Annotated in this window: 63 protein-coding genes (1 of these 63 only partly in view); 11 read left to right on the plus strand and 52 right to left on the minus strand. The window is 43.0% G+C overall.

Annotated features, from left to right (window positions below):
• The first annotated feature begins 224 nt into the window (after positions 1–224).
• The gene (gene cfa, locus ACXAH2_RS02690; RefSeq protein ID WP_475076471.1) at positions 225–1436 is read left to right on the plus strand and encodes a cyclopropane fatty acyl phospholipid synthase; all 1212 of its coding nucleotides are present in this window, start codon (positions 225–227) and stop codon (positions 1434–1436) included.
• Here the strand turns inward: cfa and ACXAH2_RS02695 are convergent.
• Positions 1421–1870, minus strand: a complete 450-nt coding sequence (locus ACXAH2_RS02695) for a hypothetical protein (RefSeq protein WP_475076472.1) — start codon at positions 1868–1870, stop codon at positions 1421–1423. The two genes, cfa and ACXAH2_RS02695, sit on opposite strands and share 16 nt — an antisense overlap.
• Positions 1871–1935: 65 nt before the next feature.
• Here ACXAH2_RS02695 and ACXAH2_RS02700 point away from each other — a divergent pair, with 65 nt between their 5' ends.
• On the plus strand, positions 1936–2574 hold the full coding sequence (locus ACXAH2_RS02700) for a hypothetical protein (RefSeq protein WP_475076474.1): 639 nt from the start codon (positions 1936–1938) through the stop codon (positions 2572–2574).
• Between the two features lie 128 nt (positions 2575–2702).
• Here the strand turns inward: ACXAH2_RS02700 and uraD are convergent, their stop codons facing one another.
• Positions 2703–3224 (minus strand): 2-oxo-4-hydroxy-4-carboxy-5-ureidoimidazoline decarboxylase, encoded by a 522-nt coding sequence (gene uraD / locus ACXAH2_RS02705; protein ID WP_475076476.1) that lies wholly within the window; start codon positions 3222–3224, stop codon positions 2703–2705.
• A 221-nt stretch (positions 3225–3445) separates the two neighbouring features.
• Here uraD and uraH point away from each other — a divergent pair, with 221 nt between their 5' ends.
• From uraH to ACXAH2_RS02720, 3 genes are all read left to right on the plus strand, one after another.
• Positions 3446–3802, plus strand: coding sequence for a hydroxyisourate hydrolase (gene uraH / locus ACXAH2_RS02710; RefSeq protein WP_475076478.1), 357 nt, complete (start codon positions 3446–3448; stop codon positions 3800–3802).
• Between the two features lie 303 nt (positions 3803–4105).
• The gene (hpxO, locus tag ACXAH2_RS02715) at positions 4106–5260 is read left to right on the plus strand and encodes an FAD-dependent urate hydroxylase HpxO (protein ID WP_475076480.1); all 1155 of its coding nucleotides are present in this window, start codon (positions 4106–4108) and stop codon (positions 5258–5260) included.
• A 266-nt stretch (positions 5261–5526) separates the two neighbouring features.
• Entirely contained in the window at positions 5527–6504 is a 978-nt protein-coding gene (locus ACXAH2_RS02720) for an aldose epimerase family protein (RefSeq protein WP_475076481.1), read from the plus strand.
• Between the two features lie 60 nt (positions 6505–6564).
• Here the strand turns inward: ACXAH2_RS02720 and ACXAH2_RS02725 are convergent, their stop codons facing one another.
• The 12 genes from ACXAH2_RS02725 to ACXAH2_RS02780 all read right to left on the minus strand — a co-directional run bounded on the left by ACXAH2_RS02725 (position 6565) and on the right by ACXAH2_RS02780 (position 21234).
• Entirely contained in the window at positions 6565–7650 is a 1086-nt protein-coding gene (locus tag ACXAH2_RS02725; RefSeq protein WP_475076483.1) for an ABC transporter substrate-binding protein, read from the minus strand.
• A gap of 177 nt (positions 7651–7827) precedes the next feature.
• Positions 7828–9795, minus strand: coding sequence for a methyl-accepting chemotaxis protein (locus ACXAH2_RS02730; RefSeq protein ID WP_475076485.1), 1968 nt, complete (start codon positions 9793–9795; stop codon positions 7828–7830).
• A gap of 422 nt (positions 9796–10217) precedes the next feature.
• On the minus strand, positions 10218–10994 hold the full coding sequence (locus ACXAH2_RS02735; RefSeq protein WP_475076487.1) for a helix-turn-helix domain-containing protein: 777 nt from the start codon (positions 10992–10994) through the stop codon (positions 10218–10220).
• Between the two features lie 259 nt (positions 10995–11253).
• Positions 11254–12255 carry a porin gene (locus ACXAH2_RS02740; RefSeq protein WP_475076489.1) on the minus strand — a complete coding sequence of 334 codons (1002 nt, stop codon included), beginning with the start codon at positions 12253–12255 and terminating at the stop codon, positions 11254–11256.
• A gap of 198 nt (positions 12256–12453) precedes the next feature.
• On the minus strand, positions 12454–12684 hold the full coding sequence (locus ACXAH2_RS02745) for a hypothetical protein (protein ID WP_475076490.1): 231 nt from the start codon (positions 12682–12684) through the stop codon (positions 12454–12456).
• Between the two features lie 28 nt (positions 12685–12712).
• The gene (gene etfB, locus ACXAH2_RS02750; protein ID WP_475076492.1) at positions 12713–13492 is read right to left on the minus strand and encodes an electron transfer flavoprotein subunit beta; all 780 of its coding nucleotides are present in this window, start codon (positions 13490–13492) and stop codon (positions 12713–12715) included.
• Complete coding sequence (gene etfA / locus ACXAH2_RS02755) at positions 13482–14771, minus strand: electron transfer flavoprotein subunit alpha (protein WP_475076493.1); 1290 nt, start codon at positions 14769–14771, stop codon at positions 13482–13484. Before etfA ends, etfB begins: the two co-directional genes overlap by 11 nt.
• The gene (locus ACXAH2_RS02760) at positions 14768–16720 is read right to left on the minus strand and encodes a (Fe-S)-binding protein (RefSeq protein WP_475076495.1); all 1953 of its coding nucleotides are present in this window, start codon (positions 16718–16720) and stop codon (positions 14768–14770) included. The genes etfA and ACXAH2_RS02760 overlap by 4 nt, the downstream gene beginning before the upstream one ends.
• A gap of 69 nt (positions 16721–16789) precedes the next feature.
• Positions 16790–18856: a dimethylglycine demethylation protein DgcA gene (gene dgcA, locus ACXAH2_RS02765; protein ID WP_475076497.1), complete on the minus strand. Its 2067-nt coding sequence runs from the start codon at positions 18854–18856 to the stop codon at positions 16790–16792.
• A 94-nt stretch (positions 18857–18950) separates the two neighbouring features.
• Positions 18951–19496 carry a DUF5943 domain-containing protein gene (locus ACXAH2_RS02770; RefSeq protein WP_475076499.1) on the minus strand — a complete coding sequence of 182 codons (546 nt, stop codon included), beginning with the start codon at positions 19494–19496 and terminating at the stop codon, positions 18951–18953.
• An 85-nt stretch (positions 19497–19581) separates the two neighbouring features.
• Complete coding sequence (locus ACXAH2_RS02775; protein WP_475076501.1) at positions 19582–20559, minus strand: dipeptidase; 978 nt, start codon at positions 20557–20559, stop codon at positions 19582–19584.
• A 207-nt stretch (positions 20560–20766) separates the two neighbouring features.
• A complete protein-coding gene (locus ACXAH2_RS02780; protein ID WP_475076503.1) occupies positions 20767–21234 on the minus strand; it encodes an OsmC family protein in 468 nt (155 codons plus the stop codon).
• A 184-nt stretch (positions 21235–21418) separates the two neighbouring features.
• Here ACXAH2_RS02780 and ACXAH2_RS02785 point away from each other — a divergent pair, with 184 nt between their 5' ends.
• Positions 21419–22600, plus strand: coding sequence for a murein transglycosylase domain-containing protein (locus ACXAH2_RS02785; protein ID WP_475076505.1), 1182 nt, complete (start codon positions 21419–21421; stop codon positions 22598–22600).
• Positions 22601–22806: 206 nt separating this feature from the next.
• On the opposite strand, the gene ACXAH2_RS02790 is transcribed toward ACXAH2_RS02785, so the two are convergent.
• Entirely contained in the window at positions 22807–23283 is a 477-nt protein-coding gene (locus ACXAH2_RS02790) for a GNAT family N-acetyltransferase (RefSeq protein ID WP_475076507.1), read from the minus strand.
• A gap of 185 nt (positions 23284–23468) precedes the next feature.
• A complete protein-coding gene (locus ACXAH2_RS02795; protein WP_475076509.1) occupies positions 23469–24677 on the minus strand; it encodes a hypothetical protein in 1209 nt (402 codons plus the stop codon).
• A gap of 114 nt (positions 24678–24791) precedes the next feature.
• On the opposite strand from ACXAH2_RS02795, the gene ACXAH2_RS02800 reads away from it, so the two are divergent.
• Positions 24792–25088 (plus strand): cupin domain-containing protein, encoded by a 297-nt coding sequence (locus ACXAH2_RS02800; protein WP_475076511.1) that lies wholly within the window; start codon positions 24792–24794, stop codon positions 25086–25088.
• An 18-nt stretch (positions 25089–25106) separates the two neighbouring features.
• On the opposite strand, the gene ACXAH2_RS02805 is transcribed toward ACXAH2_RS02800, so the two are convergent.
• The 16 genes from ACXAH2_RS02805 to ACXAH2_RS02880 all read right to left on the minus strand — a co-directional run bounded on the left by ACXAH2_RS02805 (position 25107) and on the right by ACXAH2_RS02880 (position 39327).
• Entirely contained in the window at positions 25107–26081 is a 975-nt protein-coding gene (locus ACXAH2_RS02805; RefSeq protein ID WP_475076513.1) for a sensor domain-containing diguanylate cyclase, read from the minus strand.
• Between the two features lie 279 nt (positions 26082–26360).
• Positions 26361–28184: a methyl-accepting chemotaxis protein gene (locus ACXAH2_RS02810; protein ID WP_475076514.1), complete on the minus strand. Its 1824-nt coding sequence runs from the start codon at positions 28182–28184 to the stop codon at positions 26361–26363.
• Positions 28185–28596: 412 nt separating this feature from the next.
• On the minus strand, positions 28597–29085 hold the full coding sequence (locus tag ACXAH2_RS02815; RefSeq protein WP_475076515.1) for a GNAT family N-acetyltransferase: 489 nt from the start codon (positions 29083–29085) through the stop codon (positions 28597–28599).
• A gap of 222 nt (positions 29086–29307) precedes the next feature.
• Complete coding sequence (locus ACXAH2_RS02820; protein WP_475076517.1) at positions 29308–29757, minus strand: GNAT family N-acetyltransferase; 450 nt, start codon at positions 29755–29757, stop codon at positions 29308–29310.
• 52 nt (positions 29758–29809) lie between these two features.
• Positions 29810–30109, minus strand: a complete 300-nt coding sequence (locus tag ACXAH2_RS02825) for a chorismate mutase (protein ID WP_475076519.1) — start codon at positions 30107–30109, stop codon at positions 29810–29812.
• A 131-nt stretch (positions 30110–30240) separates the two neighbouring features.
• Entirely contained in the window at positions 30241–30843 is a 603-nt protein-coding gene (locus tag ACXAH2_RS02830) for a class I SAM-dependent methyltransferase (RefSeq protein WP_475076521.1), read from the minus strand.
• Between the two features lie 358 nt (positions 30844–31201).
• Entirely contained in the window at positions 31202–32215 is a 1014-nt protein-coding gene (locus ACXAH2_RS02835; RefSeq protein ID WP_475076959.1) for a medium chain dehydrogenase/reductase family protein, read from the minus strand.
• 129 nt (positions 32216–32344) lie between these two features.
• The gene (locus ACXAH2_RS02840) at positions 32345–32707 is read right to left on the minus strand and encodes a hypothetical protein (RefSeq protein WP_475076522.1); all 363 of its coding nucleotides are present in this window, start codon (positions 32705–32707) and stop codon (positions 32345–32347) included.
• Between the two features lie 124 nt (positions 32708–32831).
• The gene (locus ACXAH2_RS02845) at positions 32832–33263 is read right to left on the minus strand and encodes a DUF6559 family protein (RefSeq protein WP_475076524.1); all 432 of its coding nucleotides are present in this window, start codon (positions 33261–33263) and stop codon (positions 32832–32834) included.
• Between the two features lie 73 nt (positions 33264–33336).
• Positions 33337–33705, minus strand: a complete 369-nt coding sequence (locus ACXAH2_RS02850) for a YybH family protein (protein WP_475076525.1) — start codon at positions 33703–33705, stop codon at positions 33337–33339.
• A 130-nt stretch (positions 33706–33835) separates the two neighbouring features.
• Entirely contained in the window at positions 33836–34372 is a 537-nt protein-coding gene (locus ACXAH2_RS02855) for a nucleotidyltransferase family protein (protein WP_475076526.1), read from the minus strand.
• Between the two features lie 120 nt (positions 34373–34492).
• Positions 34493–34834, minus strand: a complete 342-nt coding sequence (locus ACXAH2_RS02860; protein ID WP_475076528.1) for an SH3 domain-containing protein — start codon at positions 34832–34834, stop codon at positions 34493–34495.
• A 154-nt stretch (positions 34835–34988) separates the two neighbouring features.
• Positions 34989–35372 (minus strand): cupin domain-containing protein, encoded by a 384-nt coding sequence (locus ACXAH2_RS02865; RefSeq protein ID WP_475076529.1) that lies wholly within the window; start codon positions 35370–35372, stop codon positions 34989–34991.
• A gap of 149 nt (positions 35373–35521) precedes the next feature.
• On the minus strand, positions 35522–35812 hold the full coding sequence (locus tag ACXAH2_RS02870) for a YciI family protein (RefSeq protein WP_475076531.1): 291 nt from the start codon (positions 35810–35812) through the stop codon (positions 35522–35524).
• Positions 35813–36524: 712 nt separating this feature from the next.
• Positions 36525–37025, minus strand: coding sequence for a hypothetical protein (locus ACXAH2_RS02875; RefSeq protein ID WP_475076532.1), 501 nt, complete (start codon positions 37023–37025; stop codon positions 36525–36527).
• A gap of 820 nt (positions 37026–37845) precedes the next feature.
• Complete coding sequence (locus tag ACXAH2_RS02880; protein ID WP_475076534.1) at positions 37846–39327, minus strand: carboxypeptidase M32; 1482 nt, start codon at positions 39325–39327, stop codon at positions 37846–37848.
• 192 nt (positions 39328–39519) lie between these two features.
• Here ACXAH2_RS02880 and ACXAH2_RS02885 point away from each other — a divergent pair, with 192 nt between their 5' ends.
• The 3 genes from ACXAH2_RS02885 (at position 39520) to ACXAH2_RS02895 (ending at position 41304) form a co-directional block, all read left to right on the plus strand.
• A complete protein-coding gene (locus ACXAH2_RS02885) occupies positions 39520–40383 on the plus strand; it encodes a DMT family transporter (RefSeq protein ID WP_475076536.1) in 864 nt (287 codons plus the stop codon).
• Between the two features lie 358 nt (positions 40384–40741).
• On the plus strand, positions 40742–41026 hold the full coding sequence (locus ACXAH2_RS02890; RefSeq protein ID WP_475076538.1) for a type II toxin-antitoxin system TacA family antitoxin: 285 nt from the start codon (positions 40742–40744) through the stop codon (positions 41024–41026).
• Entirely contained in the window at positions 41023–41304 is a 282-nt protein-coding gene (locus ACXAH2_RS02895) for a type II toxin-antitoxin system RelE/ParE family toxin (RefSeq protein WP_475076540.1), read from the plus strand. Before ACXAH2_RS02890 ends, ACXAH2_RS02895 begins: the two co-directional genes overlap by 4 nt.
• Before the next feature lie 186 nt (positions 41305–41490).
• On the opposite strand, the gene ACXAH2_RS02900 is transcribed toward ACXAH2_RS02895, so the two are convergent.
• The 17 genes from ACXAH2_RS02900 to dld all read right to left on the minus strand — a co-directional run bounded on the left by ACXAH2_RS02900 (position 41491) and on the right by dld (position 53652).
• Complete coding sequence (locus ACXAH2_RS02900; protein ID WP_475076542.1) at positions 41491–41889, minus strand: aegerolysin family protein; 399 nt, start codon at positions 41887–41889, stop codon at positions 41491–41493.
• Positions 41890–42072: 183 nt separating this feature from the next.
• Positions 42073–42678: a class I SAM-dependent methyltransferase gene (locus ACXAH2_RS02905; RefSeq protein ID WP_475076543.1), complete on the minus strand. Its 606-nt coding sequence runs from the start codon at positions 42676–42678 to the stop codon at positions 42073–42075.
• Between the two features lie 479 nt (positions 42679–43157).
• Positions 43158–43430: a hypothetical protein gene (locus ACXAH2_RS02910; protein ID WP_475076545.1), complete on the minus strand. Its 273-nt coding sequence runs from the start codon at positions 43428–43430 to the stop codon at positions 43158–43160.
• A gap of 296 nt (positions 43431–43726) precedes the next feature.
• Positions 43727–44200, minus strand: a complete 474-nt coding sequence (locus ACXAH2_RS02915; RefSeq protein WP_475076546.1) for a hypothetical protein — start codon at positions 44198–44200, stop codon at positions 43727–43729.
• Positions 44193–44597: a hypothetical protein gene (locus tag ACXAH2_RS02920; protein WP_475076548.1), complete on the minus strand. Its 405-nt coding sequence runs from the start codon at positions 44595–44597 to the stop codon at positions 44193–44195. Before ACXAH2_RS02920 ends, ACXAH2_RS02915 begins: the two co-directional genes overlap by 8 nt.
• 131 nt (positions 44598–44728) lie before the next feature.
• Entirely contained in the window at positions 44729–45067 is a 339-nt protein-coding gene (locus ACXAH2_RS02925; RefSeq protein ID WP_475076549.1) for a hypothetical protein, read from the minus strand.
• Between the two features lie 95 nt (positions 45068–45162).
• Positions 45163–45795 (minus strand): LysE family translocator, encoded by a 633-nt coding sequence (locus tag ACXAH2_RS02930; RefSeq protein WP_475076550.1) that lies wholly within the window; start codon positions 45793–45795, stop codon positions 45163–45165.
• Positions 45796–46031: 236 nt separating this feature from the next.
• Positions 46032–46892 carry an IS3 family transposase gene (locus ACXAH2_RS02935; protein WP_475076552.1) on the minus strand — a complete coding sequence of 287 codons (861 nt, stop codon included), beginning with the start codon at positions 46890–46892 and terminating at the stop codon, positions 46032–46034.
• Complete coding sequence (locus ACXAH2_RS02940; protein WP_475076553.1) at positions 46889–47197, minus strand: transposase; 309 nt, start codon at positions 47195–47197, stop codon at positions 46889–46891. The genes ACXAH2_RS02935 and ACXAH2_RS02940 overlap by 4 nt, the downstream gene beginning before the upstream one ends.
• A gap of 103 nt (positions 47198–47300) precedes the next feature.
• Positions 47301–47783 carry a 2-thiouracil desulfurase family protein gene (locus ACXAH2_RS02945; RefSeq protein ID WP_475076555.1) on the minus strand — a complete coding sequence of 161 codons (483 nt, stop codon included), beginning with the start codon at positions 47781–47783 and terminating at the stop codon, positions 47301–47303.
• Positions 47784–47973: 190 nt separating this feature from the next.
• Positions 47974–48324 carry a hypothetical protein gene (locus ACXAH2_RS02950; protein ID WP_475076557.1) on the minus strand — a complete coding sequence of 117 codons (351 nt, stop codon included), beginning with the start codon at positions 48322–48324 and terminating at the stop codon, positions 47974–47976.
• Between the two features lie 27 nt (positions 48325–48351).
• Positions 48352–49014: a hypothetical protein gene (locus tag ACXAH2_RS02955; protein ID WP_475076560.1), complete on the minus strand. Its 663-nt coding sequence runs from the start codon at positions 49012–49014 to the stop codon at positions 48352–48354.
• A 408-nt stretch (positions 49015–49422) separates the two neighbouring features.
• The gene (locus ACXAH2_RS02960; RefSeq protein WP_475076562.1) at positions 49423–49923 is read right to left on the minus strand and encodes a hypothetical protein; all 501 of its coding nucleotides are present in this window, start codon (positions 49921–49923) and stop codon (positions 49423–49425) included.
• Between the two features lie 83 nt (positions 49924–50006).
• Complete coding sequence (locus ACXAH2_RS02965) at positions 50007–50315, minus strand: hypothetical protein (protein ID WP_475076564.1); 309 nt, start codon at positions 50313–50315, stop codon at positions 50007–50009.
• 128 nt (positions 50316–50443) lie between these two features.
• Positions 50444–50731: a hypothetical protein gene (locus ACXAH2_RS02970; RefSeq protein ID WP_475076566.1), complete on the minus strand. Its 288-nt coding sequence runs from the start codon at positions 50729–50731 to the stop codon at positions 50444–50446.
• A complete protein-coding gene (locus ACXAH2_RS02975) occupies positions 50731–51036 on the minus strand; it encodes a hypothetical protein (protein WP_475076568.1) in 306 nt (101 codons plus the stop codon). Before ACXAH2_RS02975 ends, ACXAH2_RS02970 begins: the two co-directional genes overlap by 1 nt.
• A gap of 870 nt (positions 51037–51906) precedes the next feature.
• Complete coding sequence (gene dld / locus ACXAH2_RS02980) at positions 51907–53652, minus strand: D-lactate dehydrogenase (RefSeq protein ID WP_475076570.1); 1746 nt, start codon at positions 53650–53652, stop codon at positions 51907–51909.
• Between the two features lie 236 nt (positions 53653–53888).
• Between dld and ACXAH2_RS02985 the strand changes: the two genes are divergently transcribed.
• A complete protein-coding gene (locus tag ACXAH2_RS02985) occupies positions 53889–54509 on the plus strand; it encodes a phosphoadenosine phosphosulfate reductase domain-containing protein (RefSeq protein WP_475076571.1) in 621 nt (206 codons plus the stop codon).
• Positions 54510–54592: 83 nt separating this feature from the next.
• Here ACXAH2_RS02985 and purU read toward each other — a convergent pair whose 3' ends face one another.
• The 3 genes from purU to ACXAH2_RS03000 form a co-directional block, all read right to left on the minus strand.
• Positions 54593–55459: a formyltetrahydrofolate deformylase gene (purU, locus tag ACXAH2_RS02990; protein WP_475076573.1), complete on the minus strand. Its 867-nt coding sequence runs from the start codon at positions 55457–55459 to the stop codon at positions 54593–54595.
• Positions 55460–55573: 114 nt separating this feature from the next.
• On the minus strand, positions 55574–56239 hold the full coding sequence (locus ACXAH2_RS02995; RefSeq protein ID WP_475076575.1) for a sarcosine oxidase subunit gamma: 666 nt from the start codon (positions 56237–56239) through the stop codon (positions 55574–55576).
• Positions 56232–57671 carry the end of a sarcosine oxidase subunit alpha gene (locus tag ACXAH2_RS03000; protein ID WP_475076577.1) on the minus strand. 1578 nt of this gene lie beyond the right edge of the window, so the window shows 1440 of its 3018 coding nt (coding positions 1579–3018); its start codon lies off the right edge, out of view; its stop codon occupies positions 56232–56234. The genes ACXAH2_RS02995 and ACXAH2_RS03000 overlap by 8 nt, the downstream gene beginning before the upstream one ends.

A 57671-nucleotide genomic window follows, 5' to 3' on the forward strand; every position in this document is an offset into this window, starting at 1 on the left:
CCTCTTTCCCTCATTTTCTAGTTTATTCAATCGACAAAACGGCCAGACATTCTGGCCGTTTATATTCATCTTAATGAAGTCCTATCACCTCTTGATCTCTGTACAATATTGACAAATGTTATTAACACGATAGTTTATTTACGCTTTGCTTCGAACCTTGAATACGTAATATGAATTAGGTGACATTCTGTTGATATTACCACCTAGCTGTTCGGAGGAAATAGATGAATACACCCAATCAAATCAATGAAGAAACGTCCTTATCAACGCCTTCTCCTCATTCATCTCTCTCTGACAATCCCCCTCCATCTGTTGGCCTATCACCAATAGAAAGGTGGTTTTCTCAACTTCTCAAACAAGCAGATATTCAAGTAAATGGTCCTAATGCTTGGGATCCTCAAGTCCATAATCCAGATCTTTGGAATCGCATATTAAGAGAAGGTTCGATCGGTTTAGGAGAAGCCTACATGGAAGGCTGGTGGGATTGTCAAAACCTTGAAGAATGTATTCGTCGCTTAATCAGTGCGGAATTAGATCGCAAAATTATTAAGCGCAGAACCTTATTCACACAATGGCTAAAAGCCAAACTCTTTAACCGACAATCGGTCAAACGTGCTTATCAAGTTGGCGAGCAACATTATGATGTCGGAAATGATTTATATCAGGCTATGCTAGACCCAACCATGGCCTATTCCTGTGGTTATTGGGAAAATGCCGATAACCTCCATCAAGCGCAACTCAACAAATTACGCCTCATATGCCAAAAAATGCATTTACAAACAAGCGACTCTGTCGTTGAAATTGGCTGTGGTTGGGGAAGTTTTGCTGAATTAGCGGCCCGAGAATTCGGTGCACATGTGACCGGTGTCACCATTTCCAAAGAACAGGTAAAACTCGCCAAAGCACGCTGTAAAGACTTACCTGTGGACATCCGATTAATGGATTATCGTAGTCTCGAAGGTCAATATGATAAAGCGGTTTCCATTGGCATGTTTGAGCATGTAGGACGCAAAAATTATCCTGTATTTATGCAAACCGCTCATCGTTTAATAAAAGACGATGGTATTTTCTTACTGCATACTATCGGCAGCGATATGAGCTCACAAGGCACAGATCCTTGGATTGATAAATACATATTTCCAAATGGGGTCATTCCTTCATTAACCGATATCAGTGAAGCCGTTGAGCCCTATTTTGTGATCGAAGATGTGCATAATTTTGGACAAGATTACGCCAAAACCCTCCTCGCTTGGCAGCAAAATGTTGATCACCATTGGACGAGCTTGCAAACCAAATACAGTGACCGCTTTTATCGCATGTGGTCTTATTACTTAAAAACTTGTGCAGGTGCCTTTCAAAGCCGTTCATTACAGCTATATCAAGTGGTATTACGTAAACGTCGAGTGCCTTTATCTCGTTATCAAAGCCCTAGATAGAATTGAGCACGTCGCGGTGATAAGAATTTGGGAGTACACCAAGCATAAAGTATTAAGGAAACCGACTCCCTCTTGGCGCTCGCTATTCCTCTGGCCCCCATGCCAATGGTAAATAAACGCACTGCCACAGGTTGAAGCGCGTCTATTAAGTGTATTAACAGTGCTGCATGGTTATCGCTATCAGTAGGAAAACACACTTTTAAGGGCGTATTGCCAAGTGTTCCTAGCCTCTTTATTTTCCTTTGTTGTGTAAAATTCATAAGAAGCTTAAGCCAACGGAATAACATCATCTTAACAACACGCGAAAGAGACGTACTCAGCACAGTACCCATATTAGTTTTGATAATCAAAACAATAGGATATTCCAGAATATAACGTCTCTTATATGATTTTTTGACCATCAAAAACACCGCAATTTTCTTAACTTTCGCCAAGAGAGTCCATGGCATTCGCCTGACAATAGCCTGACATCATCACAAGGCAGGCTAGGAGAGACAATATGGGTAGGAATTTCACGGATAAGTCACAGATTTCTCAGGATGGTAAAGGTATCTGTGGTTTCACGCACATGATTCAATTGTTAATCGACAATAATAAAATGACGTTAGAAGACTTTGAACGACTTTATGGCAGCAGCACAAATTTTGCCGAGCATTGGCTCAGAACACAAATTGAGCAGGACAGATTGGTTGGCTCAGATCAAGTGGTAACCGCCCTACAAAATTCACTCCATTATACTGGCGATTTTGGCTGTCAAAACAGCAAGATGACACTGAATCAATTATTGACTGTCATTCATTGGGACTGGACAAAACACTCGGGGTTTGCTCTGACTCCTGAAGCCATATGTGACTATATGGACCAAAAGTATCGCCTTAAGCTGGTACTCCAAATGTTCAATCGATATCCGACGATTAATGAACTTTGGCAAACCAAAACCCGCCACTTAGGTGAAGGGATTTATGGCATTATAAAAGCCGACGGTGCTGGCCCTCAAAAAGATAAAATTCAGCATTATGTGTACATCGACAAACAAGGTGAACTGATGACTTGGACAGAAACTGGGGATGCTGCAAAAAGGAAAATTAAAGCTCACGGCTTTGAACACGTTGTTGTTCGGCTCTCCCCTCAAAAATAACTGGCACCTCAAAAATAACTGGCACCTTAAGAAGAGCGAAAAAACACAAGATCACTTTACGCCTACTTACACTTAAAATCAGGCCAGTAAGTACTTAAAATCAGACCAGTAAGCTTGCACTTTAAAAGCTAAAATTCAGCTAATCGAAAAGCCGCAATTTTATGTACTTCCCTCATGGCTCGCTCAAACTCACTTTGCCAATCATTTGGGGTTCGTTCAAGGAAGCCTTGCAAAATTTGCATTTTATTGGCCCCTTTGACTGCCATGATAAAGGGAAAACCAAATTTACTACGGTAGTCATCATTCAATTGAAGAAAGTGGGCCAACTCTTCCTCACTGCACTGATCCAGACCTGCACCGGCCTGTTCTGACTTAGAGGCATTCGTTAATTCTCCTGAAATAGCGGCTTTGCCAGCCAAATCTGGGTGCGCTCTTAACAATAACAACTTTTCTTCATCTGTACTCTGATCAACAATCTGTTGCATAGCCGTTTGAATCTTATCCATGCTGTCATAAACGTCTGCAGGGTATTCCCATTTTAACCGCCAAAGTTGCTCAGCAACCCAAGGAGAATGCTCGTAAACACTGCCTAACAGGGTCACAAATTCACTTTCATCTGCGGTAGTAAGGACAACTTCTTGCAACGACATTCTTTTCTCCGACTTTTATGCGCGTGACTCGTCTCTGTATTGATCTAATCTGACATCGATAACCAAAATCGAGTCACGTGCAAAACTTCACATCGCCATAAAACATATGGCACAACTATTATTTAATATGAAACAATGCTTTCATTATGATTTCAAGCAACAAGCGCAGTGCCTACAAAAAAATAAAAGTATTCACTGCATTACACTCATAAGGATCAAACATGGGTTATCTCACAACACATATTTTAGACACCACCAAAGGCATTGCGGCCAGTAAAGTAGAAATTAAGCTGTATCGTCATGACGATAAGAACAATAAAAATCTGATACACACCACCAGATCCAATGATGATGGTCGTTGTGATACTCCACTATTAGAAGGTGAGGGGTTCAGCAAGGGGGTGTATGAATTGGAGTTTGGCATCGAAGATTACTTTGCTCAGCAAGGCATTGAATTGCCTCAGCCAAGCTTTCTTAATGTGGTCACCATTCGTTTTGGTATCAGTGATGAAGCGGCGCATTACCATATTCCACTCTTGGTTTCGCCCTATTCCTACAGTACCTATCGCGGTAGCTAACGTCGTTCTCATGCAAGCCAATAGCACCAAAATAGGTCATTCGCACCAAATTGATTCGAAAAATACGCTATTCAAACTCAATAATTCACTTTATATGAGTCATTTTTTTGTCCGCTTGTTCAACAATTGCTTTCCCTTAAGACGGATAAAACAAAGGTTTCATTAATTGCTTTATGGAATCATTTGTTTCATGGCATATTTATTGCGAATACCTTGATTGCGAATCGTGATGGCAATAAAGGATTCCCGATTCCGAATAGACACACAATCTAGGTCTCACTTTAGTAATGAGGTAATAACAAGATGAAAGCATTGATCATTGGCGCTGGCATTGGTGGTATGTCTGCTGCAGCGGCTCTTAAACAACAAGGAATTGAATGCGACATCTTTGAAGCAGTAAAAGAAATTAAACCCGTTGGCGCCGCTTTATCTATTTGGTCGAACGGGGTTAAGTGCATGAATCATCTTGGCATGGGCCATATCATGGATCAACTGGGTGGCCCTATGCATTTTATGGCTTACCAAGACGGCTTATCTGGCGCAGTAATGACACAATTTAGCTTAAGTCCATTGGTCGAAGCAGTTGGTGAGCGCCCTTGTCCAGTTTCCCGTGCCAATCTACAAAGCCAAATGATCGATTGGTGGGGCAAAGAAAAAGTACAGTTTGGCAAGCGAATTGAATCGGTTGAACAAAGCGCTGACGGCGTCACCGCCTACTTCGACGATGGCACACAAGCTTCGGGTGACGTTATGATCGCCGCTGACGGCACGCACTCAAAGGTTCGAGCCCATGTCTTAGGTTATGAAACAGAGCGCCGCTACGCAGGTTATGTGAATTGGAATGGCTTGGTAGACATAGACGAAGACATCGCTCCAGCAAACCAATGGACTACCTTTGTTGGCGAAGGCAAGCGCGTCTCCATCATGCCCATCGCTGACGGCCGCTTCTACTTCTTTTTTGATGTGCCGTTACCAAAAGGGCTGAACGAGGACAGAAGCAGCGTCAAACAAGATTTGACCAGATACTTTGCAGGTTGGACTGAGCCCGTGCAAAAACTCATTGCAGCCATTGATCCTGAAACAACGAATCGTATTGAGATTCATGATATTGAGCCTTTCGACACCTTAGTAAAAGGCAAAATTGCTCTGCTGGGAGACTCAGCGCACAGCACCACACCCGACATAGGACAAGGCGGCTGTTCAGCGCTTGAAGACGCGGTGGTACTTGGCCAATGCTTCAGTAAAAACACCGACATTGAAAACGCATTGCTTAATTATCAATCGGAACGACGTTTCCGTGTTAAAGATTTAGTTTTAAAAGCCCGTAAGCGCTGTGATGTAACACACGGAAAAGACATGAATGAAACGCAAGCTTGGTACGATGAGTTGCGTCACGAAACAGGCGTCAACATCATAGAAGGCTTACGTAACACCATAGTAGGTGGGCCATTGTCTTAGTAGGATCCACTGTCTTAATAGCTTGAACCTCCTCCAGTATGCTTGCTGGATTCCTCAGCCTACCCTTGATGATCTCTCGGGTAGGCTTTTTTTATCATTTTTTACACACCATATGCGCAATCAATAAAGCTTGAGTGGCTATTCATGGCCAGGTTCTGAATAATAATTTCCCTCAAAGGAAGACGAATCAAGCTATACTCAGGCCAGTAAAATAACAAAAATGCAATCATGGACCGAGTATAAGGTCTTTGTATAAAGGGAAAAGCATGCCATTAACCGATCTTTCGCAAGTTAAACAGATCCACCTAAAGCGCGAAGGCATTCGTGCAAACATTCTCACACTAGGCGCCAGCATTCAGTCTATTCACCTTGATGATCATTCACACTCAGTAGTACTTGGCTCACCCAACTTCGCAGATTATTTGGGTTCATGTCGATATTTTGGGGCGATTGTTGGTCGTGTTGCCAATCGTATTGCGCACAGTCGGGCTATGATTGGCGATAAAGAATATCTACTTACGCCATCATCACCCAGCCCACATCAATTACACGGTGGACCAGCTGGTACAGATTGCAAAAATTGGCGCATTATTAAGCAAAGTGGTGATGCGGTTCAGTTACAAGTAACGTTAGAAGACGGAGAGATGGGCTATCCGGGAAGAATGCAGATTCAAGTAGAATATCAATTGATTTCACAGGGATTACAAATGCGCATTCAAGCCACTAGCAACCAACTTACCCTTTGTAATATCGCTGGACACAGTTATTTTAATCTGGACGGACAAGGCAGTATTTTAGATCATCAACTAAAAGTCGCCGCTGATCATTATTTACCTGTTAACGACGATTTAATTCCCACCGGAGAGGTCACTCCAACTCGAGGAAGTGCCTATGATTTCAATCATATACGGACTATTGGTCGAGACGATTACTTAGGACTAGACACCCATTTTTGTTTGTCTTTAGCGCCAAGAAGGCTGCAAGAAGTGGCTGTACTGAAAGCGCCTTTAACTGGTATTAGCATGCATTTGCTGACGACCGAACCGGGCTTACAAATTTATGATGGCAGACACATTGACCTTGCGGCCAGTTCCAACATCAACCAAGGCCCTCTTAGTGCTTACGCAGGCTTAGCCTTGGAAGCTCAACATTGGCCTGATGCGGTTCATCATTCTCATTTCCCTCCTATTCTCCTAGCAGAAGGGACTATTTATGAGCAAACCACGCAATATCTATTTCGCTAGAAACATAAAGCCATAAGAAAGGGGCCTAACATTCGGCCCCTTTCTTGTTACTTGATTCTCTTACTGCAAACTTAGCGTAAACGCCCCTTCAGGCGTTACTGGCAAATACTTTTCATAAAAGTCAAAGTAGGCTTGATCTGGATTCAGATCAGCAAACAAATCTGGATACATAGCCTTAGCATAAAAAGCAATCATGGCACTGTCTATAATGGTACGACATGCACCATGGTAAGCGCCAAACATGCGATTATTCTTCACCGCAGACAAACTTGACCAGCCAGTACGCTGTTTAAAACCTTCTAGACGTTGCAAGGCTTCTTCTTTATCCACGCCTTGACCCATGATCATGGCATCGGGAGTATTAGCAGATTCATAACCTGTCATCACAATCACATCTGGGTTAGACGCGATTACTTGCTCAGGGTTAAGTTTGCCCCACCATTCGACGAAAGGTGCAGAGATATTATCGCCACCCGCCATAGTGGAAATCGCACCCCACATGTTTTTACCAAAGGTATAGCTCAGCTCACTTGGCCCCATCGAGCCAAACTCAGTGTACACTTTTGGCTTAGGTAGATTGGCTTCTGCCAAACGTTTGCTGATGCCTTCAACACGGTCTTGGTATTCTTGGGCAATCTTCGCAGCACGCGCTTGCTGACCCGTTACCACACCAATCAGTTCGGTACTTTTCAGATGACGCTCTAACGTTTGTGCGTTGTAATCCACCACTAAGACAGGAATACCGGCTTGTTCAATGCGCTCAATATCCGTGCCTAACCCCTTATATTGCCAATCTGCCAACAACAGCAAATCTGGACGCAAAGCGATGACTTTCTCAACCGAGAAGGTTTTGGTGTCAACACGGCCAATACCTGGAATGTCTGCCAAGGAAGGACGATGTTTAACGTACATATCCCAATTGGCAGGACGGGCTTGCCAAATGTATTTGGACATACCCACTACATTGTCATAAGCGGCTTCCGTACCGATTGCCATGTAATCTTCAGGGTAAAAACCCACAATGACTCGCTGGGCAGGACTGTTAAAGGTCACTTCACGATCCAACACGTCACTTACTGTGACCTGTTTAGCCCAAGTTAAGCTTGCCATGACAGCAAACAGAAGCGTTATGAACGACTTAATCATAATAGAACCTTTTGTCTGATTTTTAGTTTTGCGTATGATAATCGTTCTTACTTAAATTAAAAATACTTTTCTCGTATTTTGTTGTTAATCAAACCAAAAAATAAGCCACTTAAAACTAAGTGGCTTATTAATTAGTAATTAGCTTTATTTAAATGCTAGTTAACTAGATCAGCTCAGCTATTCTGTACGGAATTTCGCCACCATAGCGTGTAGCTCTTTACCCAGTTTATCTTGTTTATCACATAAGCCAGCTACGTCGTCTGAGAGTGCTGACACTTGTTGCGCAGAGTGACTAATATCACTGATATTGGTATTAATGTCTTCCGTTACCGCCCTTTGCTCTTCTGCGGAAGCCGCTGTCTGCATGGTCATATCTCGCATCTGCTTGACAACCTGCTCGATTTCTTCGAACGAATGCAAAGCTTGATCCGACAAACTCATCGCAGTTTGCGATTCATTCAAACTGATCGTCATGGATTCAGACGCTTGCTTGGTTCGGCTGGCCAATAAGTTTAATATACTGGCAATTTGCTCGGTCGATTCTTGAGTACGACCTGCCAAGGTTCGTACTTCATCGGCCACTACCGCAAAGCCTCGTCCCTGTTCCCCTGCACGAGCGGCTTCAATGGCCGCATTCAATGCCAACAAGTTAGTTTGTTCAGCAATGTCCTGAATGGTCGACAAGATTTGGTTGATGTTGGTGGTTTCCTTTTCCAGTTCAATAATGATATCGCTGGATGATTTAATACGCTCTCCTAAGCGGTTGACGCCATCAGCACTTCCCTTCAGCAAGTCTTTACCAGCTACTGTGGTTTCTAAGCCTTTTTCGGAGAATTGTGCTGAATGGCTACAACTCTCGGCGGCTTCACTGGAAGCCAATACCATCTGCTGACCCGCTTCAACAATCAACTCAATGGATTGCAACTGGTTCGCTGTGGATTGCGCCACTTGCTGAGCCTTGCAAGCGGTTTCTGCTGCCACTTCGTCCATTTGTGCACTGGATTGTTTGATTCCTACTATCAAGCGGCGAGTGGAGTCGATAAACTGGTTAAACCAACCAGATAGCTCACCTGTTTCATCTTTATTCACTATCTCAAGTTTAGAGGTTAAATCCCCCTCGCCCTCAGCCAGCACCTTCAAGTGATTGGAAACAGACTCGATCGGTGTTACCAAACCTTTTGCAATGACAAAAGCAGCGGCGAAACACAAAAGTATTAGAATCACACACACCACAACAGTGGTATGAATCAATTCATAAGTGCTGGCGTAAATTTCAGCACTTGGCATCAAGCCAACAAATTTCCATTGCAAATCAGGTGACGTCATCACATTGGCGTAATAATCTTGACCATCTAAGGTAAAATTCAGCATGCCAGTGGAAGTGTTAGCGATTTGTTGATAAGCATCGCCACTTAGTTCGCCTATGTCTTTAAAGTTATTATCAGGACGAATCGCATCCACTAAAATCTTGCCAGTGTTTTCGATAACAATAATACTGCCTGAATCGCCCAACTGGGTATGATTGACCATGTCTGTCAAGGTTTTGATGGATACATCCACTGCCACAGCGCCACCAACCTTATTACCCTTCTGATAAGCTCTAACCGCAGATACGTAAACCGCATCGTCCGGTTCCCAATAATAGGCGTCACGCAATACCGTATTGCCCACATTCTCCATAGCAGTGGTGTACCAAGGACGTTTCTTTGCATCAAACTCAGCGTATCCATAAGTACCCGGCCATTCTAAATAACCGCCCCCCTCATCTCCGGTGTAAACATAAGCAAAATTAGGGTTATTCGTGCCCACTGCCTCAAATAAGCTGTACAGCTGTGCTTCACGGCCACCATTGCTAGCGGCGACGTCTTTTGGCGCTTTTCCTTGCTTCTCAAAATAGGTCGTGAGCGGTTTGGCTTGCGAGTCTGTTACAGCCTCACTGGCGGCCAAAAAGCCCACTGTATATTTAATATCTTTAATGAATTGATCAAAATTCCTTTCTACCGCCCCGACAGTCTGCTCACTGTTTTTTTCGAAGTTATGCAAGGCTTGATTTGAGGCGAGAAATCCAGTGATAGTACTCACTATGAGGATAGGTAACAGTGCGGCCAGAGAAAAGGTAATCAACAATTTCGTTTTGATTTTCATAAGTCTAAATCCAAAAAAATACCATAATGTACGAAAAACCGAGTCGCGCTTCCTTGGGACCCGTTGTCATCAGCTATTTTAGATAGCTTAGGTAAAAATTACACAATCAGCTAATTTTTACATCATTATTTATGTAACTTTATTAACCACTTGCTTTACTTCAGGTAACGTTGTCATATCATTGCTCACCCAAGAGGAAAATAATGATGCGATATTTGGCTTTTCCACCGTCATACGCTTGGCTCTTGGGTTGGTGGGTGAAAACAGCCATTGGGCGGCGATTTTTCATCTTCAATTGACTTGATGCTTGTGTGCCCAAGTTCAGCGCGCTGGAGTGGCAAAAAAACCGTTTAAAAACATCAAGAAAAACGACATTTCTTGACCTCTTAGAATGGCAATCTTGGTTGTCGTGAAGCTTGGTATTAAGGAATATTATTGACAATACGAATGCTTGCATCTCGTAACATGGGAAGCACCTTTTTTTCCAAATAGGCATTGTCCATACTGCCCTGTGGCCAAGCCAATGACAAGCACCCTAATAAGACGCCATCCATTCGCCTAATTGGCACAGCAATAGACTCTATGCACAACCCATTAATGCTTTGGTTATCGTACTGAGAAATTTGTCGAACACCGTAACCTAAGATTTTAGTTTGCTCAATCATTTGGTTTAACCAAATACTATCATGAGCTAACTTACCCTCTTTCGTTTTCAGTTTCTTCAAATTATAAATGACATCAGATCGTTCATGACTATCACAAAACGCTAGAAAACAACGACCCACGCCAGAATAAAGGAAATCCAGTTCACTCAAAGAGGGCCTACAATTGAAAAAGGACGAACGTTGACGTGTCGTTTCAATGAACTTCATCCTGTTAATATTTCGAACAGCGATACCAGATGGCCAATTTAGTGTCTGATAAAGATTATCTAAGACTGATACACTCGCTTCCGCTAAGCGTGCTTCTCGAGATTTAGGCAGAGTCTCTTCGATAATAGAAGAGGATAAGCTGTATTTGTTCTCACTGTGAGATTTTACTACCCAACCACTCAAACTGAGCGTTTTCAATATTCTCAGCAATGTCGCTTTGTTTATCCCTGTACAACGTTGTAATTCAGAAAGAGAGAGCGAAGATGTCTTTTGTAGCGTGTCCAGCACTTGCATCGCCCGTGTAACGGAATCAATTGATTTCACCATAACGCAAACCATTTAAGCATCAAGAGATAGCATTACTAAGGCATATAGTTTAACACTGTCCTAGTTAGCATCCTGCTCAGCAATATCTCATTATTATTTTTATAAGAATTAATTATAATGCTTCAGCGCAACACACGATCATTCAAAAAATAGAAATATCCAGTGTTTTTTGAGATAAAAAAACCGTCCAAGTAAAAAGGGGAGTATTACTTGAACGGCTTCCTTTTATAATAATAAACTATTTAAAATAAATTTATTATTAGTAAATTATATTGACACCTAATGCGACATTATCAGCTGTAGTATCATAATTCGCGACTTCAGCCCAAAACGCAATGTTCTTCCCAGTCTGCTTCTTAATTTGATAAACCGTACCTTGATTATCATTGGCATCGACATCTGAGTCTTTATTGTAGTAGCCAGCTGCAATCGAATAACCATGGTTAAAATGGTAACGTGCAGTAACGCCCAACGTATCGAAATCTCCTGCTGAACCAAAAGTATCTTTATTCATTTCATAAGTAGCACCGAGATCAAGCTTATCGAATTTATAACCTGCCGTTATAGCAGAACGCGTGTAGTCTTTAGATGCACTCGCTAGACCTTTACTAACAATGACCTGACCTGCACCCAAGTTCAAATTACCCTCCTTGTAAATCACACGGTAAGCCTTTGCATCAATATCATCGCCGTTATCTTCATTGATAGAAAGTGTCGCAAGAACCAGCTTGACTCCCAAAAATTTAGGAGACGCCCAAGCAATCACGTCATCTCCCTCAGAAGGTTGCGCAAATAGAGTATTACCCGAAACAGAAGTGCTACCAGAATGTGCCTCATTGTATTCAAATATATCTACATTGGAATAAAGTTCGACTTGTTGCCCACTGGTAATTCGTGGTGCTAAGACAAAGGCACCGTATGCGGTTGGAAAGATAGCATTTGCTTCTTTGATGTGAATATCTGCCTCACCATCGGTACCATTAGTATCTCTACTGTTAATGGCATCCGATAGATCCGCTTTAAGCTTATAAAGCATAGTAAATTCTTTGGCTTTAACTACGCCATTCACACCAACTTCAGCTTCAAAAGCCTCTGGATCAAGGTCTTTATCTTCAACACTCAACACCCCAAGGCTAGTTAAGTAGGTAAAGTTTGGCTTATTTACAAGCAGTTCGGAGTCGTCTGCTGCGAAAGCAGTTTGAGTGATTAGGAAGGGAATTGACAATGTCATTGCCAATAAATTGCGTGTGTTGTTCATCATTATAATGCCCTTTTTTTAATAATTGTTTTATAGAACATCTGTAGATTATCAACATTGTTTTATATTTAAACAATGTGTTTCACTGAGTGAAACACATGCTTGCTTTCGACATATTGCACCAAGTTCAAAGCATAGGAGACCTAGTAAGGAAGGTTGAAGGGACGAACAAATCAACTGATTCGCACCTTCTAGAGAAAATCAGATAAGCGAGGTGATTACTTTAGAAACATCGGGCAATATTGTGGTGTTGTCTTTTTGCATCTCTGCACAGAGATCTCTTATAAAAGGAACTTGTTCTGGATACGCTTGCAACCAAACCAAAAGCGAAGCCTGAACCTCCTCTAAACTTTGCTCCTGACTCACAGGAGCTCCTAGCGCAATGAGTTTTTCTTTGAAATCCACTTCATCAATCAAATCGACAATCATCATATAATGTCACCTCAATCATGGTTTAATGCTAACGAATCACCTTTTCTTCCAACAAGAAGTCAAAAATGGCTTGCGCTTTTTCTTCCGCCGTTTCGTTTTTCAACACTTTACCACCGCCGCCAACAGGTTTCGCCGTTGCCGCTTTAAAGCGATCAGCAGCGGTTTTAGCTTTTACCACCTTCATACGCTTTGCTCTTGGCTTAGCCGGTGAAAATTGCCATTGTGCGGCGACTTTATCTTCAATGGAAGCGGTATCTATTACTTCAATGTCCGCTCGTTGACCCGGCCCAAAAGCCGTTTGACGAGGTGCTTTCGCCGCCTTATCAAGGGTTGCAACAAAAGGTAAAGCCACTGTCACTAGACGTCTTTGACCTCTCGGTAATGCCAGCAAAACTTGTGCCACTCCATCGTCAATGGACTGAATTTCGGCTACCCTAGGCAACAGCGGCCAACCTAATTGTTCCGCCAATAAATACGGCAGCATACCTGACGATTGACCCATTTCTGATCGCACCCCCATTAACAACAATGAGGCCTCTTGTTCCTTAACATAGTCCGTTAAAGGCAATAAAACATCCTCATTGGCTTGCTGATTAATAACAGATAATTTAGGCAAGCCCATGCCCGCGTATTGACGCAAGACGGGAGAATCCGCACTACCGGCGTGCACCACTGACAGACTCATCCATTGACCTTCTTGCAAGTTGAGTCCCATTTCTAACGCACGAGCATCTTCCTCGGCGCGGCGCTCACGGCCCGAATGGGGATGACGTCCAATCGATACTAAGGCTAAGGCTTTAGGCAACATGACTTACCTCCGACGTGGTTTCATTCTGTTGCAATGTTTTGCCAGTATGCTGCTGTGCTAAACGACATAATTCGGCTAAAACCGCTTCACTGTCGGCAATCACCGCTAAATCGGCTCGTTTCACCATATCGCAGCCCGCATCCGTATTGATGGCAACTATCTTGTCGCATTGGCCAATGCCTTGCATGTGCTGAATCGCACCTGAGATACCCACCGCCACATAAACACGCGCCGTCACCCAAGTTCCCGATGCACCGACTTGACGCATTCTCGGCATATAACCATCGTCCACTGCCACACGACTGGCGCCTTCCGTTGCCCCCAACAAGGCAGCGCAATCGCGAAATTGTTGCCAGTTATGAATACCATTGCCCGCCGATAGGATAAATTCCGCTTCCGCTAACGGCACAGCATTTGGATCGACCGCAATTAAGCCTTTATCTTCCAGCCGCACCTCGACAGAGGATTCACCTTCCAGTGCTAAAGGTAAGACCTCGTGACGGGTTTCATCAATGGCTTGGCCACATTCTTCTAGTATCATCAAAATACGTGGCGTATCGCGATGAATATCCTGACTGCCAGACGCCGCTCGACAAATCGTCGTATCGCTAGACACCTGCCAAGCTTGTGTCGCAGGACGCTCATCCAGTTTCACCGCCAAACGCGATGCTAAATCGGTACCGCCATGCACACTGTCAGGGAATAACCAATGTTTTGGCTGATAGATGGACTCTATTTGCAATAAAGCCTGGAGACGCTTTTCTGGGGCAAAGCCTTCGTATTCAGCGGCCGATAAATGAACCAAACGATCCACACCCGCCTCATCAAACTGAGTTTCTTTGGATTCACCAAAACATACTGCGACCACAGCTAAATTCTCATCGGCATTGAGGGCTTTTCGCTGTTTCGCTAGCTCATGAGCCAAGCCCAATATGTCTTTATCCTGCCCTGTGAGGCGACCCCCCGCCATGTCCGGCACCACCACAATAAAGGCATTGGGTTCCACCACTTGGTGTAAGGGCAATGTCACTTCCTGAGCTGCTGAACTGCGACGTTTCGCACCTGTTGCGGCTTGACCATTGCCCGCTAACCGATCAATTCGCTTAATGCCATTGGGGCCAATAAAACCCACTTGGTGAGGGTTTTTCCGTATTAAACCAGATGGTCCACGTACTACCTCAGACACTTGCGTCATGGCTTGATGCAAAGGGTGAAGACGATTGCGTGCTATCCATTCGGCCCTAGGATCACGACGTAGGATATCTTCATGTTCTGTCATGCTGCACCCTCGACCTTGTGTTCAATCAATTGCTCAACCAAATGCTCGGCCATGATTTCGGCAATATCACGCACTTGTGGACGAGGCTCGACGACCCCTTCCAACATGGCGGTACACTGCTGGCAACCCACTGCGACCAACTCCGCTCCCGTTGCCACCACGTCTTCAATGCGCATGTCAGCAATGCGTCTTTCACCAGGAATATCCGTAATCGGCGCACCGCCACCACCGCCACAACAACGCGAGCGATAACCAGAGCGTTCCATTTCCGCTACCTCTATGCCCAAACTGGACAATAAGGCTCTTGGGGAATCGTATTCGCCATTGTATCGACCAAGATAACAAGGGTCGTGATACGTTACCTTGCCACCTTTAAAGCGATCGACCTGCAACCCGCCTTGCTCAATAAGACGATTCAAGAAAGTCGTATGGTGTAAGACCTCCACGCCGTGCAAAACGCCAGCTTGATCAAAGTCGGCGTATTCATTTTTCAAACAGTGGAAGGCATGAGGATCCGTCGTAACCAAGGTGCTAAATTCATACTGAGCTAAGGTCGCCAAGTTGCGTTTTGCCAAACTTTGAAAAGTCGCATCGTCCCCTAATCGACGCGCCACATCACCACTGTCTCTTTCTTCATCCCCTAAAATCGCCACATTCACATTGGCAGCTTTAAGTAATTTCACAAAGGCTCTGAGTATGCGCTGGCTACGCATATCAAAGGCACCATCCGACACCCAAAACAGCACCTCGGCTTTTTTAACGTCTTTCATCACCGCTAGATTCTGATCCGCCGCCCAATGGGTACGGCTGCCCGGGGCATAACCATTTGGATTGTCCGTGGCAATGATATTTTCTAATACTTCAGCGCCCTTGTTTGGCGTGTCACCTTTTTCAAGGGTCAAAAAACGTCGCATGTCGACGATGGCATCCACATGCTCAATCATCATAGGACACTCTTCCACACACGCTCGGCAAGTGGTGCATGACCATAGGGTATCGGCACTGACCAGACCTTCCGTAATAACCTCTTGTGGCGAGCCACTCGCCTTACCAACAGGCACCTTGGGATAAGGACTGCCTGCGTATTTTTCATCTGTGCCACCCGCTAACCCCACCACCATATCTTGGATGAGTTTTTTCGGGTTTAACGGCTGTCCCGCCGCAAAAGCTGGGCACATGGCTTCACAGCGACCGCATTGCACACAAGCATCAAAGCCTAATAGTTGATTCCATTTAAAGTCTTCAGGTTTGGCAACGCCATGAGATTCGCCCCCCAAATTGGCCGGTTTCAAACCGGTAGAGCGGCCGCCACCAAACCGTTCGGGACGACGGTGAAACGCCAAATGTAAGGCTCCCGCAAAAGCGTGCTTCATCGGGCCGCCCCATGTCATGCCAAACAGCATTTCGCCCAAGCTAAGCAGCACTAACAAGGCCAATACCAAACTCACCAAGGTCAGACCAATATTGCTCAAACTTAGACCCTCCGGCAAAATCCCAGCCGCAGGTAAGGTCAGCACAAAGAAAGTGATGGCAAAGGTAAGTAGACTTTTCGGCAGACGCATCCACGGCCCTTTTGAAAGGCGCGAAGGCGGATTAAGACGGCGTTTAAAGACAAACACAGCACCGCAAAACATCATGCCAAGGGCGGCCAATAACATCCACGCCAAAATACGACTTTGAATGTCGAACAAATGCACCAAGATCACCAACACCATGGCTAAAACAAAACCGCCCCCTGTGGCAACATGAGTGCGAGACATGTATTTATCTCGCTCAACCACATGGTGGAGATCGTGAAGATAACGCTTTGGCATGGCCAGTAAACCGGCCCAAATATCGACTTTTTCCGCTTGCCCCGCGCGCCACAAACTGGCACGACGCACCGCACCTATGGCGGCCAACACCAACAAGGTGGCGATCAAAGAAGGAATTAACCAATCAAAAATCATTTTTTACCCTCAATATTGAGCGTATTTAAAACAACAAAGCCCATTAACAAGCTCAGCCAGCCTTTGCTCTTATAGGTCCTTACAAAGACGCAAAGCATCGTACATGGCGGCATGAATGTTACGCTGCGATACGCAATCCCCCAAGCGCCATAGCAGCATACCGTCTAGCTTATCGACCAACAGCTCAGGCTGAGGCTTGATATCAAACAAGGCCTCATTATCAATCTGACCTTTGTTGACTGAGTTGGCTTTGAGAGCGTAATAAAGTTCTTCGTTTGGTCTTGTGCCGTTCTCTACGACCACTTGATCCACAACGCGCTCTTCTTTTTGGCCTGTGTATTCGTTTTCCAGTACCGCGACCAGTTTGCCATCTTCTCGGTAGACTTTTTCAAGCAGCATGTCGGACGTCATAATGACTTCTTTTTCGTACAAAGATCGGTAATAAGTCGGGAAAGTCGTCCCGCCTATGCCGACACCGGGTTTGATATCATCGGTCACTAACTCCACTAGGGAGCCTTTTGAGGCAAGATAGTCCGCTGCAGACATACCGGAGAATTCACAGATAGTATCGTAGATGAGTACATTTTTACCCGGCTCCACGGCACCATTTAAAATGTCCCAAGTCGACACCACCAAGCCATCGGCTGCCCCCCATTCTGGGTTTTGCTCAAGGAAAGGGCGACCACCGGTACACAAAATACACACATCTGGTTGCAAGGATTGAATCAAGTCAGCGTCGGCTGCCGTGTCCAAACGAATCTCAACGCCAAGACGCTCAACTTCCATGATCAACCAGCGAGAAATGCCGGCAATTTGATCACGCTGTGGTGCTTTCGCTGCTAAGCTGATTTGCCCACCCAACTCAGACGCTTTTTCGATCAAGGTCACCTTATGACCACGTTCCGCTGCCACACGGGCCGCTTCCAAACCGCCAGGGCCACCGCCGACCACCACCACATTACGAATCGGCCCAGTGGTCTTTTCGATAATGTGTGGCAAGCCCATGTATTCACGAGAGGTTGCGGTATTTTGCACACATAATACATCCAAACCTTGATACTGACGGTCGATACAATAGTTTGCCCCAACACATTGGCGAATCTGATCGACCTGATCCATTTTAATCTTAGCAATAAAATGCGGGTCGGCAATGTGCGCACGAGTCATGCCGACAAAGTCCACGTAACCCGCTTCTAGAATACGCTTCGCTTGGTTCGGATCTTTGATGTTTTGAGCGTGAATCACCGGCACCTTTACCACTTCTTTAATGCCCGCTGCCAAATGCAGGAAAGGCTCAGGCGGATAGCTCATGTTGGGGATCACATTGGCCAAGGTATTGTGTGTATCACAACCAGAACCCACAACACCAAAGTAATCCACCATGCCAGTGGCATCATAATATTGCGCGATTTGCTTCATATCCTCGTGGTTCAAGCCATCTGGATGGAATTCATCCCCCGTGATACGCATGCCCACCACAAAATCTGGCCCTACTTCTTCACGTACTGCCTTGAGCACTTCCAGACCAAACTTCATGCGGCCTTCGAAAGTGCCGCCCCATTCATCGGTTCGCTTGTTCACTCGTGGCGACCAGAACTGATCTATCATGTGTTGGTGTACGGCCGACAATTCGACACCGTCCAAACCGCCTTCTTTAGCGCGACGCGCCGCTTGCGCAAAGTCACCAATGACGCGCCAAATTTCCTCTTCTTCGATGGTTTTACAGGTCGCACGGTGTACAGGCTCACGAATGCCAGATGGCGACATCAGATTCGGCCAATTTTCCCCATCCCAACGGGAACGACGTCCCATATGGGTAATTTGAATCATGATTTTGCCGCCATGCTTATGAACCGCATCGGCAAGATTTTGGAAATGTGGGATAATACGGTCCGTCGACAAATTCACCGAACTCCACCAGCTTTGTGGGCTATCAATCGATACCACACTGGAACCACCACAGATACACAAGCCACAACCGCCCTTGGCTTTTTCTTCGTAATATTTCACGTAACGGTCTGTGGTCATACCGCCGTCGGTGGCATATACCTCCGCATGCGCCGTACTCACAATGCGATTTCGAATGGTTAACTTATTAATATTGAGAGGCTCAAACAGCGCATCATATTGGGACATATAAAGAACTCCCGCTTACTGGAAAATACGTGAAATGGATTGATCAAAGCCATGCCGGCCCGCATGGCTTAACTGACTTTTATAACAAACAGCTTTAAATAGGCTGCACTTCAAAATACCCCACAGCGCAACCTTCTTCCGCACCACTTTGGGTCTGTGTGGCTTTAGTACGAATGGACGATTTCTGACTGTCTAAAATCTGGTCTAAAGCCCCTGCAAACCAACCAGTGAACATGTAATCCACTTTGCGATTGACCTTCTTACCGTGAATTTTTTCGTAGTGATATACAAAGGCGGAATTCTCTAAACGCACTTTTGCTGTGCCCTTTTCAATGTCCAATTCTTCGGTAATAAAAAAGCCCCAACCACGCTGTGATAAACGCTTTAAATAATGATGCCAGATGTCAGCACCATAAATGCCATGGCACTCAGACTCCTGTTCACACCAAAAGTAAGCCGACTTATAACCCGCCTTATAGAGAATGTCGGCGTAACGCTCTGCTCCAATCTCGTCTTCAATGCCCATGTGGTTATTGACAAAAAAGTGACGTGGTACGTACAACATAGGCAAAGCATCGGTGGTCCATACACCGGTTTCATCGTCCACTTGGATTGGCATTTCTGGCGCATGAGAACTCATATTTCATTCCTTACTATTACAACCACCCAATACGGCGGCAAGATTACTATTCAATAACCGCTGATAACCATCACAGAGAGAAGCGTTACTCGCCCCACACTTCGGCCAATAAATTCACCCAGTTTTCACCCATGATTTTGCACACTTGACGCTCACTGAAACCATTACGCAACAAGGCTTCCGTCAAGTTCGGGAACTCACCGACTGTGCGAATGCCTTTCGGGTTAATGATTTCACCAAAACGGGTTAAACGACGCGCATAGCCTTTGTCGTGAGTGAGGTATTCAAAAAAGTCATGACCATGACCTTGGGTAAAGTCGGTACCAATGCCAATGGCATCTTCCCCCACTATGTTGTAGATGTATTGAATGGCTTCTACGTAGTCATCAATGGTGGCGTTAACACCGGCTTTGAGGAAAGGCGTGAACATGGTCACCCCAACAAAACCGCCGTTATCAGCGATAAACTTAAGCTCTTCATCACTGCGATTGCGTGGGTGCTCTTTCAAACCAGACGGTAGGCAATGGGAATAGGCGACAGGCTTTTTGGATTCAATAATGACTTCTTTGGCAGTATTCGGACCAACGTGAGACAAGTCACACAACATGCCCACCCGGTTCATTTCGGCAACGATTTCGCGGCCAAAACCAGACAAACCGCCATCGCGTTCATAACAACCTGTGCCCACCAAGTTTTGCGTGTTATAGCACATTTGCACTATGCCAACGCCAAGGTCTTTAAAGATCTGTACATAACCAATTTGGTCTTCAAACGCATGAGCGTTTTGAAAGCCCATCATGACGCCGGTTTTGCCTTCCGCTTTCGCACGATGAATATCTTTGGTGGTGTACACCTTGGTTAACAAATCACTGTTGGTCTCGATCAGCTGATTCATTTCCACCACGTTGCGTACCGTGCCTTCAAAGTTTTCCCAAAACGACACTGTACAGTTCGCGGCAGTCAACTTACCTTTGGCCATGTCTTCAAACAATTCGCGATTCCATTTCGCACAAATCAAACCATCAATCACAATGGCTTTATCGTGTAGCTCTGCTGGGGTCATGGTGGGTTCCTTTAGGATCTTAGCAATGAACCCAGTGTAATTTTTCACTCCTTGGGGAAGCTGGCTGTAAACGACTTGAGTAACACTAAAAGCGACTTAGTGATCAAGTCGCTGTGGTAAAGTGATATAAGAGGCATGAAAAGGAAAAACCTTAACCCTAAGAAGTGCATTTCTATGCTGAGGATAATGTAAATTCTATCCCCCCAACTAAGACTGGATCTCAGTGATCACCTCTGCGCTAACCGAATTGGCAATATAACAATGCTCGTGGGCTTTGTGATGAAGTTCGACAAGTTCCTCATAACTAGGGACTCGCTCACCGCCAAACACCACTTTTGGTCTGAGCACCACCTTGGTCATCGCTGTTTTACCCGCTGCGTTCTTGTCCATAATGCCATAGGCTTCATCCGTGTAACTTTCCACAAGGTAGTGATGCTTGGCAATGAATGCCAAAAAGAACAGCATATGACAACTGGACAAAGAGGCCACAAAAGCTTCTTCCGGATCAAGATTGGCCGCTACCGAATAAGGCAAAGGCACCACATCGGGTGAGGATGATGCCGGGACGGTTAAACCACCATCAAACCGCCATTCATGACCACGACTGTATTGATTATCAGTAAACGCTTCATTCTTACCGCGCGTCCATTTTACCCAAGCATGATAACGAGACATAAATTGATCCTTTCAAAGTAAACAAGATAAACAATGCCAAACCATTCTAGCTCAGATGGACATTTGTGCCTCATAAAGTGAACATCAATTCCAACCCGTCAACGCATCACAAACGATGCTAACATGGGAAAATTGACAGTATCTTGATACACTCAGCAAGCTTTTGATTGATGGGCAAGGATTGATGTACAGAAATTTAGGTCGCCTTACGGCATTGTCTTCTTGTGGTGTCTTGCTGTTGTTACTCAGCGGTTGCCAATCCATTTTGAATTTCGATTCGGTTAATTCCGTCAAACAGTTATCCAAACAGGTGCAAGATGCCGATAGCTTGGAAGATGTAAAAGCGATCGCTAAACAAGCTAAAATCACCCGCGATCACATTCGTGCTGATGTAAAAGCCATTCAAGCCTTATACAAGAATCTTGATCAACAAGTGAACAAAAAATGGGGCAAAAATAACAGCCAGTTGCCCAACAAGAAAAAGTACGTCAAATACGTCAATGATTACCAAGCTCGTACCATTGTGGATTTTGATCAGGGCAAAGTGCGGGTGGAAACCCTTGATGCTCGTAGCCCAAGAGATACCTTAACCAAAGCCATAACCACTACCCTACTGACCACAGCCGATCCAACCAAAACCGATATCTTCTCCAGCTCCGCACCCAACACAGATGGCGTGCCCTTCTTGTATCCGCAAGTCATGGACAATGAAGGCGTACTGGTAAAATACCCTTGGCGTGCTGGTCGCTACGCTAATTACTTGGTTAGCAATCAACTTAAACGCAGCACCATTAATGGCAAGACAGTCTATGCAGTCGAATTTGATTTAGTCGAACAACACGAACATTTACGTCAAGAAAAATACAGCCAATACGTTCTCGCTGCGGCCAAACGTTATAACCTAGAACCCGCATTGATTTACGGCATTATCGAAACGGAAAGCTCCTTTAACCCCTACGCAGTTAGCCCTGCCAACGCCTATGGACTCATGCAAGTGGTGCCCGCTACTGCCGGACGTGATGTCTATAAGCTAATCAAGAAAAAGTCTGGCCAACCGACCAAACAAGTCTTGTTCTCCCCTGAACAAAACATCGACATAGGCAGTGCCTACCTACACATCTTGCAAACTCGCTATTTAGTCAAGGTTCGCAACAAAACCAGCCAAGAATATTCCATGATTTCAGCCTATAACGGCGGCACTGGAAACGTGCTCAAGACCTTCGACAGTGATCGTTCGGTTGCTATGGACAAGATCAACCAGAACTCCTCTAGCTCTGTGTATCAAAGACTCAGATACGACCACCCAAGAGCGGAGTCCCGAAAATATTTGGAAAAAGTCACCAAAGCCAAGAAAAACTACGAGTAAATTTACGCTGTAGTGCTACATATAATACAAATTTTAAACAATCAGATAGCACTTAAAGACTAGTGAACACGTCTCTAGGTTCAAACATACTGGTGTGATTTCAACCGTTAGGTTAAGGAAGGTAGACAAATTTAAAGACAAGAAAAGATTTCTAAGCCTGAAATACACGCATATCAGCCAATCAGATACTTTTCATCGATCACGGCCTATTCTGAGGCTAAACGTTCAATTTGCGCTTGATCCAAGCGAAATACAGACAGCTCTTCTAACGACTGAGCCCCCATAGACAGATAGAATTTTATGGCTGAATCATTCGTTTTAAGTGCCCACCATTCAAACCGAGCACAGTCTTGTTGTTGAGCAAGCTTTGCCAAATGAATGAGGGTCTTTTTACCTATTCCCATACCTTGAAATTGCGGTTCTACGTACAAATCATCAAGGTGTAAACCACGTTTTCCTGTCGTGGTCGAGAAGGTATAGTAAAACACCGCAAAGCCACAAGGCTTATCATCATAATGAAGCATCAAGGCCGTTGCATGGCGATTCTCCCCAAGCAAGTTTGTCTCAATATCTGATTCTGTCGCCGTAATCTCGAATGGAGAACCCTCTACTACTGCCAAGTCATGAATGTACTGCAAAATTAGTTTGACGTTGTCATGACGGGCAATTTTAAAACTTAACACGTAATTTCCTCAGCAGAGAGACTAAATCAGGATTTATGAGCCAGTGAAAAGGTTAACAACTTTTTACTCCAACACACACCTTTTTTTAGAATCAAAGGTTCAATCCACCTGGAACCGTCATCTTTTTGAGATTTCAGATCCATTGCCAATTCGTCCCCCGCTAAGAAAATCATCTTTAGAGGCTTTTATCTAAATAAAGTAATCTGGTTTCCTTGAAAACTAAATGGTGTCTCCAAATCCGCACAGGTGTCGCTTGGTATATATTCTATGAGCAACGCATTTTTGTCGGTACCAGATAGTAAAGCAAGCATGGCACCCGGAAATACTTCGTCGCCTTTTTTCATGTCGGAATAACAAAAAATTCGTACTGTGCTATCCATTTCTTCAAAAGCACGGTTCACCAACCCATTGGACTGAGGAAAGAAATACCAATCCGCATCAAAAGGTAAATCAGGGAACAAGAATTGATTGAGACCAATAACACTGACCTCAGGATCAACATTATAAATGGTGGCTGATAAGGTTTCCTGCTCATTAATGGCTAACCAAGAAACACTAGGATCTTGAAACCAATTACCAGCCATGGTGCCCTTTACGTCACGCATGTGGTGTTGGCAAGGCGGAATGCCGACCGCGGCAGCTTCAAACATAAAGGAGCCGAGTTTATTTTTTAGTTCCGTCTGAATAGGCTCCACAAAATAATCCAAACCACAGACTTGTTGTAACCTATCCGGAATGACAGCACGAATCAGTTCTTCCGTCCAATTACCAAATAGCTCAAGATCCGCAATAAAGGTATCAATGTCATAACGGTCTGGGCTGATATAATCATTAGCAGGCACCAGATAATCGATTAATCCCAAGTCAAATGAAGTAACACCAGGTCCACCAGCAACGCCCAAAACATCGCCAGCATTGATATCAATATCCACCTTTTTATAACGTGTCGGATCGCCATCAAAAGAAGCCGTATCTTCCGGTTCTAATGATCCGATGGCGTTCATCAGGATTGGATCTAACCAGCGTAAATGCAATAAATACATTTTTATGTCGGCACAAGGCCGCAGGTGCAATGCCCAATCATTTTTTTCAGTATTCCATTCAACGGCAACCACTTCACCATCAAAGGGCGCCAACACATTGGCTGCAATAGAGCCTTTAGAATAATCGTTTTCATCCAATGGAATTAAATTGAAGTAAGTATGATGCACCGGCAGTGTGTGGCTTGACGGCCCAATTTCGCCTAAGGGGATGATGGCTTTTAAAGCATTGTCTTGAATTAGAGTATGGGTAAAGAAATCTTTATTATCAGGGCACTCTAAACTGCTGTAGTCAATCGCAAAAAGCGTTGGACTAAACAGCAAGAAGCTGATGAAATAAGTAAAACGCAGCATAATAGACTCCTGTCGTTTATTTTCGTAGCGCTACAAGTGTAGTTAATTTTTTTGATGCTAGGGGAATCCGTCGAACATTCTCTTCTAAGGAATACCATTAAAATAGGTGAATTCATGTTAAAAAATCCTGCTAACTCCGTTGCCGTACCCACTGTACAATTGGAAAATGAACGCGCTATTGTCACTGAGTGGCGTTTTGCGCCTGGGGCGGAAACCACTCTTCATACTCATGAATATGATTATATTGTGGTGCCACAAACCACTGGTAGGCTAACGATTGAAACGGAGGACGGACGATTTTATTCAGACTTAACGGCAGGCGTGTCTTACTCAAGAGAAAAAGGGGTAAAACACAATGTTATTAATGAAAATGGCTTTGAGTTTGTCTTTGTGGAAATTGAATTAAAATAACCCCAAATCGCACCTGCCTTAATGTGATGTTTTGCTCTGTTTGGATTTATTTAGGTACATGTATTGATCCGCTTCATAAATGAGGGTTTCCAAAGGTTTCATTTCCTGATTGTGAGTCGTCGTGAGACCAACACTAAATTTCAGTTCAAAAGGATGGTTTGATTCTTTGTTGAAAGCCTGAACTGCCTCTTTAAAACGAGCCATCATTTGCTCTCCCTGCGCTAAGGTAGCGCCTCTTAATAATACAACAAACTCATCTCCTCCTAAGCGTCCGACAATGTCCGAATGACGAAATTTTTGCTGCAATAAAGCAGCAAAATTTTTAAGCGCTTTATCCCCCATCTGGTGCCCAAATTGATCATTGATTTGTTTAAAACCGTTAAGGTCAAAATAAGCGAGGGTATAAATTTCTTTTTTGAGAGGATCACCAGAAGCAATTTGTTTGTGCGACTGGCTCATAAAACCTCTACGATTTAAGACATTGGTGAGTTCATCTGTGGTGGCAATATGAGTGGCAATAAGTTCGTTTTGCGCCATGGTGGCGAGTTCAACCAAATCTTCGATGTCTTCCTTGGTGAGAAAATGAGGTTTCTCATCTATGATGCACAAAGTCCCCAGCTTACTGCCATCCACATAAGAAAGAGGCACCCCTGCGTAAAAACGAATATGAGGTGCCCCTGCCACCAAGGGATTATCATGAAAGCGTTCATCTTTCGAAGCATCGGGAATAATAAAAGGCTCACTGCCTAAAATGGCATGACCACAGAAGGAAACATCGCGCGACGTTTCAACAGCATCCAAACCGATACAGGATTTAAACCATTGTCGATTTTCATCCACTAGGCTAATGAGCGCGATAGGCACATTAAACATGCGTTTGGCAATTCGGGTAACACGGTCAAAACGTTCTTCCGGAGGTGTATCCAATACACAAAGTGAGCGCAAGTTAGCCAAACGGCTGGTTTCGTTTTCAGGCAATTCAGGCGCTTGCATGATAGTCAATCCTCTTTGACAGTTTTCATTTAAACATAGCAGAGGAATAAGGGTGTGCAAGTTAGGCTTTACTCTATAACTCGGACTATAACAACAGGCCACATAGACAGTACATCGTCATAACACAGCTCTAGGATAGGTTTACCCATATAAAGCCGACTAGATGACACTCAATAAAGCCTGCATTCGAGTGTCCACACAAATCGAATGCTCACCAAGATGAAGCGTCATAAAGACTTTGATAACTAACTCGTTAAGGAAGATCGATGCTAAATAACGTTAGACCTTTAACAGTGAGTACTTCTGCTGATTGTCCAAGTAAAGAGAGTGCACTTCATCAATACCATTTAAGTTACCCACTTCATCACGATAACTCAGAGTATGATCAATTGCTTCACCTTGCCATTCTGTTTCAATCTCTAAACGTCGTGGAGTTTGTTTAAACTCTTCAATAAATTCATTAATAGCACTTAATAAGGTATAGGAAGCAGGCTCTGCAGACACCACTGCGGAATAATAAAATGGATCAGGTAAGATACTATTAATAACTTCCACCTTATTGAACCAGGGGCTGTCAGCATTAACCGATGCCCAATGAAATACGGGATGATCAGCAGCAAAAGCATCAATAGAGCCATTTGCCAAAGCGTCATGAACTCTCGAAATATCACCATAAGCGATAAGATTAGCTAGCCTGATCTTACCACCCGGTTTACTTTCATTTTCTGCCCAACGAAATCCTTGCTCTTCCAATGTGGTTAACGCTGCTGGGTCATTGACGACGCCGAGTACTTTGCCTTCTAAATCCGAGAGATTATTGATCGATGTATCATTGGCTTGTCGACATAAAACAAATTTTAGATAGGTGTAGGTATTTGAAAAGGCAATGCCCTGATAAAAATCACTTGGTGGTACCGCGCACCAAACTACATCAGCACTGGGTTGACCCTTTTCTTTTCCAGCAAATAACAGCTCTGTTAAAAGATCCCAAGGATGCTCAATAAACTCACATTTCACCCCTAACCAATCCGCAAAGGCCCTAGCGTATTCGGCGTCTAAACCTTGAATTGAAGTGTTTGGATAAGGACGAAAGGTAACACCAACCAAAGCCGAGTCCACCGCGACACGAATCACGCCACGTTTTTTTATGTAGGCTAACTTATCAAACGCAGGGGTATTATGAACATGATTCGCTTGTAAAAACTGATTGATACTATCCTCTATTGCCTTTCCTTCCATTGCATTCCCTTTCATCGCTAGGCAAGAGTCGAGTGATTGAGTTACATCCGCCGCCCAATCCACTTTATTAACCGTTCTGTTAGAAGATTCTTTACTGGCTTCAAGTAACTCAAACACCACAGCATTATGTTCAGAAATACTTTCCAGGCGATCAGACATTTGTGAAAAACGCATTTGAATGTCCGACAAGGAGGACTCAATTTCACCATCCAAAGCATGTAATTCTTTACCTATGGTGTTCATCGTATCATGAAGTGATTTCGTCACGCCGGACAAATCAATCAGCTTTACTGCTTCACTGGTACGCGCCATGGTTTTTTTGGCCAACTCACCCACTTCTTTTGCTACCACCGCAAAACCACGTCCTTGGTCGCCAGCACGTGCCGCTTCAATAGTGGCGTTAAGAGCAAGCAGTTGGATGCCTTTGCCTATGTCTTCAATGGTATTAAGTACTTTGGTCGCGCCTTCGGCTTTGGAATCCAACTCATCACTAATACGGGCCAGTTCATCGCGTATTGCTTGGGTTCTTTGTTCTACTGATTGGCGTGTTTTTTCTTTTACTTGGCTGGCGCTTTGCGTACTGCTTTCGATTTCTTCTCGTGTCTGACTGAGTCCAGTTCGTAAATTATGAGAACGAACGTCTATTTCGCGCATTAAACTGTCTTGAGCCTGCCCCGCTGTGCTCGCAAACTTAAGTAAATTATGTAAGAAATTCAGCGCACTAGAAACACCATGCATAAAGTTATCTAAGGTATTATCTTGTTGAATACTCTCTGAATTCTTGTCTTCCTGTATGTCATTCAATGCCCTCTCTTGTTGGTCAAAATCTAAGGAAACTGACTTCTTAAACAATCCACTTAACATTTTACTACCTCTACCATTTGAGACGATCATGCGTTACACATACCGAATAATCCGCTTATGTAATCAGGCAATATTTATGCCCATAATGAACAGGTTGGTTTGAAAAAAGCCGTTGCAAAAATATCATCCTTTACGCTTCCCCATGATGGATGAGCGCACATATTTTCAATAGAATGCATGATAATTAACGCAAGACAGACAGGTCCTTGATTCGTTTTAGTGCGTTGCCAGCCCTAACTTAGGTGATACATTGATTCAGGCCTAGGGATACATTGATTCAGGGCGAGGAAAGGTGCGATGTCGTCTTATGAAGATACGTTTTATCAGCGTTAGGAAAATGGTCAATAAGCGACCAAGCTCCGCAATCACCTTATCGACAACTAGGTAACTTAAGTATTGACGCTGACATTATTCAGCCAAGGTTTTTTTGCCAAAAAACCGCCCTTCCAGCACTTGGATCCAACTCATAAGCATGAAAACCAAACTTTTCATAGGCCGCTTTAGCAACGTGATTATTACTCAATACTTCCAGCGTCACTTTGCAACAGCCCAAGTCGATGGCAATAGATTCAATTTTTTCTAACAAGATTTGACTCAAGCCCAAGCCTCGATAGTCCTTAATCACACACAAGTCATGAATATTAATCAAAGGTTTACAAGCAAAAGTAGAAAAGCCCTCAAAACAATTTGCCAAAGCGGCTGGCAGCCCATCAACATAAATGAGCACACTAAAAGCGTGAGGGCGTTTGGACAAGGCGGTGACAAGATGTTTTGCTGTTTCAGAAGAAAGAGGATGAGCCCCTCCCATTGGATCACAAGCGTATTCGTTCAATAAATACGGTATGTCTTTGGCGTGTTGCGGGTTTAAATAATCGGCTTTTACGACTTCTATCTTTTTCAAAAAAGGTCACTCCATCTTAATCCACTTCAACAAACAATCTGCGTCGATTAACGGCACAAAGAAACCAGGCAAATACCTTTTGTTTAGAGTACGGGCCAAACACTCCGAGCCCCAAAATGCCCATTCCAACAAATAAATACAACAAGCGAAGCCCCCTTTGGATTACGCTAAGCCGCAGCGCAAAAAGGCATGCAGCATGAGGTTGATCCATTTGTTATGCATCTATTCCAAGTTTAGATACAAGCGCAGCATATCTTTATGCTGAATCCCACTCTCAAAAATCGGCTCGGGATACTTGTTTACAAAGTGATCTTTTCGTATGGCATCGACGCGAAAACCAATGCGTTGGTAATATGTTAATGGGTAACCAAATGCCCCCGTACCCACTTCAATTCTGGCTATGCCTTTAGACTTCAATCTCATGAGCACAAACTCCATTAGCTTGCTACCAACACCCCGTTTCTGAAATTCCTCTAAAACAGAAACATTATATATCTCCATTTTCTTATCAGATAGAAATCCGGCAACAATAACACCAACAACGAGGTCCCTTTCTATTGCCGCAAAAACCAACCCTTTTTCCATGTACGAAGTGATGTTTTCAACACTAGGATCAGCCTGCAAGAGCAGTTCAATGGGGATTTTAGCAGCCGTCGTTTCTTTGAATATCATCTAACCACACCTAAGCTTTGGAGCATGTACGCTGTTTGATACACCCATGCCATTATTTATCATGACGTTTCACAGACTGAAGACGCGATATCTCAATATGATTTTGAACCACTTGGTCGATAACCGTCTTTAACAAGTCCTTTGCAAATTCAGGGTCTAATCCATAGGATTCAGCCAAGCCAGCAACACGCTCAAACTGTGATGCTTCTCGTGTTTCATCTTTGGCAGGAAGCCCCTGTTCGGCCTTATATTGGCCAATTTTGTTGGTGATTTTAAACCTTTCGGCAAACATAGCGACTATCGCATTATCAATATTATCTATGCTCTTCCGGTAATCTTCTAAACTTTCCAATTTCGGCTCCTTTAAAAAAGTCATAACCCCGCGTTAACAAGTGAACAAGACGTCCACCTTACTTAAACCATTGTGCCGTAAAGACTAAAGCTGATTCAAACCCAACATTTGAAACCACATAGATTGCTTTGTCATATAGGTTTCACCGCGACCACAGAATAGGTATGCCAATGTTTCATTCTGCCCAAGGAAGTTTTCGCTTTTTCGTCACGTTCGACAAAACGGATTAATTCAAAATCAGAGAACAACCCTTTTACTTCTGATTCCGCTAGCGCCGAAGTGGGACTGCGATATTGTTCAGCCCAACTGTCTTTAAGCCCCATGAAATCACCCGCAAACACGCCACCATCAGCAATAGAAGACTTGATGTTATTCCAAGTGGCGTCAAATCGGTTTGGGTCAGCAAAAAACAAACTGGAGTTCGCAATAACCACACCAGACCTTGGGTAATCAAAAGACTCAAAAGAAGATTTGGAAATGTCCACCAGCGAGTTTGAAGCAAATCTCTCTCTACACATCGCAATCGAATCAGGGTTAATATCAAAGCCGTGAACCCGATAACCTTGTAGCTCTAAATATTGAATATCACTGCCAGTGCCACAACCACAGTCAATGGCTATTTTGAGATTGGATTTATTAAGTTGCACGGCCAACTCAGTACGTTTTGAATGTGGGCGAGTGAGTGACTTTTGGTAATATTGACGCCAGATTTCAGTATTTTCATCCATAAGCATTGGTTATTCCCTAAAAGTACATAATCCTCTTTTATTAGAAAATGTAGAAGAGAATTCTTTGTTATGTCCTTCGCAACAGCCACAAACTAGAGCCTAATCAATCAGTTCATCTGATGGCCAGTGGTACACTGACAAAGATACATTGATAACTGGCTTTCAATTGATTACGAATAAACCTGCTATAGGTCGGAGTTGCGATGAAATTTACCCAAATGGGTTTTACTTTCTTATATACAATAAATAGAACATATTAATTACTACAGCAGCTAACACTCGAGTTGAGGGGCGTTTTTGGAGTTAAGCGCGCAGCGCGTAACGGAGAAAACGCCCCCTCCAACGATTTGTTGGGCACCTTCCTTCACTCGCCGCAAACTAAAACCACTTTACCGGTGACGCTGCCTTGCTCAATTAATTGATGCGCCCGTTTTACCTCCAGGAGGGGAATTTGTGCTCCAATAACGGGCTTAATCTTCCCGGCTGATAACATTGCGATAAGCTCTGCCAGCGTTTCTCGATACCAAGCGTTATTTTTCTTTACTTCGCCGGGAGTCGCACATAATGTCACTCGCTTTCCATCGGGTCGACAATTTAGCAGTGCAACCCTAAGCACGCCTAACATCATTACTTTCAAACCACCGAACTTCTCGCCGGCGAAGCCATAACTGACCACACGGCCGCCTTTCCTAACGGCTTGATATGACCGGCTTAGATTGTCACCACCGATTGGATCGAAGGCAGCATCAATTCCACCTGGCACTTCACGGCGTAAATATTGAAGGAAATCTTGGCTCTTGTAATCAATGGGAATACCACCGTTCTCCCGGATGATAGAGTGCTTATTGGCCGACGCTGTACCATACATGGTTAGATTCGATAGTTTTCCTAGCTGAAGTAGCGCTGTACCGACGCCACCGGCAGCGGCGTGAATTAAGACGGTATCGCCCTCTTTAACTTGGCTTTTTCTGTGTAAAATGTAGTGGGCGGTCAGATAATTGAGAATTAAGCTAACCACTTCCGCTGGTTCAAGATTGGATGGCACTGGAACAAGCATCTTCGGAGGAAGGCAAACATATTCTGCGTAGGAGCCGAACTCTGGATTAAGAGCCGCGACATATTGACCCTCCTCAACTCCCGACGCTGTTGAACTTACACGATCAACTACACCAACAAAATCGTAGCCTGGAGTAAAGGGTATTTTCGGCGCTAGCGGATAACCACCATGTTGGGCCATAACATCGGAATAGCCTACGCCAGCAGCTAGTATTCTTACCCGTACATCGCCCTCTTGCGGTTCAGGGATAGGTTCCTCTACGGTTTTAAGAACATCGGCGCTGCCTTGACCGTTTATTACGATACGTTTGTAGTTTTTCATATGCAATGATCTAACCTCATAACTGAAAAGATGCCCAACGCTTACAGCAGAGGCAAACCGGAGAGTAGGATTGTCCTACTGACAGTACTTGTTAGAGTTGTTGCTGATAAACAATAAAACTAATTTCGCTTAGTACGCACCTAATTCAGGTCTAAAAATACCGAAAAGCGTGACAGTGACCGCACTAACTGAAATGAATAATAAAACCCAATATAGCACTGGCGCTGCCTGCCCTTTCACTTTTACGCCTAGTGCGGAAAACTCTAGAGTACCTAGCGCCGACCTAAGCAAAGAGACAATTAGTGTAGATATTAGGGTTAAAGCAATTACGATTCCTGCAATCTCGCCTAACAATATTTTTGTATTCAGCTTTGTAGCCAATGATGGATAGCTGCCACCGAGTAGATCTACAGAAAATGCTAGCAAGGGCAAAATCAGAACCAATGTCAGCAAGACCAAAGATGCTGTTCTAGTATACTTTTCTGAGTCCATCTCAAATTCCTATTTATTCTAACACTCGCTTAATGTGCCAATAACGCTTGGCTAAAATATTGAGCGAAGCGAACAGAGCCAAGCTTTATTTGTCCCCTTTATTGAAGCGCTTGTTAAGTGGTAACTAATCACCACCTCCGCCACCGTCTCCTCCACCGAAACCGCCACTATCTCCTCCAAAACTGCCGTCACCTAAGCCTCCAATTGAGCCAGAAACTGAATTTTCTGATTCGACTAAGAGAGTTGAGAATGAAAAATCAGATGCACCGTTGAAAAGAGTTTGGGAAACATCACTACGCATCGCACCATAGTCACAGTTTTCACCTGCGTTATCATGGATTTCTTTAAATTCTTCTGGAGAGCAATACATTGCGTATGCATAACAATTGTTAGTTACAACAACACCACCACTGTTACCAATTTTCTTTCGCTTAATAGCAGAGTCGACCTCGGCTTTTGAGTAATATTGCTTATATCCATACTTAGCTTTTAAGTCCTGCGGTAACTTCCTAGCATACTTTTTAATTTTTCTTTTTTTAAAGAAATTTTGAAACATACTCGATCTTCCTTGAGCCATTTAACGCTTGCAGCAATTGCGCGGTCTTTTTCGCGTCAACTGCCTGTGATTGTTAAGAGGCATATGGCCCCAAGTGTTCAGTAACTATTTTCCATTGGCCACTTTCAGCAATCAGTACTGAAGTACCTCTGCCACCACCTGAACAGATTTCACCATCAATTATGCCTTTCCACTTAAACTCATAAAGGCACACAGCTTTCGTCTCAGATTTATGTGCCCAGTAGATATTTGAAATCTCGTATACTTCATCTTGGATAGAGGCAAAATTGCTTTCAAAAATCGCTTTAACTTCACTTATACCTTTAAATGTACCATTAGAAAAGGTAACGCAAACATCTTGGTGCATTAATGGCTCAACAGAGTTCCAATCTTGACCTGCTAAAGCCAACTCGTATTTTTTTAAAATTTCCTGAGGAGTCAAACTCTTTTGCCTCTTAATGCCAAATTAAATAGTGAGCAACCTTGCCACTGACCTGAAGCATTGTGCCGTAAACACTAAAACTGATTTAAACCCAAAATGCCAAGCGTTGCGAATCTGTTTAAATTTATTATTATGGTGCAACTCTCAAAGATGGCCATCTAACTAACCACCCTTTCGAATTTACGCGATTTTCAAATGTTGCTAGTGACCTTTTGGGGTTATGTGTGACGCAGTAACCAAATAAAGAACCCAACCCAAACGCTGATACAACTTCATATTGATTCACGCTAATTTGACGAACGCCAACTGCCGTTTCTTTTTCAGGCCAGTAGCTCATAGCATCCACTGAACTTTGATAAGGCTCATCACCATTACGTTCATGCATTTGAGCTTGATTTCGAACTTGCCAATTAAGCTCTGGCATACAGCATTTCAAGTATGCTTCATAACCCAAGTAGGCATCAGGATTGGATTCCTTAGGCTCGAAGTAAATCACATCAACGTCATTCAAAGGAGTCGTAGATTCAAACTCATGTAACGAGTCCCAAACTAAATTTCGAACGAACCCCGCTGCTATATAGCACTGAGGTAGATCTAGCCGAGACACATGATTGAGTGCTTCAGTCCTTATTGGGTCACGTTTTATTAATTCTGCGATTTTGTCCATTTTCGTCCTGCGCCATCACGCCTTTGTAAACTGACCCAAAGCGGGAGTGCTGTTTTTGCGTTAAATTGCGGAGCAATGCAAAAACGAAACGGAGCTTTGGAGGTCAGCTTGAAGAACTTGTTATGTTTCTTTAACCGTTTCACATGGAACCCAGCCCAAAATGCTCTGACTATTTTTAGCTAAATACCAACCATTTAGCTCTAATTTGACTTGTAATTTTTCATTGCGGCGGGTGGTAAGCTCATAAGCAGAATACTCGTGTGTAGCCACACCATCTATTGTTCCTTTGATTACTTCAACATATTGAACTGGTGCCCAACCGATATTACCATTTTCCGTTTTCACTCTAACCCAACCAGGATACTCCGTATCATATTCACCGACTTCCAATTTTTCACCCTTTTTAAAACTAATAGGATTTGGATATACAGAAACGTGCTTCTTGATAACTACTACTTTCATACATAACTCAGAATTCTCAAAAAAACATAACACCCAACTTTGCGTCACAAATACGTAGGCTAAAATACAGAGCGATGGGATGGGAGCCTGCGTATTTGTATCCCAGCGAACGCAGTAAGCGCCAACATTTGTTAGCTGCGCCTGTGTCTAATGTTTAGAAGCTAGGTTCCCATATGCCTTCAATGTACGTTGCCTCTTGTTCTCCGGGCCAAGCAGGTATTGTTATACAAATAAATTTAAGGTCGCTACTAGAAACATTACGATATTGGAATTTAGTACTTTTACGCAGATCAATCGATATACCTGGAGTGAGTGCAGTAATGCTATTCTCTTCCCCATTGTCTCGCCAAATTTCGCCATGCCCTTCTAAAACGTACCAAAGTTCATCTACCGTTGAATGAACTACAGCTCTATTTGTTTGAAATGGAGGGACTGTGCTGTGAATCATTCCTCCAGTTTCATTGCCAACCAAAAGGCGTACGTTTGCGCCTGCTGGTGATGTTGTATTAAATTCTTTGGGAAGTTCTATGCTCTTCATGTTTTTACTCCTTATCGTCCATGCAACTGAGTTGAAGTGGCCTAAGTACAGCTAACGCCAAGCTAACGTGCACAAAACCTTGGCTACACTTTTGCGAAGCAAAAATGCCAAGCGTTTTGTGTCGCAGTTAAGCGACTTGTTATGAGTAATTAGATAGTAACCGACTTTTCTAGTGCTTTACCCCATCGCTTGAGTTCATAACTCCGATATTCAGGTACATAGTAGGGATCATTTTGAATTAGCTCTCTTGCCCGTTCAAACGATACAACCTCTAGGATCCACATCCCTCCGACAAAAGAATCATCAGCTTCACAACGGAAACCGCCACCGACAAGAATTTCAGATTGATGCTTTTCCAAGTAAGCTAGATGCTCAGATCCAAAATGCTTTCGATGCTCGATCATCTCGGGTTTGTCAGTAAAAATACACACGATACGCACTATTCTCTCCTTTTACTCATAACATTTTTAATAGTACGCATGCGCGTTTAGACAATTCATAAGTATCGCTAATACCTTTATAAGCAACTGAAAAGTAATGCTTTTATAAACCTATTAACAAAATCCAAATCTGGAAAAACGAACATGCGCGTTATTTCATCTTTCTTTTAGGTAAGCACAGCGCGTCATACCTAAAAAAGAGCGCAATTCAGATTTTCTTATCTTGCCATCACCTTTTGCAGCAACAAAAATCGAAATGTGCTTTATTTATTGAGATGTGAAATTTAATCTGGCAGGAAAATCCTTCTCAATTCAATAGTACATCCCTTACTTGAACTTCATCATAAAATAGCGTTTTGAGTTTTACCAATAAGAATTACATTTTTTAGACTTGGATTCATTCCCTGGTCTGAAGTTCGTAAGTGTTTGATGGCGCTGCGCTTATCAGGCCCACATTACGCTGTTTACTCTAAGTTCATCTGAAGTTGCTTAACTAACCCAGCTCTAGCATTACCCTTGAAGAAGCTCGTTCAAAGAGGATGACAAGGGATAAGAGATTTTGTCTGGTGATACATTGGATTAAAAGTCAGGGTAAAACTACCTGTAATTTTACCCTGACTTTTATTTTAGTGGGTACGTTCATAGTGCTCAGTGACTGTGTATGTTTGGCGAAATTATTGATCGCCAACGACTATGCCACTACAGACCCTAATTACTCCTCCCATTGAAAGACCAGTGAGGAGCATCCGTTGTCAATTTTTTTTACGCCATAGGACTCACCAATGGAATGCAACACAGTATTAGTATTAACATCAGGAGAATACGTTACTGGCACCTCAGTACCATCTTTCATTTTTACCTTGATAGTACCGCTCCATTCTATGATCAGGTCTATAGCCCTACCGGTAATATGATTACTCGTCAATGAAGGTGGGTGTATGCTATTTGGGGGGATTGCTAAACCAAACCCATTCACCATTTCCCACGCACCTGCTTTGCTTTCTTCTAAATCCCCATGATCCCACTGAATATCAACACCAGCCAGTTCTGTTGCATCAGACGGTTTACACTTCGACAACGCGATTTTCCATGACCAATGAAATAAATACGCTCTTTTTTCGCTTCTTGTTGTGGAAGAAACCTCAATAGTCGCCCCAGCCTCTGTCAAAGCCTTTAAAAATGCTTTGACTTTGGCTTGAAAAGACTCCTCCAAGTCATCAACTTTGTCGCTATTTTGTGCATGTATATTCGCCTACGTAACCCAATATTTTCCGCTCTTTGTAGACATGATGTCTCCTTTCTTAAGTTCAATCTAACATCCATGGCGCCCAAATTATGAAGGCAAAACAATGAGTTAAAAAAAACAGCTTTGCAGCCATCTGTTCAGTTTTTTATCAGGCGTTAATTGACTTTGTCCATGATGCTTTACAAACTGAAAATGGTCTGGACTTGGTTCTAATCACTTTAGCTTTTTCAATAAAACGATGTTCATAGCAGACAGTCCAAGTCACTGTCTTACCTATCTTGTTATCGCTCTTTTTTACTTAGTAAGAATAAGAGTGTGATGTATTTATACTTTGGGATATGAAGCTAAACTAGGCAGGAAATTTCCTTATCAATTTATCAGTACATCCCGTACCTTCATTCCATCATAAAAGAGTGTTTGAACTAAGCGAATGATATTTGCTTAGATTAACGCAAAATTCATTTGAGTCTGCTTGACTAACCCCATCCCTTCCACTTGAAGACGCTCTTTTTAAAGCTAATGGAAAGGAACATGAAAGTTCGTCAAATGTGAAACACTTTTAACGTAAAAAGAGATAATTCGCTTAATGAAAAAACCCTCGACACGCTTTCTAATGCAGTAATGGAATGTGCGAAAGGATTCAAAAAATTATTGCTTAAATTCGAAATGAAAGTTTTGTGACGTTACTCTTAAATTCAAAAAAGAAGTTACCCGCCTAGCCTTTCCCAGAATTAAAGAGCGGAATAAAGCTCCCCTACCGTATCGAATAAGAGGAGCCCAAAAAATGCTACAAATACCGCTCTTCTAGATGCTTTCTAAAATGCGCAGCATTCAGCACTTCACCGGTCGCGCGTTTGACCAGTTCATCCGTGCTGTGCAGCGATGCCTGAGACCAAATATTATCGCCGAGCCATTGGAAGATGGGACTTAGATCACCGCTACGAATGGCGGCATCTATGTCGACTGTTTGTGTCATCTTGGCTTTGTATTGGGCGGCGTACATGGCGCCTAAGGTGTAGCTTGGGAAGTAACCAAAGGCACCATCGGTCCAGTGGATATCCTGCATACAACCGTTTTTGAAGTTGTCTTTGGTGGTCAGTCCCAATGAGGCTTGCATTTTCGCGTCCCACAGTTCGGGCACGTCTTGGTAGTTGATCACACCGTTAATCAGGTCACGTTCGATTTCGTAGCGCAAAATAACGTGCGCTAGGTAAGTGAGTTCGTCTGCGTCCACACGGATAAAGCCTTTTTCAACTCGGGTATAGAGTTTGTAGAGGTTGTCTTCGGCAAACACTGGGTCTTGTTGTGCTTGGAAGGCCTGTTTCGATAAACGCGACAAATGCTCGATAAAGGCTTGGCTGCGCCCTACTTGCATCTCGAAGAAAAGCGATTGAGATTCATGGATGCCCATGGAGCGCGCCTCGCCAACCGGTAAGCCCGAGTAAGCTTTTGGTAAACCTTGTTCATAACGCGCATGCCCTGTTTCGTGGACAATCCCCATCAGCGCTTGAACGAAGTCTTTCTCGTCGTAGCGTGTAGTGATTCGTACATCCGTCGGCACGCCACCACAGAATGGGTGAACGCTTTGGTCTAAACGGCCATGATCAAAATCGAACTTGAGCAATTTCATGACCTCAAGCCCCAACGCCTTTTGCTTCTCTGCTGGGTAAGAGCCAGATGGCATGATGATGGACTCTTTCGCTTGCTTATCTAGGGCACGTTCAATTAACTCGGGTAGCCAGCTTTTCACGTCGGTAAACAGCTCGTCCAGTTGTGCGCTGCTGGTGCCCGGTTCGAACTTATCCAGCATCGCATCATAGGGTGTTAGCCCAAGCGCTTCACTGCGAATTTTGGCTTCTTCACGCGATAGCTTAACGACTTCTTTCCAGTTTTTTTCGAACCCCGCCCAGTCGTTATCTTGACGCTGTGCGCGCCACGCATGTTCACATTTAGACCCTGCGATCGATTGAGCTTGCACTAAATCTTCAGGAACAAGGGTTGCATCTTGCCAGTTGCGTTTCATCTCGCGAAGACTCGCTTGTTGATCTGGAGTCAGTGTTTCTTGTTCTGCCCCTTCAAACCACTCTGCGAGTTGAGGTTCAGTTGATAGTCGATGAATATGAACAGACAGTTCCGCCATCGCCTCGCCGCGGGCATCACTGCCTCCAGCTGGCATATTCGCAGCGGCATCCCAGCCGAGAATAGATTGCGCATGTTCAAAATGATGTATGGTTTGACAATGAGAAGTGAGTTTATCGTAGTAAGACATATTCCTGCGCTCTTTCAATATTAATTCAATTAGATGCGGGGGCGTTCCGTTCCACTCATCTTATTACAGGAATTTTGCATAGAACAGCCGCGCGCACTCGTTTGAACACAAGTTGCACTTTCTTTTGGTGATTAACTTGTTATCCTCGAATAGACTTCGAGCTCTCGCTCTTCATTTCCTCCTTGGATAAGTATGTTAAGCAGCAAAGACAATACAAATAACGCGATTATCATGATGGCTCTTGGCGTCGCGTTTTTAACGGTTAGTGATGCGTTTGCTAAGGTTCTCATGACGCAATACCCTGCCCTGCAAATATTGTTTATCCGAATCTGTATTGCGCTGCCCTTTGCGACATTGCTCGTCTTTTTTACGGGAGGAAAAGCGGCGTTTTACTCATACCGCCCAAAAGTTCATATTCTTCGAAGCGCACTCTGGATTGCTGTGAACATTCTGTTCTTTACCAGTGTCAAACATATTGATTTATCTTTAGCCTATGCTCTGATCTTTGTTGCGCCATTGTTTATCGCAATAATCTCCGTCACTTTTTTAGGGGAACATATCAGCCGAAATAAATGGCTCGCCATTTTTACAGGCTTTATTGGAATGCTAGTGATCGTACGCCCAGGCGTAGGCGGCTTTGATGTGTTTACACTGCTTCCCATCGCTACCGCGTTGCTATATGCCATGATGATGCTAGGTGCGCGGCTAATCGATAAGCGGGAAAGCGTCTGGACCCAATTGTTTTATCTTACCGCGATCAGCGCTGTGCTATGCGCAATGATTGTCCCTTTTGTCTGGGTTCATGTTCGAATCGAGGATATCCCCCTGTTTTTAGGGACTACCTTGTTTGGTATTACCGGTATAACCTTGATCACACAGGCCTTCCGCATAGGCCCTGCTGCCACCATCGCACCATTGGAATATACATCGTTAATTTGGGCCACATTGCTAGGGTGGGTTTTCTGGGGAGAATCAATTGCCTTTTTAACCTTAGTAGGTGCGGCGATTATCATCGTCAGCGGTGTTTATATTATTCGCCAAGGAAGCCATAACTAAAGGGCTTTGTAATATCAAAGCCCTTTTCTAGGTTCTAAAATTAGGCACTCAAGTTAGGCACACAAATTAACGAGCTAAGTGCAGGTCTTTCATAGACAAACACATCGACTCTTGAGAACCAAGATAGTCTTTATTTAGTTGCTTACTTAATAAAGACGTATGGTCATAGACAAAATCACGAACTGTCGCCAGCGGATACGGCATTTTGAAACAATTAGGGGCAGAGTTAAATTATATTTAATTTTACTCTGCCCCTAATTATTGAGGACCACCAGCGACTTAGTTAATGCGTTTGTTAGTTGCCGCAAATTAAATAGGCGTGCTAACATCTGTGTGTACATTTCATAAGGAGTTTACCATGGATACCCGTATTCAGTTTAGAGTAGATGAAGAAACTAAACGGCTAGCTCAGACAATGGCCGAAAGCCAAGGACGCACTTTAAGTGACGCTTGTAGAGAGCTTACGGAAGAACTCGCTGAACAGCAACGAAAAATAATTACTCATGATCAGTGGCTTACTGAAGAGATTAATGCCGCGTTCAGTAAATTAGAGAGTGGGCAAAGCAAGTTCATCAGTCATGAAAAAGCGAACTTGGAAATGGAAGCTCGAAAAATGAAAATTAGGAATAAAGCCAAAAAATGATCTTATGGGAAAAAAGTTCGTTGGATGATCGTGAGGCTATTTTCGAATTTTTATACGAATTTAACCCATTAGCAGCAGAAAAAACTGATGCAATAATAGAGAAGAAAGTTGAAAACTTGAACCAGCAACCTCTTATGGGAGTAGAAAGAGAGGGTATACCGGGAAGATTGTTAATACTTCCAGAGGTTTCAATGATTGTTTCATATTTCATAAAAGACGACATTATTCACATTCTTCGAGTTTTACACCAAAAGCAAAAATTTCCTGTAGGCAACTAACGCCGCGTTAAGGAGTGATTGCCGCATAAACCAGCTTTCCGAAGACCATTTCCACCACAAAAATCACCGCATACCAAAAATGCCACGCGGCATGAATCCCTCTTAAACGCTTTGTTATATTTATACCCTGAAATAAAGAAGACTCGACACATATCGAGCCTTCAAATGCTAGAAATGAACAGCTAATCAGCCTATATATACAGAAACTATACTTACGTTACCGATCGCACCACTGTCTAGATTTCCACCTGTCACTTGAGTTATAAAATTAGAGTTATCAGTAGTCCAAGTCGATGTGTTTTTCTTACTTCCCCACGGACAATCCCAGTAATAGTTACCTACGTGCGTGTCATCTCGATACATATCAAAAGAACCTTCAGTTCCAGAAGACGCATCCGAACGGCCACATGAAGATATCGTGAATTTTTCACCAGCTTTTACGACTCGACCATCAAGATCTTCTGGAGAGATTTCGTTGTCCTTACTTCCTTGATAAAATTTGCCCCAATCACTATGAACATTTTTGATAGTGACGTCATAATTTTTAGGTTCAATTATAATACTAATCCATTGTGCATAAGCCATATTATATATCCTTTTCATGAATGATAAGTCTACTTATCTGTTCTCGTAGCCAACTTGAGATAAGCAAATTTAAGGTAGACCATCAAATGAAATGCATCAAGGCTCATAAAAAATATAACGCCGCCAGCAGGGGCCGAAAACCAGAGCGAAGCGGCGGTTTTTTGGTCCCTCTGGCTGGCTTTGTTAAGCATTTTTCTCTATGCAGGCGAATGTTCCGGGAAGGCCCTCAGGCAAGAAGGTGAGATCTACATTCATAGAGCCGATATCGAGTACCGACCAGCCTTCTTTAAACGTGGAAGAAATGTCTTTCTGAGTTACGCCGCGTGGAGCATTTGGTATTGGCAATGCTACCGCAAGGTTCAACATATATATTTTACCACCAGGCTCTAAAATGTCGTGTAATATTGCAGCGTACTTGGTTCTAGCCTGATCATCCAGCACATGAAAAAAGCAACAGTCCAGTATCGTCCCAAAATTATATTCAAGGCTATCTAGCTCGAAGGCATCATGAACTTTAAATTCGAGACTAGCAGACAGCGCTGAATATTTTTGTTTTGCTATTTCGATTGCTTTTGGTGCGAAATCCACACCTATTACCTCGCAACCTAAACTTGCAACAAACTTGGATAAGTCACCGGTTCCGCAGCCCACATCTAGAACTGGTGATTGAGGTACGGTTTTAGTAAAAGACTCAACGAAATATTTTTGTGGCTCTCCTACGTCCCATGCCGGCTGACCTTCATATTCTTCTTTGAAACGATCAATAGACATTCCTGGCTGATTATTCATTCTCTCTCCTTGTGAATGATGCTTAACATTTTTAATAATGCGTATGCGCGTTTAGACAACTCAAAGACATTACCAATATCTTTATAAGCAACTGAAAAATAATGCTTTTATAAAGATATTCACAAAATCCAAATCTGGAAAAACGAGCATGCGCGTTGACATATTTATCCACAGCGCGTTATTTCTGCTGGAGAAATTCTTATCCATTGATACTAAAAGACTTTTTATTTTTCTACCAGCACAAACGCGCAATAGCGTGATTATTTTTTAGGCGAAGCGAGCCAAAAGTTGACACTTTAAATTAAAAGGAGCCAGAGTAGAATAATATTTAATTTTACTCTGGCCCTAATTATTACTGGCTGACTTATGGGTGACCCTAATTATTCAAAAAGCCACATAACAAACTGTCCGACTGGCACGACTCGTTAGCTTTTAAAACTTAGTCGCCACCATTTAAAATGATAACGCCTAGATCAAAATTAAGAAAGAATGTGAAATCTCTGTATTACAGGAGGGTTTGAGTTTGAGGTTTCAATAAACGCTTTTTTCCCATCTGAAATACAAGCTAAAGCTGTCTGATTTACTGAAAGAGCAATCAAAGGTGGGACATAAGCCCAACCAGAAATACCATCTCCTTCGATGTAAACGTAAGCCCCATCATTTTCAATCGGGCCAGTCGCATTTACTGTCACTGTGTGCCAGCTGCCTTCTACTGTTGATAACTGATCTCCAGTTCTAGGTGATTTTTGCATCTTGATACTCCAAGTTAATAGTTCAAATGTCATAATCACCGAATGTGATTACGGTTTTTATTTTCACTTGAAAACCAAAATTGATACATTACACAGCATTACACGAGTCAGTAGGTGCGTAGTAAACGTTCCTTAAGTGCCTCGATGCCTCCCTGAATTTTTCAAAATATTCCGTAACTTTATTCATAGTAATGTAGACAGCTAACGCTCGACTTTGGAGCGTGGTGAAGTTTGGCTGCCTTTCAAGCCAAGCTTTACCAAGTCCCTAGCAGTCACTTGTTAGCTTGATAAACAAGTTATTGATTGACTAATATTTTCTCGATATTGCCACTGCTGTCTTTTTCTATTTTTACTTTGGCTGTTGTATTTTTTGGGAATTGTATTTTGTTATTTTCAATTAAAATGACATCAGAATTTTGATGTGTTGCGCTTGTGCTCATGGGGTTATTCCATACATAGAGAAGACCACAACCAACCCCAACAAGAAAAGCTCCTAGAGTGAGAGCATTAATGACCCTAACAGGGGTATCTTTTATTGCGTCCAATCTCCCATCATGAATCTTATTAATAAGAGAGTTTATGTTGATGATCGCAAGAATGCTGGAGCCAAGAAGAAATATCGTGCTTAGATAAAAGGATAGGCCATAACTACCGGTTCCTGCATTAATCCCATAAGCAACAAGTCCACCAACAAGGGGCATCGAAATACCAACCACCAGCTTTAATGATTCTGTCACATAGTCTGTCGCCTTCAACTTTGCCTCACTCACTAATACTCTCCTCATCGTCTCTTAGGCAAGGATATATATCACAGCCTTGTGCTTTCATTTGCATATGGAGGCGCTCTAATTCACCGCGATTATCACTGAGATTTGTTATTTCTCTTTTGTATAATTGCGATGCAAACTTCTTCGCAAGAAATGCCAGCCTTCTTTTGTGGAAGCTTTTTCTTGCAACCTTTTCATGAAATGCCAATGTTTCAATATCACCATCAACAAATCGCTGCATTGCAGTAATATTGAATAGGCTCCTCAACACAACAAAGTCTTCGTGAGACAAAGTTGTTTTGTGCCGTCTGTAAAACCTTGTGAATTCAATCACAAGCACTCGTTCAACATCTAGATTTTTTGTACGCCTAGCTGGCCTTTGTTTTTTGATTCTTCTCATATTCCCTATACTCTACCTGGCTCGCAAAGCTAACGCCCGCATAAAATGTGGATAATGCTTGGCTAAAATTAGCGAAGAATGAGCGCCAGCCAAGCGTTTGACGTCATTTTTGATGCGCTTGTTATATTTTTCTATTCATTTTCCAAGTCATAAAGATTAACTGGGTTTATGAGGGTGAGAATAGAGACTAAAGTGTTGCTAAATGACTCATAGTAATCGTCGTTATTCTTCTCAGAAAACCCTTTACCTTCAATACGCTTTTTTAGCCTATTTATTTCTGCCAAATATTTCTCTTCAAACTCGTTTTCCGACATCAACACTGAATCAGATAACATCTGTTTTAATGCATCTCTTTCACCCAAGTCATAGTTATCACCATCCCAAGGGCATATTTCGTTATTTAGAAGAAATGACAACTTGCGCTCAATAATTTGACTTAGTGTTATTCCCGAAACAAGTTCATTACTCATAATTTACTGAGAGCCTAAAGAAAATAAACAATTGGGGGCAGAGTTAAATTATATTTAATTTTACTCTTACCCTAATTATTCAGTGTAGTTGCAATTTACGTTGTGCGACTACTAAATAACACGCCACAACCAAACGCTATAAATGCACTGTTTGTTATTTTAGAAAATATTGACTTTGTTTTTAAACCAGACCATTTCTTATTTATATTTTTTGAAATATACGAATATGCTAGGTGTAAAACCATAACAATCACACAAATAGTTAAAAACATAGTTGTAAATTGCAAGCTGATCGTTTTTTCCATTGATATAAATTGCGGTAAAAATGCAGAAAGAAAAATTACTGTTTTGGGATTGCTAGCAGATACCAAGAAAGCTTCTGTGCATAATTTATTATAAGAAAGTCTCAGAGCAGGTTTCTCTTCGCTAACATGTATACTTCTTGGTTTATTAAGAAGACCTGTAATACCAAGATAGATCAAATAGGCGCCCCCAATAAGCTTTAATACAAAAAATAAAATTGGAGACTTAACTAATAACGCTCCTGCGCCAAATGCAACCAAAGTAACAGTTATCAACTGACAAAATAGATTCATCAGGATAGTGACACATGCTGCTTTATATCCATATTTAACAGCATTTTTTATCACCAATAAGACATTTGGCCCGGGTGATAACGTAATTACCAAGTATGCTGCAAAAAATAATAACCAAGTTTCAAAATTCAATAGATAACCCTCTCGAAAGTAAATATAGCAATTAATGGTTATAGTGCTGCAAAGATGCAGCTATAACCGTCTGTTGAACTGCCGCATCTATATAGGGAATTTGTTTTTTTCATGATGTGACTTCCCTGTTTTTATGTTTTATGCGGTGTGTGTTTGAGCCTTTTTAACAATTAGGGTCAGAGTTAAATTATATTTAATATTACTCTGAGGTTGCCACAATAAAACGGATAAAATAATTAAGAGGCATACTGAGCCTCATAATCAACTGGCGCTACATAATCTAAAAATGCATGACGCCGCTTTCGGTTATAAAATACTTCAATGTATTCAAAGATACTTTGTCTAGCTTCCTTTCTGGTTCGATAGTCCATCTCATGAACTAATTCATTTTTTAGGCTACCAAAAAAGCTTTCAGCAACAGCGTTATCCCAACACTCACCTTTACGACTCATACTTATGCGAAGATTATTATCGAGTAGCTTCTTTCGATAACGGTTTGATGCATAAGTTTTTCCTTGATCTGAGTGTACTATTGCATTTGAGGCATTTCCTCGTCGCCATAAAGCCATTGTTAAAGCGCTTTCTACTAAATCTGTATCGTTCTTCTCACTCATCGACCAGCCAATCACATTGCGAGAGAAGAGGTCTATCATCACGGCTAAATATAACCAACCCTCTCTTGTCGCTATAAAACTGGTATCCGATACCCATGCAACATTAGGCATTGTTGTTTTGAAGCACCGCTTGAGGTGATCTTTTGCCGGTTGTGTAGTCGATTTTGATTCTGTAGTAACCACGAATTTATGTCGTAATTTAGACTGTATATCGGCTCTTTGCATCAAACGAGCAACACGTGTTCGACTACATGTATTTCCTTCCGCAATCAGCTCTCTATGTATCTTCGGTGAACCATAAATACGGCGAGATTGAGCATGATGGTATCGAATACGTTGTGTAAGATGCCTATTTTCCTTGGTTCTGTGGCTCTCTGGGCGACCAAGCCAGTCATAGTAACCACTAGATGACACTTGTAATACTTTACATAGCCGCGCCACTGGGTGTTCTTTAGAGTGACGACGAATAAACTGGTATTTCAACCCAGTTCCTTGGCAAAGAACACCGCGGCCTTTTTTAGAATGTCGTTCTCTTCTTGGAGGCGGTGCACTTGTGCTTCTAACCGAGCGACATCACTTTCTTGGCCTTTCTTTGGTCTACCACGGTTGGCAGAAGCCACATCACCTGTTTTTTCTAATTGCTCTTTCCACTTATAAAGTTGGTTTCGCCTTAGCCCAAGTTCTCTAGCGACATCCGCAGCTGGTTTATCAGAGGTTTCCATTAAGCGAATCGCTTCCAACTTAAACTCTTTGGTATAGGTATTATAAGGTTTACGTTTTGTTGTCATAAGAACACTCCTAAAGGACTTATTGTCCCTGATTAAAAATGTCCGTTAAACTGTAGCAGGTTCACTCTGACCCTAATAATTCCTTTGTTAGCTGTTTTGCGAACTACTTACTTTGGCCATTTTTAGCCATAGCAACTTCATGTTGGCTGAAGACACTTATACCATTTTGACGAAGTAGTGCCGTGGTGACACCCGAACCTACAATTTTTGTTCCTTCAAACTTTCCATTGTATACCTGGGAACTACCACAAGAAGGACTTCCGTCAGTTAAAATAGCCGTTGAGATATTTTCTTTCTGACAAATGTCCAACGCTAGATTTGCTCCCTTGAGAAACTCATTTGTTACATCTGAGCCATCTTTACCCTTAATCTTTGAAGACCCTTCGATGACATTACAACCATCACCTCCACAGATTTCGGCAGGTACTCTAGGAATAGGCAAACCACCAGCGACTTCAGGACAGAAAGAGATGATTTCGTTTTCTTCAACAAACTTCTGAAACTCAAGAGATTCAGGTTTTAGATCATTACCATCATAACGAACTTTGCACCCAAGCAAGCATGAACTAACTAACACTTTACCCATAACCAACACCTTCGACCTTAGAAAACCACTGGGATTTAAACATTTACATCGTTAAGGTGAAAGACCGCGGCACATTGAAGCTGTAAAGTTTCTGCAAATATCAAGAGACAGCTAACGCCGCCAACACCGGCCGAGCGTGGCGAGGTCCAGCGCACGCAGTGCGCGACGGTGCTTGGCCTTGTTATGCGATTTAGTTGAATACAATTATTTCACCTTGCTTTGGTGAATAGCTTGCCGCCTCTGGCCCAACAAAATCTTCATCTTTTAAGGAAACCGATATAGCAGAACCATTGCTAAATTGTAGGCGAATTTCATCTTCGTTTGAAAAAGCATCGACAACCTTAGAGCCGATAATTTCACTCAGGTTTGTCACACCAAAAACGGTATGAGGATTTTCTACTACAAACCAGCCACGATCGAAAACTAGCGAAATGCCTTTGATGTTTAGAACCTCACCACTTTCATCAGCATCTACATACGCAGCCTCACTTTCAGTGATTGCTTCCAATTCTGCGCCTATTATCTCTTCAAACTTATACATTGCTGACTACTTCTTTCGCATAATGCCTCAATCAGCCGTCGCCTTGGCGGTCGGCTGGATTGATTTGTTATGCTTTTTGCTTAACTTGATGACTTCTGAGCCTAATTCTAATCCACCATACGTTAACTTGATTGTGTCATTTCCACTCATGCTTACTGCTTCGCTAAGAATTGATGAACTTACTGGACCAGCAAATGATTTGAGACTTTTTATTAACGCTCTTTTTCTGCAAGCAGCAGGAACAATGATGTTACAATCACGCGACCATAACATGTTACCCCATTCTTTGGACTTCTTCGTGAAACTTACAGTCTCATTGAATGCTTTAAACATTAGGTAGCCATTAATTATAAGCATTGTTGTTAAAATTATTGGTAATGGTATTTTTTCATAATACAGTGGCATTAGAGTAATAAAGGTTGATGCAATAATCGTTGTCCACCAAAAATAAAAATTTGATTTTGCAATATGTGATAAAATCCCTTGAAGTTCAACGGCTTCTTTCTCAGTAATCAGCGGTGAAAAATATTCCTTACCAACTTTTCTACATACGTTACCCATTGTGGTGAAATAAATATGTCGTTCTATTTTTAACTCTTCGCCTATGTAAATGCTTTCAATCCTAAAAAAGGCATTCTTTGCATTTTTCTTTATGTTCTTTTCTATATCAAAAGGATTTAGAGTTATCATTGTATCTCCTTTGAAACATAACATTTTAATAATGCGCATGCGCGTTTAGACAATTCAAAAATTTCGCCAATATCTTTATAAATTACTGACAAAAAAGGTTTTTATCAAGATATCAAAAAAATCCAAATCTGGAAAAACGAGCATGCGCGTTTACACATTTATCCACAGCGCGTTATTTTTGCTACGGATATTCTTATCCATTGATACTAAAAGACTTTTTATTTTTCTACCAGCGCAAACGCGCAATACTGTGATTATTTTTTAGGCAAAGCGAGCCAATCACTGGCACTTCAAATTTAAAGGGGCCAGAGTAGAATAATATTTAATTTTACTCTGACCCTAATTATTCCTCTGACCCTAATTATTCTTATTCTTGCTAATTATTCTTAGGCAATTTATAATTATCTTTTAAAATTTCTTTTTAAACCTAATATGTACCGAGCTTACTTTATCTTCAATCTCAATATTTAGGTCAGCTTGTTTAATATTGAGAACCGATTGTGTTTTATTGTTGGTTAACTTAATGTTTAAGTTACCTTTATAGTCTAAGGTTACATTATGTATGGTCAATTTCTTGGGTATTTTGTATTTTTTTCTTTTGTCTTGATCGCCCGTAAAGTCAAATAAAACTTCGTCACCTTCAGTTGAACTAAAATCCATCACGGTATCAAAAGAAGAAGAATCATCTAGTTTAACTACAAAAATATCAGCTCCGGTGCCACCATAGAGGAAATCATTCCCTCCACCACCTCGTAATATATCGTTTCCCGCGCCACCAAGAATTTCATCACTGTCAGGGCTACCAATAATATGATCATCACGTGCAGTCCCATGAATGGTATTTCTACTATCTGCGTAGATAACAAAAGGGTAAACAGCAAGTATTAATATTAATGCGATGATTTTCATACAATGCCTAACGCCCGTATAAAAGGCGAAGCGTCAGCGCCGTCCAGCCCGTAGGGCGATTTTTAATGCGCTTGTTAGATGATTTACCTGCAGGCATAGTAATTTGCTCGTTCCATTATTATTTCTAGGCTCAGATCCCCAATAGGTGGAGAGAGAGCTTTTATTTTTTGCATTGCTTCCTGCTTGGTAATTTGTCCATAAAGCTCATCTTTGGCATGACTCACGGATTTAGAAATTAGCTCTTCTATTTCCTGAACACACGAATCAATAGCTTCGGCACTTACATCACTAAGTTCTGAGTTATTTAAAAGATCTGCGCAGAGTAGATCATGGCGCTTTTTAGGAGCACCATGGTAAATCGGCAAAATCCTGTCAATTAGTGATGAGCTCATATTCACCTAACGCCAAGCTCACCTGTAAATGCTGCGGAGAGCGTTTTTGTGTAAAAATGGAGCGCAGTGACAGACACAAAAACAAGCGTAGCAGTATGTGTCAGCGTGCAGCTTTTTTGTTAGGCATTTTACTTAAATGACCCAAATACAACAAAACAGATGACCACAATAATAAGGAATACAATACCACATATAGCACCATTTCTTGCGTATCTATATGCGGGCTCACCTATTTTTACGCGGTTCCACTCTTTTTTAATTAGAGGCCGCGAAAAATCTGTAGCTATTTGAATAGCATTAATGGTTTCTACGCTATCAGACTTATTAGCGAGAGCATCGTTTTGTTTAGAAATGGCAACAGCCATTAGACGCAATAACTCTTCGTGTTCAGTATCCTCTGGGTTGAGGCGAAGCATTACCCTAGAATAAACCTCTGAAACCTGATATTACTTATTTTTTCTTTTGAAATTTCGAAGGCATTTTGTCTTTCCTTGGCTTCACCAAAATGGTGGTGTTCTTCAGTTGCTCTTGCAAACGCTCTGGCACAAGCAAAGAAAACGGAAAGGTCGTCTCGAAGTGAATTGATCCATGCCTGCCTAAATTCTGAAGTTTTTAACTCTTTAGTTAAGGTTAAATTGACAAGTGCGATCGTTGCAGCAATCAGAGATGCCGCAACCGTAGCCATTGCCACTATCGAATATACTGGTAATTCTGTAGCCATTGCTTAACTCTCTGCATCTTGCCTAACATCTATGGACACCCCGATTTTTTCAAGCAAAATCAAGCTTTAACAAGAGTAGTTTTGTAGCCATCTATTCGGATTTTTAGTAAAGCCTTTTTAGCTTTTATCCCTGATGCATTACTAACTCAAAATGGCGCTGACTTGGTTCTAATCATTTTGGCGTTTTCAACGAAACGATGTTAGTCCCAGAATTTCAAAGTCACGGCCTTACCTATCTTGTTGTCACTCTTTGCTCGAACAGAAATCGAAATGTGCTTTATTTAATGGGATGTGAAATGTAATCAGGCAGGAAAATACCTTATTAATTCATTCGTACATCCCTTACTTGAGCTTCATCATAGAACAGCGTTTTGAGTTTTTCCAATAAGAATTACATTTTTTTAACTTGGATTCATTCCATGGTTTGAAGTTCGCAAGTGTCTGATTGCACTGCGCTTATAAGACCTACATTTGGTGGTTTACTCTGAGTTGATGTGAGGTTGCTTGACTAACCCCACCCTAGCCCTCCCCTTGAAAGACATAAGGGGAGGGAACATGAGAGTTCATCAGGTGTGAAACGCTTTTAAACGTAAAAAGAGGCAACGAGCCTGTCAGCAAAAAATGCTCGACACGTTCCTGAATGTGCGAAAGGATTAAAGCGACTTTTTGGTTACTTTTGTGGCGCTAGACAAAAGTAACCCGCTCAGCAGAGCGGAAAAAAGCTCCCCAACCAAAGTCATTCAAAGGAAACTAACTGAATATCGGGCAAGAAAATACAAGAAAATGCTCCCGACCAAAGCCAACCTGAGGAAACAAAAGCCCCCTCGGGCAGAGCAAATGGCAGGAGCCCAAAAAAATTCTGGCTATGAATTAGTGACCGTGTCCACAACCACAATCGCTGCTTTCGCCGCTCGCTTCTTTCCAGTGTTTAAACTTGCTGGTGCCGCCTATGCCTGGGTTAAAGCTGTTGGTTGGGTCATTTTGCTTGTAGAAATCACGCAAAGGTTGTTTGGCAATGTATTCGTGACCCACGTTGTGCTCGGCTGGGTATTCAGCGCCACGGGCATCGTAACTGGACAAGATTTGCTGTTTCACCGCTTTGCCATCAACGCCTTTTTTCATGATGTAGTTTTGGTGCATTACGTGACAGAAGAAATGACCGTAGTACATTTTCACGGCGATTTTATCGTCAATTTCTGGCGGTAATACTTCAAACCAATCTTGCTCATTACGTGGGAAGGCCACGTCAATGGTCATGATGGAACCGAGCTCTTTACCATTCATGATGTGGTAACGGGTTAACGCGCCACCGGTTACGAAACGGTGTAAGATCGCTTGATCCGCTTCACGCTCGGTACATTCGAAGTAATCGCCTTGGTTGTTTTTGAAGAACTCTTGCAAATAAGCTTGCGCTTCGTCTACACCCGCATTGGCGGTCTCAACTATCCAATGGTGTTCGTATTTTTCGCGGAAATCTTCCATGCGCTTAGGCAAATGGTTGGGCCAAAGCTGACTCATGTATTGCATAATGCGATCGGAAAATTTGTTCGGTAGGAATTTGAATTTCCCCGCCCAACGATCCACGGTACGTTTGATGGCAAACATTTTTGGAATGTACTTGGTACCTAACTTGTCGATCACCAAGTAGCTGTCTTTGCCGTATTTTTTACTGATGTCGTAACTGCTGCTATGCAAGTATTCACCAGACACAGGTAAGTTATCAAAGGTCGATAACATGTCACGACGCATTTGCTCCATCACAGCAGGATCATTGGTGCCGATGTAGAACACTCGATGCTTTTCTGGAATCGGGAAGGTATCGATACGAACCGCGAATACCGCCAATTTACCCGCACAACCTGACGCTTCGTAAAGGCGGCGTTTGTCATTATTAAAACGGGATGGCGTGTCGGCGTCTACGTCACGAATACGCTCATGATATTCGTTGTCAGAAGCACGTTTATCAGGGAAATGAACATCTTTTTCCTGATATTTTTTGTGTTCTAAGTTAGTCAAAATTTCTTCTGGCTCAGAACCCAAGTCGATGCCTAGGTTGTTCACCAGTTGCAATTCGCCGTCTTCGGTAACTTGTGCGTAAAGTGACAATTCTGTGTAGGCTGGGCCACGTTGTACTAAGGCGCCACCTGAGTTGTTACAAATACCGCCGACGATGGAGGCACCAATACAAGATGAACCAATCACCGAATGCGGCTCGCGGCCATAAGGTTTCAGGGTGTCTTCTAGACCGAATAAGGTACTGCCTGCGAAGCCGATGATTTGCTTGCCTTGATCGATTAACTGAATGTCGTCGATGCGCATGGTACTGATGATGACAATTGGACGGTCATAGTCGTTACCGCTTGGGGTTGAACCACCCGTCAAGCCAGTGTTCGCTGCTTGCATGATGACGATCACATCAGCTTTAACACAAGCTTGCAGTACTTTCCAGATTTCCACCAGTGAGCCAGGGCGAACCACAGCGTACGCTTTACCACTGCCCAATCGAATACCTTGGCAATAAGGCTGCTTTTTGTCTTCATCCGTTAAGGTATATTGACTTCCTACAATGGCCTTCAATTCTGCGGCCAGATCTAAGCTGGAACTGGTTTTTGTCATCTTTTTTGTACTTCGCAACAATTTGAATGAGGTCGATTAGTATACCCAAGTCGTTTCGCTATAAAAACTGCTAACAAGAATTTATTGATCTGACGCATCCTTAGATCTTTTTTAAAAGCTATTCGAATTTTCTTATGCCAATTCCGTCTTGGGATTTTTGCCCTTTAGGCCTTTTGTGGTTTGTGTTTGCCCATACAAACTTTTAGTATGCATGCATTCATTTTAGGAGCAGAATTGTGATTGATTTAGACAAAGCCAATGCCGAACTCGAAGGCGCTACGCCACAAGCCATTATTGAATGGGCACTGAAAAACGCACAAAAGCCCATTGTGACCACCAACTTTGGCCCTCACGAGGCGGTGATTTTACATATGGCGACGCAAGTGAAAGCCGACATTCCGGTTATCTGGATCGATTCTGGCTACAACGTGCGTGACACTTACAAGGTCGCCGAAGACATCATAAGCAAGCTAAACCTTAACTTGGAAGTGTACACACCAAAAGTCAGTGCCGCGCGTCGTGACGCCGCTTTGGGCGGTATTCCAAGCGTTGATGACGAGGCTCACGTTGAATTCACCGAACAATTCAAATTGGAGCCATTTCGTCGTGCCATGGCAGAACAAGCTCCAGATATCTGGCTGACCGCAGTTCGCAGCGAGCAAACCGAATTTCGCAAGGACATGAAAGTGGTGGAAATGGGCCCGAATGGGGTGATTAAGGTTGCTCCTGTGTTGCATTGGAAAGAAGCGGACATGGTGGCTTATCTTGCCGAGCATGACTTACCGACACCTGATCACTACTTCGACCCGACCAAAGCACAAGCCGGACGTGAATGTGGCTTGCACACTAAGCTGTAAGTCTATTTCAAAAGCCAATAAAAAAGGGAAGTTTGATGCTTCCCTTTTTGGTTATGTCGTTATCTAGCCAAATAAACTGAGACTTATCCGCCTAATACCACTGTGCGTTTGTCGTTCAAGAAGACGCGTTTCTCCACATGGCATTTCACCGCATGGAATAAGGTCACTCTTTCAATGTCTTGACCTTTGGCAACGAGATCCTCTGGATAATGGGCATGGTTAACGGTTTGGATGCCTTGGGAAATGATCGGCCCTTCGTCCAAGTCATTGTTCACATAGTGCGCCGTGGCACCCACCATTTTCACGCCCTTCTCCCAGGCTTGATGATAAGGACGCGCACCTTTGAAACCAGGCAACAGGGAATGGTGAATATTGATCGCGCGGCCATCCAAATATTCACACATACTGGGTGATAAAACCTGCATGTAACGTGCTAATACCACCAATTCCGTTTTATACTGTTCAACCAATTCACGCACTTTGGCTTCTTGTTCCAACTTGGTTTCATGGGTGATTGGCAAGTGGTAATAAGGAATGCCATGCCATTTGGCCAAGTCTTCCAAATCTGGGTGATTGGAAATGATCACAGTTACCTCTATGTTCAATTGACCGGTACGAAAACGATACAGCAAGTCATTCAAACAATGGTCGTACTTTGACACCATAATGGCCACTTTCGGCTTATGATCAGGTGCCGTTAACGTCCATTCCATGTTGAATTCAGCCGCACGTTCCGCAAATGCTTCTGCAAAAGATTGTTCACTAAAATGCTCATTTTGCGGCAAAAATTCAATACGAATAAAGAAACGCCCCGACTCTCTGTCATCAAAAGAATGTATTTCGTCAATGTAGTTGCCGGCTTCCGCCATATAACGAGTCACCACATCCACCGTACCCAAAATACTCGGACAGCTTGCCGTAAAAATCCAAGGCGCTACTTTTGTTTTCATGAAAAAGTCTCTTTTAATTGGGGTAAAGCAATGGGCTTTTCAGAGGGCAGTCCGAAAAGCCCATCACTACACCTTTGGGTGTCTTGAAGGGATGAAGGGTGGTATAAAAAAGCCTTAACAAGTGACGGTTAAACCGTACTCTTTGCTGGCATCTTGCAGCCACAACCAAAGGTAGTCGGCAAAGCTGCGTCTTACTACTAACTGATAACTTTGTTCAGCGGTACGACAAATGGTTGCGCCACTTTTCGCAAAGACACTGGAAACCACTTTGCCAATGGGGAACTCACTGTCGTGAAAATCAATTGGTGTGGACTTTTTCAGTACCTTTACGACGTCTTCGCCAGACAGTTCAAATACCGTATTGCCACCACTCACATTGACTAGAGAATAATGCCCACCGACTTCGGCAAAAAAGCGTGTTTCCAGCTCAAAGGCTTTGTCTTGTGCTACTTGCAATAACCACTCATCCGGGGAAATCCACATCACGGTCAATTCCCCTGACGCTGAAGAGACGGATGTGAGTGGTTTGCTGGGTAAAGCAAGGCCCAGTATTGCTTCAATGCTGGCCGCTTGCTCATCATTCGGTGAACACCGTAAGGTCAACAAGCCCAAGGACAATTCACGAAACAGCACACCTCCTTGGGTGTCGCCATGCTCTGCAATTTTGGCTAATTCCACATGATGCAAAGGGCTTTCAAATGGCACTTCCGCTTCTGGTAGTTGGTTCATCACCAATTTGATAGGCGCTTGCTCTTGTGTTTCCTGATTCATCTCAGACATGCTGGCGCTCCCCTTTTGGATCTAAGAATATGGGTTGGCAAATCTCGGCTTCGATCACTCGGCCATCTGCCAATGGGTAAAAGACTTTTTCACCAATTTTATCGTGGCCGCCTTTAACAAAGCCCATGGCGATGGAGCGATCCAGACAAGCACTCCAGTAACTGGACGTTACATGACCCACCATTGGCATTGGAATTGGCGCGTTAGGATCAAACACCCCTTGCGCTCCTTCAGGCAGCACCACAGTTGGATCGACGGTTTTTAAACCCACCAGCTGTTTACGATCAGCACGAACACAATCTTCACGCTGCATACCGCGCTTACCAATGAAGCTGAAAGGTTTCTTCATGGCCACCGCCCACGGCATGCCCAAATCAAATGGATGTACCGAACCATCCGTGTCTTGGCCGGCAATGATAAAGCCTTTTTCAGCACGCAATATATGCATGGTTTCTGTGCCATATGGCGTTAGATTAAATTCTTCACCCGCTTCAAAAAGGGCTTTCCAAACGTGCATACCATAGTTGGCTTGTACGTTAATCTCGAAGGATAGCTCGCCAGTGAAAGAAATACGGAACACACGAGCAGGCACACCAGCCACCGTCATTTGCTTCCAGTCCATGTAAGCAAAGTTGTCTTTGGAGACATCGTCTTCCGTTAGTTTTTCCAGCAACTTACGGCTGTTTGGACCTGAGATGGTCATGGTGGACCAATGATCGGTTACCGAAGTGAAGTAAACTTCCATTTCTGGCCATTCGGTTTGGTGATACAACTCCAACCATTCCAAAACATGCGCTGCGCCACCTGTGGTGGTGGTCATAAGGAAGTGGTTTTCCCCTAAACAAGAGGTGACCCCATCGTCAAACACCATGCCGTCTTCACCACACATCAAACCATAACGGCATTTACCGACTGCCAGTTTTGCCCACGCATTGGTGTACACACGACCAAGGAATTCACGGGCGTCTTTGCCTTGAATATCAATTTTACCCAGCGTCGAGGCATCCAAAATGCCCACGGACTCGCGCGTTGCCAGACACTCGCGATTCAACGCCTGCTGCATGGTTTCATTGCCTTTTGGGAAGTACCAAGGACGTTTCCATTGACCCACATCCTCAAACTTAGCGCCCTGTTCCACATGCCACGCGTGCATTGCTGTGAAGCGTTTCGGATCAAACAATTCACCGCAATCACGACCCGCAATGGCACCAAAAGTGACTGGTGTATAGTTTGGACGAAATATCGTCGTGCCGGTTTCTGGAATGCTTTTTTGCAAAGCTTTGGCGGCAATCGCCATACCGTTAATGTTACCTAACTTACCTTGATCTGTACCAAAGCCCATGGCGGTGTAACGTTTCACATGTTCGATGGATTCAAACCCTTCGCGACAGGCCAATTCAATACCGGCTGCTGTGACGTCGTTTTGATAATC

This window comes from Marinomonas sp. ABL3_031, from assembly GCF_056161265.1.

What these genes read in the sequence shown, in the direction of transcription:
- cfa (WP_475076471.1), top strand. Translation starts at nt 225, where the DNA reads ATGAATACACCCAATCAAATCAATGAAGAAACGTCCTTATCAACGCCT.
- ACXAH2_RS02700 (WP_475076474.1), top strand. Translation starts at nt 1,936, where the DNA reads ATGGGTAGGAATTTCACGGATAAGTCACAGATTTCTCAGGATGGTAAA.
- uraD (WP_475076476.1), bottom strand. Translation starts at nt 3,224, where the DNA reads ATGTCGTTGCAAGAAGTTGTCCTTACTACCGCAGATGAAAGTGAATTT.
- uraH (WP_475076478.1), top strand. Translation starts at nt 3,446, where the DNA reads ATGGGTTATCTCACAACACATATTTTAGACACCACCAAAGGCATTGCG.
- hpxO (WP_475076480.1), top strand. Translation starts at nt 4,106, where the DNA reads ATGAAAGCATTGATCATTGGCGCTGGCATTGGTGGTATGTCTGCTGCA.
- ACXAH2_RS02720 (WP_475076481.1), top strand. Translation starts at nt 5,527, where the DNA reads ATGCCATTAACCGATCTTTCGCAAGTTAAACAGATCCACCTAAAGCGC.
- ACXAH2_RS02725 (WP_475076483.1), bottom strand. Translation starts at nt 7,650, where the DNA reads ATGATTAAGTCGTTCATAACGCTTCTGTTTGCTGTCATGGCAAGCTTA.
- ACXAH2_RS02730 (WP_475076485.1), bottom strand. Translation starts at nt 9,795, where the DNA reads ATGAAAATCAAAACGAAATTGTTGATTACCTTTTCTCTGGCCGCACTG.
- ACXAH2_RS02735 (WP_475076487.1), bottom strand. Translation starts at nt 10,994, where the DNA reads ATGGTGAAATCAATTGATTCCGTTACACGGGCGATGCAAGTGCTGGAC.
- ACXAH2_RS02740 (WP_475076489.1), bottom strand. Translation starts at nt 12,255, where the DNA reads ATGATGAACAACACACGCAATTTATTGGCAATGACATTGTCAATTCCC.
- ACXAH2_RS02745 (WP_475076490.1), bottom strand. Translation starts at nt 12,684, where the DNA reads ATGATGATTGTCGATTTGATTGATGAAGTGGATTTCAAAGAAAAACTC.
- etfB (WP_475076492.1), bottom strand. Translation starts at nt 13,492, where the DNA reads ATGTTGCCTAAAGCCTTAGCCTTAGTATCGATTGGACGTCATCCCCAT.
- etfA (WP_475076493.1), bottom strand. Translation starts at nt 14,771, where the DNA reads ATGACAGAACATGAAGATATCCTACGTCGTGATCCTAGGGCCGAATGG.
- ACXAH2_RS02760 (WP_475076495.1), bottom strand. Translation starts at nt 16,720, where the DNA reads ATGATTTTTGATTGGTTAATTCCTTCTTTGATCGCCACCTTGTTGGTG.
- dgcA (WP_475076497.1), bottom strand. Translation starts at nt 18,856, where the DNA reads ATGTCCCAATATGATGCGCTGTTTGAGCCTCTCAATATTAATAAGTTA.
- ACXAH2_RS02770 (WP_475076499.1), bottom strand. Translation starts at nt 19,496, where the DNA reads ATGAGTTCTCATGCGCCAGAAATGCCAATCCAAGTGGACGATGAAACC.
- ACXAH2_RS02775 (WP_475076501.1), bottom strand. Translation starts at nt 20,559, where the DNA reads ATGACCCCAGCAGAGCTACACGATAAAGCCATTGTGATTGATGGTTTG.
- ACXAH2_RS02780 (WP_475076503.1), bottom strand. Translation starts at nt 21,234, where the DNA reads ATGTCTCGTTATCATGCTTGGGTAAAATGGACGCGCGGTAAGAATGAA.
- ACXAH2_RS02785 (WP_475076505.1), top strand. Translation starts at nt 21,419, where the DNA reads ATGTACAGAAATTTAGGTCGCCTTACGGCATTGTCTTCTTGTGGTGTC.
- ACXAH2_RS02795 (WP_475076509.1), bottom strand. Translation starts at nt 24,677, where the DNA reads ATGCTGCGTTTTACTTATTTCATCAGCTTCTTGCTGTTTAGTCCAACG.
- ACXAH2_RS02800 (WP_475076511.1), top strand. Translation starts at nt 24,792, where the DNA reads ATGTTAAAAAATCCTGCTAACTCCGTTGCCGTACCCACTGTACAATTG.
- ACXAH2_RS02805 (WP_475076513.1), bottom strand. Translation starts at nt 26,081, where the DNA reads ATGCAAGCGCCTGAATTGCCTGAAAACGAAACCAGCCGTTTGGCTAAC.
- ACXAH2_RS02810 (WP_475076514.1), bottom strand. Translation starts at nt 28,184, where the DNA reads ATGTTAAGTGGATTGTTTAAGAAGTCAGTTTCCTTAGATTTTGACCAA.
- ACXAH2_RS02820 (WP_475076517.1), bottom strand. Translation starts at nt 29,757, where the DNA reads ATGATATTCAAAGAAACGACGGCTGCTAAAATCCCCATTGAACTGCTC.
- ACXAH2_RS02830 (WP_475076521.1), bottom strand. Translation starts at nt 30,843, where the DNA reads ATGCTTATGGATGAAAATACTGAAATCTGGCGTCAATATTACCAAAAG.
- ACXAH2_RS02835 (WP_475076959.1), bottom strand. Translation starts at nt 32,215, where the DNA reads ATGAAAAACTACAAACGTATCGTAATAAACGGTCAAGGCAGCGCCGAT.
- ACXAH2_RS02840 (WP_475076522.1), bottom strand. Translation starts at nt 32,707, where the DNA reads ATGGACTCAGAAAAGTATACTAGAACAGCATCTTTGGTCTTGCTGACA.
- ACXAH2_RS02845 (WP_475076524.1), bottom strand. Translation starts at nt 33,263, where the DNA reads ATGTTTCAAAATTTCTTTAAAAAAAGAAAAATTAAAAAGTATGCTAGG.
- ACXAH2_RS02855 (WP_475076526.1), bottom strand. Translation starts at nt 34,372, where the DNA reads ATGGACAAAATCGCAGAATTAATAAAACGTGACCCAATAAGGACTGAA.
- ACXAH2_RS02860 (WP_475076528.1), bottom strand. Translation starts at nt 34,834, where the DNA reads ATGAAAGTAGTAGTTATCAAGAAGCACGTTTCTGTATATCCAAATCCT.
- ACXAH2_RS02865 (WP_475076529.1), bottom strand. Translation starts at nt 35,372, where the DNA reads ATGAAGAGCATAGAACTTCCCAAAGAATTTAATACAACATCACCAGCA.
- ACXAH2_RS02880 (WP_475076534.1), bottom strand. Translation starts at nt 39,327, where the DNA reads ATGTCTTACTACGATAAACTCACTTCTCATTGTCAAACCATACATCAT.
- ACXAH2_RS02885 (WP_475076536.1), top strand. Translation starts at nt 39,520, where the DNA reads ATGTTAAGCAGCAAAGACAATACAAATAACGCGATTATCATGATGGCT.
- ACXAH2_RS02890 (WP_475076538.1), top strand. Translation starts at nt 40,742, where the DNA reads ATGGATACCCGTATTCAGTTTAGAGTAGATGAAGAAACTAAACGGCTA.
- ACXAH2_RS02895 (WP_475076540.1), top strand. Translation starts at nt 41,023, where the DNA reads ATGATCTTATGGGAAAAAAGTTCGTTGGATGATCGTGAGGCTATTTTC.
- ACXAH2_RS02900 (WP_475076542.1), bottom strand. Translation starts at nt 41,889, where the DNA reads ATGGCTTATGCACAATGGATTAGTATTATAATTGAACCTAAAAATTAT.
- ACXAH2_RS02905 (WP_475076543.1), bottom strand. Translation starts at nt 42,678, where the DNA reads ATGAATAATCAGCCAGGAATGTCTATTGATCGTTTCAAAGAAGAATAT.
- ACXAH2_RS02910 (WP_475076545.1), bottom strand. Translation starts at nt 43,430, where the DNA reads ATGCAAAAATCACCTAGAACTGGAGATCAGTTATCAACAGTAGAAGGC.
- ACXAH2_RS02920 (WP_475076548.1), bottom strand. Translation starts at nt 44,597, where the DNA reads ATGAGAAGAATCAAAAAACAAAGGCCAGCTAGGCGTACAAAAAATCTA.
- ACXAH2_RS02925 (WP_475076549.1), bottom strand. Translation starts at nt 45,067, where the DNA reads ATGAGTAATGAACTTGTTTCGGGAATAACACTAAGTCAAATTATTGAG.
- ACXAH2_RS02940 (WP_475076553.1), bottom strand. Translation starts at nt 47,197, where the DNA reads ATGACAACAAAACGTAAACCTTATAATACCTATACCAAAGAGTTTAAG.
- ACXAH2_RS02945 (WP_475076555.1), bottom strand. Translation starts at nt 47,783, where the DNA reads ATGGGTAAAGTGTTAGTTAGTTCATGCTTGCTTGGGTGCAAAGTTCGT.
- ACXAH2_RS02950 (WP_475076557.1), bottom strand. Translation starts at nt 48,324, where the DNA reads ATGTATAAGTTTGAAGAGATAATAGGCGCAGAATTGGAAGCAATCACT.
- ACXAH2_RS02955 (WP_475076560.1), bottom strand. Translation starts at nt 49,014, where the DNA reads ATGATAACTCTAAATCCTTTTGATATAGAAAAGAACATAAAGAAAAAT.
- ACXAH2_RS02960 (WP_475076562.1), bottom strand. Translation starts at nt 49,923, where the DNA reads ATGAAAATCATCGCATTAATATTAATACTTGCTGTTTACCCTTTTGTT.
- ACXAH2_RS02965 (WP_475076564.1), bottom strand. Translation starts at nt 50,315, where the DNA reads ATGAGCTCATCACTAATTGACAGGATTTTGCCGATTTACCATGGTGCT.
- ACXAH2_RS02970 (WP_475076566.1), bottom strand. Translation starts at nt 50,731, where the DNA reads ATGCTTCGCCTCAACCCAGAGGATACTGAACACGAAGAGTTATTGCGT.
- ACXAH2_RS02975 (WP_475076568.1), bottom strand. Translation starts at nt 51,036, where the DNA reads ATGGCTACAGAATTACCAGTATATTCGATAGTGGCAATGGCTACGGTT.
- dld (WP_475076570.1), bottom strand. Translation starts at nt 53,652, where the DNA reads ATGACAAAAACCAGTTCCAGCTTAGATCTGGCCGCAGAATTGAAGGCC.
- purU (WP_475076573.1), bottom strand. Translation starts at nt 55,459, where the DNA reads ATGAAAACAAAAGTAGCGCCTTGGATTTTTACGGCAAGCTGTCCGAGT.
- ACXAH2_RS02995 (WP_475076575.1), bottom strand. Translation starts at nt 56,239, where the DNA reads ATGTCTGAGATGAATCAGGAAACACAAGAGCAAGCGCCTATCAAATTG.